The 44,310-nt window shown below is 53.1% G+C and carries 37 protein-coding genes (1 of these 37 only partly in view); 15 read left to right on the forward strand and 22 right to left on the reverse strand.

The annotated features are described in order from the left end of the window. The 11 genes from recJ to F454_RS0108765 all read right to left on the reverse strand — a co-directional run. Positions 1-1,428 carry the 5' portion of a single-stranded-DNA-specific exonuclease RecJ gene (recJ, locus tag F454_RS0108710; RefSeq protein WP_018970265.1) on the reverse strand. It extends 270 nt beyond the left edge of the window, so only the first 1,428 of its 1,698 coding nucleotides appear in the window; its start codon is at positions 1,426-1,428; the stop codon falls past the left edge of the window. A gap of 120 nt (positions 1,429-1,548) precedes the next feature. Then, positions 1,549-4,830, reverse strand: coding sequence for a PVC-type heme-binding CxxCH protein (locus tag F454_RS0108715; protein WP_018970266.1), 3,282 nt, complete (start codon positions 4,828-4,830; stop codon positions 1,549-1,551). Positions 4,831-4,857: 27 nt separating this feature from the next. After that, positions 4,858-5,844 (reverse strand): ThuA domain-containing protein, encoded by a 987-nt coding sequence (locus F454_RS0108720; RefSeq protein WP_026292804.1) that lies wholly within the window; start codon positions 5,842-5,844, stop codon positions 4,858-4,860. 355 nt (positions 5,845-6,199) lie between these two features. Then, complete coding sequence (lsrF, locus tag F454_RS0108730; RefSeq protein WP_018970269.1) at positions 6,200-7,078, reverse strand: 3-hydroxy-5-phosphonooxypentane-2,4-dione thiolase; 879 nt, start codon at positions 7,076-7,078, stop codon at positions 6,200-6,202. A gap of 87 nt (positions 7,079-7,165) precedes the next feature. After that, positions 7,166-8,932 carry a dihydroxyacetone kinase subunit DhaL gene (dhaL, locus tag F454_RS16120; RefSeq protein WP_018970270.1) on the reverse strand — a complete coding sequence of 589 codons (1,767 nt, stop codon included), beginning with the start codon at positions 8,930-8,932 and terminating at the stop codon, positions 7,166-7,168. Positions 8,933-9,017: 85 nt separating this feature from the next. After that, entirely contained in the window at positions 9,018-10,991 is a 1,974-nt protein-coding gene (locus F454_RS0108740) for a bifunctional aldolase/short-chain dehydrogenase (RefSeq protein WP_018970271.1), read from the reverse strand. A 97-nt stretch (positions 10,992-11,088) separates the two neighbouring features. Further along, positions 11,089-11,940 (reverse strand): sugar phosphate isomerase/epimerase family protein, encoded by an 852-nt coding sequence (locus F454_RS0108745; protein ID WP_018970272.1) that lies wholly within the window; start codon positions 11,938-11,940, stop codon positions 11,089-11,091. 65 nt (positions 11,941-12,005) lie between these two features. Then, positions 12,006-12,809 (reverse strand): alpha/beta fold hydrolase, encoded by an 804-nt coding sequence (locus F454_RS0108750; protein ID WP_026292806.1) that lies wholly within the window; start codon positions 12,807-12,809, stop codon positions 12,006-12,008. Positions 12,810-12,872: 63 nt separating this feature from the next. Beyond that, complete coding sequence (locus tag F454_RS0108755; RefSeq protein WP_026292807.1) at positions 12,873-13,883, reverse strand: sugar phosphate isomerase/epimerase family protein; 1,011 nt, start codon at positions 13,881-13,883, stop codon at positions 12,873-12,875. A 136-nt stretch (positions 13,884-14,019) separates the two neighbouring features. Beyond that, positions 14,020-14,784, reverse strand: a complete 765-nt coding sequence (locus tag F454_RS0108760) for an AraC family transcriptional regulator (RefSeq protein ID WP_018970275.1) — start codon at positions 14,782-14,784, stop codon at positions 14,020-14,022. A gap of 3 nt (positions 14,785-14,787) precedes the next feature. Further along, entirely contained in the window at positions 14,788-15,285 is a 498-nt protein-coding gene (locus tag F454_RS0108765; protein ID WP_018970276.1) for a Fur family transcriptional regulator, read from the reverse strand. A 121-nt stretch (positions 15,286-15,406) separates the two neighbouring features. On the opposite strand from F454_RS0108765, the gene F454_RS0108770 reads away from it, so the two are divergent. The 4 genes from F454_RS0108770 (at position 15,407) to F454_RS0108785 (ending at position 19,265) form a co-directional block, all read left to right on the forward strand. Continuing rightward, on the forward strand, positions 15,407-15,856 hold the full coding sequence (locus tag F454_RS0108770; protein ID WP_205619011.1) for a hypothetical protein: 450 nt from the start codon (positions 15,407-15,409) through the stop codon (positions 15,854-15,856). A 110-nt stretch (positions 15,857-15,966) separates the two neighbouring features. Then, on the forward strand, positions 15,967-16,464 hold the full coding sequence (locus tag F454_RS0108775; protein ID WP_018970278.1) for an STAS domain-containing protein: 498 nt from the start codon (positions 15,967-15,969) through the stop codon (positions 16,462-16,464). Between the two features lie 14 nt (positions 16,465-16,478). Further along, on the forward strand, positions 16,479-17,963 hold the full coding sequence (locus F454_RS0108780) for a PP2C family protein-serine/threonine phosphatase (RefSeq protein ID WP_205619012.1): 1,485 nt from the start codon (positions 16,479-16,481) through the stop codon (positions 17,961-17,963). A gap of 72 nt (positions 17,964-18,035) precedes the next feature. After that, positions 18,036-19,265 (forward strand): CinA family nicotinamide mononucleotide deamidase-related protein, encoded by a 1,230-nt coding sequence (locus F454_RS0108785; protein ID WP_026292808.1) that lies wholly within the window; start codon positions 18,036-18,038, stop codon positions 19,263-19,265. 8 nt (positions 19,266-19,273) lie between these two features. On the opposite strand, the gene F454_RS0108790 is transcribed toward F454_RS0108785, so the two are convergent. The 6 genes from F454_RS0108790 to F454_RS0108820 form a co-directional block, all read right to left on the reverse strand. Then, complete coding sequence (locus tag F454_RS0108790; protein WP_018970281.1) at positions 19,274-20,077, reverse strand: SDR family NAD(P)-dependent oxidoreductase; 804 nt, start codon at positions 20,075-20,077, stop codon at positions 19,274-19,276. A gap of 184 nt (positions 20,078-20,261) precedes the next feature. Continuing rightward, the gene (locus tag F454_RS0108800; RefSeq protein ID WP_018970283.1) at positions 20,262-20,990 is read right to left on the reverse strand and encodes an esterase family protein; all 729 of its coding nucleotides are present in this window, start codon (positions 20,988-20,990) and stop codon (positions 20,262-20,264) included. Continuing rightward, positions 20,990-21,949: an acetylxylan esterase gene (locus F454_RS0108805; protein ID WP_018970284.1), complete on the reverse strand. Its 960-nt coding sequence runs from the start codon at positions 21,947-21,949 to the stop codon at positions 20,990-20,992. The genes F454_RS0108800 and F454_RS0108805 overlap by 1 nt, the downstream gene beginning before the upstream one ends. A gap of 183 nt (positions 21,950-22,132) precedes the next feature. Beyond that, on the reverse strand, positions 22,133-27,499 hold the full coding sequence (locus F454_RS14715) for an immunoglobulin-like domain-containing protein (protein ID WP_018970285.1): 5,367 nt from the start codon (positions 27,497-27,499) through the stop codon (positions 22,133-22,135). 576 nt (positions 27,500-28,075) lie between these two features. Then, the gene (locus tag F454_RS0108815) at positions 28,076-29,896 is read right to left on the reverse strand and encodes a sodium:solute symporter family protein (RefSeq protein WP_018970286.1); all 1,821 of its coding nucleotides are present in this window, start codon (positions 29,894-29,896) and stop codon (positions 28,076-28,078) included. A gap of 33 nt (positions 29,897-29,929) precedes the next feature. Further along, entirely contained in the window at positions 29,930-30,196 is a 267-nt protein-coding gene (locus F454_RS0108820; RefSeq protein WP_018970287.1) for a DUF4212 domain-containing protein, read from the reverse strand. A gap of 258 nt (positions 30,197-30,454) precedes the next feature. Here F454_RS0108820 and F454_RS0108825 point away from each other — a divergent pair, with 258 nt between their 5' ends. The 3 genes from F454_RS0108825 to F454_RS15780 are packed head-to-tail and all read left to right on the forward strand — an operon-like array spanning position 30,455 to position 33,942. Next, positions 30,455-31,534: a lipid A deacylase LpxR family protein gene (locus F454_RS0108825; protein ID WP_018970288.1), complete on the forward strand. Its 1,080-nt coding sequence runs from the start codon at positions 30,455-30,457 to the stop codon at positions 31,532-31,534. 49 nt (positions 31,535-31,583) lie between these two features. After that, positions 31,584-32,576, forward strand: a complete 993-nt coding sequence (locus F454_RS0108830; protein WP_018970289.1) for a ligand-gated ion channel — start codon at positions 31,584-31,586, stop codon at positions 32,574-32,576. A 10-nt stretch (positions 32,577-32,586) separates the two neighbouring features. Continuing rightward, the gene (locus tag F454_RS15780; protein WP_018970290.1) at positions 32,587-33,942 is read left to right on the forward strand and encodes a mechanosensitive ion channel family protein; all 1,356 of its coding nucleotides are present in this window, start codon (positions 32,587-32,589) and stop codon (positions 33,940-33,942) included. Positions 33,943-33,945: 3 nt separating this feature from the next. Here the strand turns inward: F454_RS15780 and F454_RS0108840 are convergent, their stop codons facing one another. Continuing rightward, positions 33,946-34,296 (reverse strand): zinc ribbon domain-containing protein YjdM, encoded by a 351-nt coding sequence (locus F454_RS0108840; protein WP_018970291.1) that lies wholly within the window; start codon positions 34,294-34,296, stop codon positions 33,946-33,948. Positions 34,297-34,449: 153 nt separating this feature from the next. Between F454_RS0108840 and F454_RS0108845 the strand changes: the two genes are divergently transcribed. After that, a complete protein-coding gene (locus F454_RS0108845) occupies positions 34,450-35,790 on the forward strand; it encodes an ATP-binding protein (protein ID WP_169334353.1) in 1,341 nt (446 codons plus the stop codon). Here F454_RS0108845 and F454_RS16585 read toward each other — a convergent pair. Continuing rightward, positions 35,787-36,086 (reverse strand): eCIS core domain-containing protein, encoded by a 300-nt coding sequence (locus F454_RS16585; RefSeq protein ID WP_205619013.1) that lies wholly within the window; start codon positions 36,084-36,086, stop codon positions 35,787-35,789. The two genes, F454_RS0108845 and F454_RS16585, sit on opposite strands and share 4 nt — an antisense overlap. Between F454_RS16585 and F454_RS16590 the strand changes: the two genes are divergently transcribed. The 3 genes from F454_RS16590 to F454_RS0108865 all read left to right on the forward strand — a co-directional run bounded on the left by F454_RS16590 (position 36,085) and on the right by F454_RS0108865 (position 37,692). Beyond that, entirely contained in the window at positions 36,085-36,363 is a 279-nt protein-coding gene (locus tag F454_RS16590) for a hypothetical protein (RefSeq protein ID WP_205619014.1), read from the forward strand. The genes F454_RS16585 and F454_RS16590 overlap by 2 nt on opposite strands. A gap of 84 nt (positions 36,364-36,447) precedes the next feature. Further along, the gene (locus F454_RS0108860; protein WP_018970295.1) at positions 36,448-37,365 is read left to right on the forward strand and encodes a DMT family transporter; all 918 of its coding nucleotides are present in this window, start codon (positions 36,448-36,450) and stop codon (positions 37,363-37,365) included. 30 nt (positions 37,366-37,395) lie between these two features. Continuing rightward, positions 37,396-37,692: a hypothetical protein gene (locus F454_RS0108865; RefSeq protein ID WP_018970296.1), complete on the forward strand. Its 297-nt coding sequence runs from the start codon at positions 37,396-37,398 to the stop codon at positions 37,690-37,692. Positions 37,693-37,765: 73 nt separating this feature from the next. On the opposite strand, the gene nadA is transcribed toward F454_RS0108865, so the two are convergent. The 3 genes from nadA to F454_RS0108880 all read right to left on the reverse strand — a co-directional run bounded on the left by nadA (position 37,766) and on the right by F454_RS0108880 (position 40,229). Beyond that, the gene (nadA, locus tag F454_RS0108870) at positions 37,766-38,707 is read right to left on the reverse strand and encodes a quinolinate synthase NadA (RefSeq protein WP_018970297.1); all 942 of its coding nucleotides are present in this window, start codon (positions 38,705-38,707) and stop codon (positions 37,766-37,768) included. A gap of 114 nt (positions 38,708-38,821) precedes the next feature. After that, positions 38,822-39,430, reverse strand: a complete 609-nt coding sequence (locus F454_RS14725) for a bactofilin family protein (protein WP_018970298.1) — start codon at positions 39,428-39,430, stop codon at positions 38,822-38,824. A gap of 61 nt (positions 39,431-39,491) precedes the next feature. Then, positions 39,492-40,229, reverse strand: a complete 738-nt coding sequence (locus F454_RS0108880; protein ID WP_018970299.1) for a tetratricopeptide repeat protein — start codon at positions 40,227-40,229, stop codon at positions 39,492-39,494. Positions 40,230-40,380: 151 nt separating this feature from the next. Here F454_RS0108880 and thiE point away from each other — a divergent pair, with 151 nt between their 5' ends. The 4 genes from thiE to F454_RS0108900 all read left to right on the forward strand — a co-directional run bounded on the left by thiE (position 40,381) and on the right by F454_RS0108900 (position 44,144). Next, positions 40,381-41,955, forward strand: a complete 1,575-nt coding sequence (gene thiE / locus F454_RS16125) for a thiamine phosphate synthase (protein ID WP_018970300.1) — start codon at positions 40,381-40,383, stop codon at positions 41,953-41,955. A 125-nt stretch (positions 41,956-42,080) separates the two neighbouring features. Continuing rightward, entirely contained in the window at positions 42,081-42,989 is a 909-nt protein-coding gene (locus F454_RS0108890; RefSeq protein WP_018970301.1) for a serine/threonine protein kinase, read from the forward strand. A 44-nt stretch (positions 42,990-43,033) separates the two neighbouring features. Next, positions 43,034-43,867 carry a CvfB family protein gene (locus F454_RS0108895; RefSeq protein WP_026292812.1) on the forward strand — a complete coding sequence of 278 codons (834 nt, stop codon included), beginning with the start codon at positions 43,034-43,036 and terminating at the stop codon, positions 43,865-43,867. Between the two features lie 67 nt (positions 43,868-43,934). After that, complete coding sequence (locus F454_RS0108900; RefSeq protein ID WP_018970303.1) at positions 43,935-44,144, forward strand: hypothetical protein; 210 nt, start codon at positions 43,935-43,937, stop codon at positions 44,142-44,144. Positions 44,145-44,310 lie beyond the last annotated feature (166 nt).

A 44,310-nucleotide genomic window follows, 5' to 3' on the forward strand; every position in this document is an offset into this window, starting at 1 on the left:
GAGTAGGTCGTAGCTGTCCATGAACTCGAGGGAGAGTTCGTCAAAATTGATTTCACAGTCGACGTGGAGGCGTGGAACACGTTGCTCAGGTTCGCTAGATTTGAGAACGTAATTGGTGAATTCTTTGCGGAACGCGTCGAGCTGGTTTTCATGGATGCTGAGGCCAGCGGCCATGTCGTGGCCGCCGCCTGCTATCAATTGCTCGGTGCAGTTCTGGATCGCACCGACGAGCGAGATGCCTTCCACGCTGCGCCCGCTGCCTTTGCCTATGCCTTCTTGGTCTACTGAGATGATGAAGGTTGGCTTGTAAAACTGGCGCATCAGGCGTGAGGCCACGATGCCTACGACTCCGGGGTGCCAATCGCGTGAGCCAAGTACGATGACTGGGTCATTGGAGGGATCGTGATTGCGCTCGAGCATTAGCAGTGCTTGGTCACGGATCTGACGCTCGTAGCTCTGGCGTTGGCGGTTGTATTCGTCCAGCTGGTTGGCGATCTCGTGGGCGCTTGAGAGGTCGCGAGAAAGTAGGAGCGAGAGGGCGTCCTCGGGTTTGTCCATGCGCCCTGCGGCGTTGATGCGTGGGCCGATGCGGAATCCCACATCCATACTGCTGACGTTGTTGCTAAGGTCTGCTACTTGTTGTAGTGCCTTGAGACCTGGGTGTTGGGTGTTAGGCAGGCGCAGGAGACCATGTCGAACGAGTAGGCGGTTTTCTTCTACCAAGGGGACAATGTCGGCGATGGTGGCAACGGCTACCATGTCGATGTAGTTTTTGAGGTCGAAGCCTTCCACGCGGCGGCTCTTGAGCATTGCGTGCGCCAGCTTGAAGACGACTCCTGCGGCGCAAAGGTAGTGAAAAGAATCTCCCATCTTTGGGTTCACCACGGCGATGCAGTCGGGCTTGCCCTGCAAGGAGGGCTCGTGGTGGTCGACGACGATGACATCGATGCCCGCTTGTTTGAGTTGGGTGATTTCCGCAACGGATGCGGTGCCACAGTCTACGGTGATGATGAGGTCAGGTTTGCGCGGGCCATCGAGTATGGTGGCGATGGCAGCCTCGCTGAGCCCGTAGCCTTCTTTGCTTCTTCTAGGAATGAAGATGTCAGCATCGATGCCGTAGGCATTGAGGGTTTCACTCATGAGTGCTACCGAGGTCACTCCATCGACGTCGTAGTCACCGTAGACGAGCACATTTTGCTTGTGGTCTGCAGCATCGAGGATGCGCTCCACGGCAGCTGCCATATCGGGCAAAAGAAAGGGGTCGCTGAGTTCCTTGAGCTTTGGCTGGAGAAAGCTCTGGATCGCTTTTTTGCCAACGATGTTGCGCTGGCCGAGCAAGGTGAGGAGGATTTTTGGTAAGCCCGGAACTGACGAGTCTTGTTCGGGTGGATCTTGCTTGATGATCCAATGTACTTTCTCCTGCCGCATCTGTAATGGCTAAGCTACGCAGGCTTGATAGGCATCTCAAGAACTCTTTATGACAAATAAAAAGCCCAAGGCTCTAGGAGCCTTGGGCTTGGTAGAATGCTTGTCCGAGTGTGCTAGAACTTAGTTCTGATGTGGGTGCTTTTTGAGGAGCTCGGCAGCTTGGTAGAGGCCGATGTGTGCTTTCTCAGCAGCACGCACTGCTTTCACTTGTTCGGCGGTGATCTCTGGAGCGTCGTTGCCAAATGACTGGCGCACGTAGGTGAGCACAGCGGCGGTTTCTTCGTCGTTGAGCAGGCCTTCAAATGGAGTCATGGCGCCATTGTATGTTTTGCCAGCCACGTCGATTTCACCCATCACACCTTTGAGGGTGATTTTGATTAAGCGCTCAGGGTCTTCGAGGACCCACTTGGTGCCAGCGAGCGGTGGGAAGCCACCAGCAGGTAGGCCTTTGCCGTCTTTTTGGTGACATGTCTCACAGTGAGCCTCGCGGTGATACACCTCGCGGCCTTTTTTGAGGAAGGCGATTTTCTTCTTAGACTTGCCGGCTTTCTTCCAAGCAATGACTTCTGGGTCGGCAGCTTTTTGGGCTTTCACTCCAGTGAGGTCTTCAAGGGCGGCGTCTGTTGGAGACTTCACCCACTTGGCATAGTCTGCGGCATCAGAAGCTTCTGATGCTGCTCTCGCAGTTTCGATTGCTTTGAGGCCCTGGCCATCTGGCAGCCAAGATGCTGTGTTGGCAGCTTCGAGGCGCACACGTGGGTTCTGATCAGCAGCAGCGGCTTCGAGAAGCGCAACCGCATTCGGAACGGCATCGAGGTTGTGGCGGAAGCCTTTGATGGCACCAACACGCACGCGTGGTTCCTTGGCCTTGAGGAGTGTCTCGAGGAGTGCGTTGTCGAAACGATCAACACCCCAGAGTACCCAGAAGGCTTCGAGCAAGTAGCGCTCGTAGTCAGCTTCGCTAGCGTCGAGGCCCTTGATCCACTTTTGAGTGGCACTTGCTACTTCGTCGGCATCACGACCACGAAGCTCGCGGCGTGTGCGGTAGCGTGTGCGGTACTCGTGAAGCTTGAGGTTCTCGAGGAGCTCATCGATAGAAGCACCGTCCACCTTCGCCGGTGTCACGAGCGGGCGTGACGGGTAGGTGATGCGGTAGATTCGGCCGTGAACGTGGTCGCGGTGCGGGTCACGAGCATTGTGCTGCATGTGGCCAATCAGCATGTTGGTCCAGTCGATGAAGTAGAGCGAGCCATCAGGGGCAAACTCGAGATCCACCGGGCGGAAGTTCTGGATTGATGAGTTCAACAAATCCTGGCGGTACTTGGCGGTGAAGCCAGTGCCATCGTCGAGCACGTCGTGCTGTTTGATGCCTTTGAAGCCGATGTTGTTGTTAATCAGTATGTCACCCTGCACTTCGTCTGGGAAGTGGGAGCTGGAGACGAACTCAAGACCGGAGGTTGGGCGCACTTTGTTGTCCTGGATCAAGTCCTGGGTCTTCAAGTTACGGCCGTATTTTGGCTTGATCGCGTTGTGACCCATCCAGATCAGCTCAGTGCCTGAGGTGTGGAGGAAGAAGTCCTGTCCATAGTCATCAAAGGCGATGCCCCATGGGTTTGGAATGCGCACCTGGCTGGTACGTTCGAGCTTCTTCTTGTTAATGTCATAGCGGAAGAATCCACCATTCGAACCACGGACGGTACCGTATGCGGTGTCGACATTGGAGTGGAGGAAGATCCCTTCACCCATCATGATTGCACCTGAAGGATCAGCGCAGAATGCGGAGATCGCGTGGTGGGTGTCATGGTCATCAAACCCGGAGTAGATGATTTCTTTTTCGTCGTATTGGTCGTCGCCATCGGTGTCCTTGAGGAGTACGAGGGAGTCTGACTGAGAGACGTAAACGCCTTCAGGTGCAAATTCAAAACCAATTGGGATGTGGAGGTCACCTGCGAAGATTGTTTCCTTATCCGCTTTGCCGTCGCCATCAGTATCTTCGTAGATGGCGAGGGTGTCGCTTGGCTTAGGGTCACCGACTTTCCAGTGTGGGTAGGATGGCATGGAAGCGACCCAGAGGCGTCCTTTGTTGTCAAAGGAGATCTGTACTGGGTTTGCAAGGTTCTTGAATTCTTTTTCTGAGGCAAAGAGTTCGACCTTGTACCCTTCAGGCACATTAAAGCCTTTGATGGCATCTTCACCCGTTTCGTAACCAAAGACACCCGCTTTTTCTTTACCTGGGTGGTAGTTGGTCGGAACTTCGGGAAGTTGGTGTGTGTTGGCATCAGCTGCAGCAAGGTCGAAGGAGGCTCCCGTGTTGGCAGCCCAGATCGCTTGGTCGCGTACTGCGGTCATTTCACCCGCTTTCTTCAATTCATCAGGGTAGTTCTGTGGGCCGTATGGCTTGAAGCGACGACCGTAGACGTGCACGCCATTCGGGATTTTGAAGTAGTTGTGCCAGAGGTAGTTTTTCTCCTGAACGGCAGCGAGGATGGCATCACGTTTGTCTGCAGCGACCTCATCTGCCTTGCCGAAGATAGCATCAGCGAGGTAGGGGGCGATGAGTGTTTGGCCCTGAGCATTGAGGAGGGCGCCATCGCGAGTAATCGGTGCTTTTTCGTTGGCGATGAGCTGCTGCGTCAGGTCGAAGAGGTCGATGAAGAGCACGCCATTGGCGCTGGCTACTTCCTTCATTGCTGCTGTGTAGAGCGCGAAGTTCTCATTTTGCTCTTCACCAGCCGGCGTGCCTTGGGTGGCTGAGAGATCCTCAAAAGCGGCAGGTCCTACAAGCGCGATCTGCGCTGCAGAGCTGCCATTGTATTGTTGTGCCTGGGTGTGTTTGAGGAAAGCATCAAGCTCCGCCTTGAAGCCATCGAGGCCGTCTGCTCCGTCAAAGGCGGAAGAGAAGCCGAAGGTGGCGATGACGATGTCAGTCTTGAGCTTGGTGAGCCATTGGTCAGGAGTCTCAAAGTGTCCTTTCGGGTTGGTGTTTACCTGGAGGTCCTTGCGGGCGAGCTCCTTGGCACCGGGGAAGGCGAATTGATCGGCGTATTCACGGCCCGGGTGTGGGCGGAATGCTGGTGTGTTGCCTTCGTCACCCATGTTGCGGATCACGAGTTTGGCATTTGGGTAGCGAACTTGGAGTTCGGTTTCGAATGCGCCGAATTTGGCCATCCGTGAAGCGAGGCCGTCACCCATGAGGGTGATGTGCGCGCCGTCAGCGATCTTGAGTGCTGGGGCGTTTGCCTCAGGCATGGTGATAGAGTATGCTGGGGAAGCTTGCTCATTCACGTCTGCCTTAGGCTCTGCCGATGCCTGCTCAGATCGGCTACAAGATGTGGTGTACAATGACGCCACAGCTAGCGCAGCCGCTGAGCTAGTGAGAGAAAATGAAAAGAATTTGTTCATAGGTGCTAGTAGATGATGGTGGCCACATTACTTCACGAGGAAGTCAGATGGCTTTAGGCCTTCTTTGAAGCCGTTGAATGCGAATTTGGTTGGTTTCCATGATGCTGGGATAGAAACCTCAGCTTTGGCTGGCACAGGAAGCTCGAGGCCCCAGTAGACGCCATTGATCACAAGACGACGGAGGTCTTCATCGAGAAGGTCGGTAGCTGCGCCCATGGTGGTCGTGAGCACACGGTTAGGCTTATCGCCTGCGTTCTTGAATTCACGAGTCCAAGCGATTGGCTGCATTGGGTCGTTCTTGGCAGCAACTGGTGCTGAATCAGCTTCGAGAGTTTCGGTGACTTGGCCACGAAGGAGTACGGTGGATGGCGCGAGTGGAGCTGCTCCGTAGACGTCAGATGTGCCAAAAATCTCACCGACACCATTGAGTACTGGGTGTTCTGCGTTTGCTTTTTCTACGAGAGAGCGAGTGCCTTCTGTGCCGTGTTTGCCGTGGTGGCTCACCCATGACTCACCGAGGACTTGGCGACCGAAGCCACCTTCCCAGCCAGTTTCAGGCTTTGCGTTGTAGCTGTACTTTGCCCACTTGGATTCAGGCTTGAAGTTGAATGCGTGGGTGGAGGTGCGGAGTGCTACGAGTGGTGTGCCGCGGTTGAGAGCAGCTTCGAAGCGTTCCATGGATGCGTCGTCCCAGTGGCGGAAGCGGATGCTCATGACGATGGCGTCAGCTTTGTCGAGGGCTTCGGAGTTGGTGAGGTTGCCACCTTGCTTTGGCGCTACCTTGCCTTCGTCATCGAGTGAAAAGAGAATGGTGCATTCGAAACCCTGCTTAGCGAGGATGCTGCCGAGCATTGGCATGGCTTCTTCAGAGCGGTATTCCTCGTCTCCTGAGAGAAGGACAACGTGCTTGCCGTTGGCTTCACCTTGAGCTGGAAGGTGCAGGAAGGTTTCGGCAGCTTGGGAAAGTGTGGTGGTTGCAATGCTGAGGGCGGCAAGGGTAATCGAATTTTTCATAATTGTGATAATTGGTGGTGAGTACGGGGTGCTGATCAGCATTCTTACAATGCTGTGTCATTGGGAGTTTCGCAAGTTCTTCGTTTTGGAGGAGGTTGCTATTGGTAGAAAATCAACGCCCCCTCGCTTGAGAGCGAATGGATGGTTGATGTGTTGGGCGTATGCTGAACCCAGTTGCTTATCAAAATTCGCCACGGTAGGGATCTCTATGTGGACCGTGGATGAGCGAATTATTTTATGATAGATGAACAAAAGCGGCCATAGCGTGAACCAAAATTCAGCTATGGCCGCGAGCCAATGAATTGGCTGCATCTACTAGCTCTCGGCAGAGAGAATGTTCAAATAGATTGTGCGATTAAGCTTCGTTCTTCTTCGTGTTGAAGAGGTCGAGGCCTTCAGCTGGCTTGAGTCCGTCGTGAACCACTCCTGCAACTGCTGCCATCATGGCTGCTGGAGCTTCGGATTGGAATACGTTACGGCCCATGTCTACACCTGCTGCACCACACTGGATAGCGTTGTAGCAAAGCTCGAGAGCTTCGAGTTCAGGAAGCTTCTTACCACCTGCGATAACCACTGGTACTGGAGTACAAGCTACGACTTTTTCGAAGCCTTCTGTGTAGTATGTCTTAACGATGGATGCGCCGTTTTCAGCACATACGCGTGAAGCCATTGCGAAGTAGCGTGCGTCACGAGCCATCTTCTTACCAACAGCAGTCACACCCATTACTGGGATGCCGTACTTGGAGCCGATGTCTACGAGGCGTGAGAAGTTAGCGATTGTTTTGTGCTCAGTTTCGTCTTCACCGACAGAAAGCATTGCTGCCATAGCAGAAACGTTCATGCGGATTGCTTCTTCCTCAGCGATTAGAACGTTGTGGTTCATTTCTGTGAGGATAGTGGTACCTGTGTCAGTACGAAGACAGACTGGCTTGGAGCAATCTGTTGGGATTGAGGAGCGGATCATGCCACGTGTGCCCATGATACAATCGGCGTGCTCTACGATTGGAGCGATGTTGAGGTCAACGCGCTCAAGACCAGAAGTTGGTCCCATGAGGAAACCGTGGTCGAATGCGAGCATTACGGAATTGCCGGACTTCTTGTTGAAGATGCGAGACATGCGGTTCTTGAGGCCCCAGTCTGAGTTGTTGATTCCCTTAAGGTAGAAGCCTTCTGTGGAGGCTGGTGTGTCGAGACCGAAGCTTGCGCCTTCTCTGATGTCATCTGTATCTGCCATTTTCTTGGTATTGGTTGTGTTTGAGGTTGCCACTGGATTTGACCAGTGGCGTGTTATTAGATAGCGGTTCTGAGGAACCGAAATTGTTTATGCGTTGATGAATTCCTCCATGGTCTTGAGGATGATGGTCACCGAGATCGCGCCAGCATCAGGAAGTCCGAGAGTTTTTTCACCGAGAGTTTTTGCACGACCCATGGTTGCGATCATGTCTTTGGATGCTTCTTTGCCCGCTTCAGCCGCTTCAGCAACTGCTTTGATGGACTCGGAAAGTGGCTTGTCGATGTTTGCCTTAGCAGCTTCTGCAGCTGGGTGGAGCGCATCGATCATTGTCTTGTCGCCTGGCTTAGCTCCACCGCGGCTCATCACATCTTTGAGTGCCTGGCTGAGGAGGTGAGAAAGCTCGTGAGATCCGAAGAACTCCGCACCGTGCATGGTCTTGCCACCAGCGAGGTAGAGTGAACCGAAGACAACACCAGAAGCGCCACCCATGGTGGAGAGGAGTGCTGTGCCAGCTGTTTGATAGAGCTCACGGAGGTTTTCGAACTGAGTTCCTTCAACCTGCTTGGTGAGTGCTGTGAAGCCACGCTGCATACCGAGGCCGTGGTCGCCGTCACCGAGGTCACGGTCAGCCTGTGAAAGGATTGGTTCCGCTGCGATGATCTTCGCGGCGACGTTGAGAGCCATTTGCTGAGCTTGCTCAGTGCTGAGACCTTCAGTGGACTTGGAAAGGTTGAGAGCTTTCTGAGCGATTGCCTTTGCTTTCTTCGCTACGCCAGTGTTGGCATTGCCAGTTTTGGTCACTGTAGCAGTACCGCCTTTGATTGGGCCTTCCATCTTGGAGTAACAGAAGGATTCACATGGCATGGACCAGAGCTGCTTGAGCTCTTCGTCAACACGAGTGACGGAGAAGGAAACGCCAGCCATTTCCTGGCAAGTTACGTATGGTCCCATGACAACGTCAAAGATTTCGATGCCTTTTTCTTCGAGGTACTCAGCAGCTTTGCGCATGCACACGAGACATTCCATCATGGTGGTAGCTCCGAGTGAGTTGATGAAGAGAACGATTTCGTCGCCAGATTTGAGTGCTTCTACGTCTGCATCCTTTTCGTAATCTTCGAGGATGAGGTCGAGCATCTGAACGGTGAGTTCGTCAGCGGGTGGAAGTGGGATTTCGCCTACGCCAGCTTCACCGTGGATGCCCATGCCGAGACCAACCATACCAGGTTCGAGTTCGAATGTTGGCTTGCCTGTTGCAGGGATGGAGCCAGGTGCCATTGCTGCACCGATGGAGCGAGTCTGGAGGCATGCTTTTTCAGTCACAGCTGCGAGATCTTCGAGAGTCTCCGCAGTCTGTGAGGCTGCGCCTGCAAGCTTTACGATGGGGACGAGACCAGCGATGCCGCGGCGGTCTTTCTTGCGCTCAGGAGGAGCGGAAGCGATGTCGTCAGCGATGAGGACGGTTTTGACTTCAGCGCCTTCAGCTTCAGCCATTTCAGCGCCAACATTGAAGTTCATCACGTCACCGGCGTAGTTGCCGTAGAGGTAGAGAACGCCATTGCCGCGGTCGATTGCGGAAGTAGCTTCTTGGACGATGTTCGGAGCAGGAGCTGCGAAGATGTCTCCACATGCTGCGCCATCAGCCATGTTGGTGCCTACCATTGCGTGGTAGATTGGCTCGTGGCCAGCGCCACCACCAACGAGAAGGGAAACCTTGCCGTCAGGGATGTCGTTTTTAACGATGGAGCGAGTACCTACTTTGTAGCATTGGCCGTTGTAGGCTTCGACGAGACCTTCGAGGAGCTCGTCGGCTGCCTTGAGTGGGTCGTTTAGAAGTTTTGGTGCGAAGTTTGACATTCGAGTGGTGATTTGGTGTTTCTTGGTAAGTAAGCCCAGCCATCTGCGATGAGAAGAGCGGGGCTCACGTATGCCTGTGAATGGGTTAGATGATTCGGTCGTTGCCGCCGTCTACAGGGATTTGAGCTCCTGTGGTCTTGCCGAAGAGTGGTGATGCCATTGCGGATACCATCTGGCCAATGTTAGCGGATTTGATTTCTGTTTTGAGAAGGTTGCGAGTTTTGTACTCTTCCACGGTGAGTCCGTATCGCTCAGCGGAGCGTTTGAGGTTCTCAGGAGTCCAGAGTTTGGTGTCGAATACGGCGTCTGGGTGGATGATATTACAGCGTACTCCTTCAGGTGCAAGCTCTAGTGCGGCTACGCGGCAGAGTTGGTTGAGGCCGGCCTTCGCACAGGAGTACGAGGCAGCACCTGCGCCTGGTGCATTCACATTGCGAGAGCCAACGAGAACGATTGCGCCGTCGAGGCCAAGCTTGATGAATGGGATGGTCTCACGGAGGAGTTTCTGGTGTGAAGTGAGGTTCACTGCGAATGATTTCTCCCAGTTGCTTTGCTCGAGGTCTTCGAGGTAGGCTCCTGCAGTGAAGATGCCTGCGTTAGAGACGAGGATGTCGAGGCCGCCGTAGGTGCTTACGATTGTCTCAACGAGATCCTTGATTGCCGCGTCGTCAGTGAGGTTCGCTACGATGCCTAGGCCGCCGAAGGATGCCATGGCTTCTATGATCTCTGGGTTGAGGTCGGCACCGATGACTGTTGCGCCTTGAAGGGCAAGTTGCTCGGCACATGCAAATCCGATACCGGCTGCAGCGCCAGTGACGAGTGCTACTTTGCCTTGGTGTGGTGGCGTTGCGGCGTTGCCTTTATTGAGTTTCGCTTGCTCGAGTTCCCAGTATTCGATCTCGAAGAGGTCTTTGGCTGGAAGGGCCTTCCAGGCGCCGAATGCGTGTTCAGTCTTGAGAATGGTGTCTACGGAATGCTCTGCGATGTCAGCGATGACGTTCGCTTCTTTGAGTGTGGCACCGAAGGAAACCACGCCGTGGTTCTGCCATGCTGCCCAGCGTGGTGCTGTGTCGAGGATGGTTTCTTTGGTGGCGTGCTTGTCGAAGTAGCTGGTGTAATCCTTGCTGTATTTGGTAGCCGCTTTCTGCGCATCGCCGCCGTCGGCGAGGTAGAGTGGGAGGCGTTTGGTACGGATGGTGTGGTCCGGAGTGACTGGGCCTTTCTTGCAGATATTTGCTAGTTTGTCAGCAGCAGCGAATGCTGTGGCAGCTTTGGTTGTTGAAAGCTTGGCGATGCATGCAGTGCCGCGTTCGGTGGATACTGCCTTTCGCAGTGCTGCGAGACCGAGGAGGTCTGTGGAGTGCTTCGCTTTTTTGATTGGGTTGTCCTTGAGGTGCTTGGCAATGTATTTTTCAGCTTCTGTCACCTTTTTGATCATGAGATCGTAGGACTTCTTCGCGTCGTCGTCGAAGGTGAAGATGCCGTGATTCATGAGAATCATGCCGTCGTACTTGGAGAGGTCTTTGCCTGCGATTGCCTTCTGAACGGCCTTCGCGAGTACGAAACCAGGCATTACGTATGGCACGACAATCATGGAGTCACCGAAACATTCCTTGATGTGCTTCTTGCCATCTGGATTGTTGGTGAGTGCTAGGATGGCGTCGGCATGGGTGTGGTCCACATACTTGGATGGAATCACCGCGTGCACGATGGCTTCGATGGATGGGTTTGGCGCTGCTGGGTCAAGGAGACCGAGGCGCTGCTGCTCCACCATGTCGGCGTCTGAGAGTGTGTCTAGTTCGGCTAACTTGAGGAGTGTTTCCATGCGCACTGCAGGGAAGCCAGGTTTCTCGATTGTAGCCAAATCCCAACCTGAGCCCTTGACACAGAGGACTTCGACGAAGTTGCCAAAGAAGTCTTTGACGGTGGTTTTGACAGATGTGTTGCCGCCTCCGTGGAGGACTAGATCGGCTTCTTGGCCAAGCAGGCGCGAAGTGTACACGCGAAGTGCAAGGTCGTCATTTGCTGGTGCTTCAGCCTTGTCGTATAAATTTTTCATCGATTCAGTTGAGATGGTTAAAGATTCAATTATTGGGGGGTGAATAGAGGTTGGCGCCCCTCAGGCGAGGGGCGCCGAGTGTGTGTGGATGGTGTAGTTATTCGCCGAGAAGTGGGAGGAGCTGCTCCTTGCACCACTCACCATTTTGGATGGTGACTTCATCTGGGTGCTTGATTGCGTGCTCACATTCGTCTTCGCAAACGATCCAACCCTTGTAGTTGCGTTGGAGGAGGAATTCAGTGATCTGGTGGAAGTCGACCTTGCCTGAGCCCATTTGTGCCCATGGCTCGATGCCGTTACCAGAGAAGTCCTTGTAGTGGATGTGGTTGATGAGGTGCTGCCACTTGGTCATGGTTTGGATCACGTCCATACCGCCGCGGATGATGTGACCGACGTCCGGTGTCCAGCCAGTTGCCTCTGGGTCGAGTGAAGAAAGGACTACGTCGTAGTCTTCCTGTGTGCGACAGAGGGATGCTGGTGGTGAGTTCGGGTGGAAGGAACACTTGATGCCTTTAGCTGCTGCACGACGAGAAACCGCGTTCACGTTGTTCACGAGATTGAGGCGACGTTGCTGAAGGTTGTCCTTGCGGCCACTAGGAAGTGGTACTGTGCCGAGTGGTACGCCTGGGAAGTGCTCAGCAAGAGTTTCGATCGCCCAGTCAGCACATGCGCGCTCGGACTCAGTTTCCTCTGCTTGGTCCCAGCTACAGATGATTGGGAGCGCGATGAGTTCGACGCCAGCTTCTTCAAGGTCAGCCTTCATCTTTGCTGGATCGAACCAGTCACCCATCCAGTAGTTGTCGTATGGTTCAAGCACCATTGGCTCAATACCTTTGAGGCCTGCTTTTTTGATGACTTTGGCCATGTGAGCAAGCTTGTTGTCGTTGCCTTCGCCATAGCCGTCCATGAACCATGTGTACACTTGTGAACCGAATTTAATATCAGACATGATAAATTGTTATTTGTTAATAGTTGATTGTATTTCGTGCGGCTCTGGTGAGCCGCTTTTTTGATTTAGTTAGCGAGGAGCCACTCAGTGGTCTTCGCGTTGAAGGCGTCCATGTTCTCGAAGTGGAAGCCGTGTCCAGCATTGTCGTAGAAGTAGGTGTCGCAATTAGGGATTGCGTTGGCTACTTCGTTTGCCATCCAGAGTGGTGTGAAGATGTCATCGATGCCGCCAGTGACGTAGCAGGGCACCTTGATGTTTGGTAGCTCTGCCAGTGTGTCGTGGCTGGTGCATGCTGCGGCCTGAGCCTCGAGGCCGTGAAGCGGCTGAGGTGTTTGGTCGAGGTTGGCACCTTGTTGGCCTTCAGCGAGTGATGCGTAGCATTCTTTATTGTCCCAGAATGGCTTGGCGAAGATGAGTGTCTGGATGTAGTGCATGAATTCACCTGGGGTGAAGCGTGCCTTACAATTAGCCATGTGTTGGAAGATGCCCTTGGCGTAGTTGTCAGTGCGAGCCCATGTGCACATGAGGACTGCTGACTTAACTTTCTCTGGGTGACGGAGCATGAGTTGCTGGGCAATGATAGAGCCCATGGAGCAACCTACCACACGAGCGGACTCGATACCCAGTTCATCCATGAGTGCTGCGTAGTCGTCAGCCATCATGGCAGAGGAGTACGGGCCTTCAGGCTTGTCTGAGAGGCCGACACCGCGGTTGTCTGGCATGATGCAGCGGAAGTGTTTGGACCATTCCTCAGCGTGTGCTTCCCACACGCCGCCTGGAGCGGTGATACCCATGATGCAGATGAGTGGCTCGCCGGAGCCAGCTTCTTGGTAGTGCATCTGGATGCCATTTGCTGTTACTGTTGGCATAAAATTATGATCAAATGAGGTTGATTTTGGAGGTGGGTGAATGGCTCGGGTGAGCCAGTTCAATTAACCCACTGCGTTGCGCACTTTGATGGATGCTTCGAGGATGGCGTCCCAAGTCTTTGGTGACTCGAGAACGTCATTGTCGAACATGCAACCGTCCCAACAAATGTGCTCGATGCCGCGGTCTGCGTAATCCTGGAGCCACATTTCAGCACACTTGGTGATGTCAAGTTTGCCATTTGGATCGTCAGCTTGACAGTGGCGGCCAGTCTTATCGTGGTCGCCTGTGCCGTGCACGGAACCGTCGTTCTGAGCTACGTGGAAATCGAGTGTCCATGGACGGAGTGCGTCAGTCATGGTCTTGTATGCTGCCCAGAACTCGTCGTCGGAGTAGCCCTCTTTGAGGAGTGCTGCTTCTGGAGCGTTGTAGCCGAGAAGGTAAAGGTATGTGTGTGCGAGGTCAGCTTGGAAGCCTACGGTTTCAGGCATTCCTGTCGCTTCGAGAGTGTTTACCATGTGCTTCCAGGAGTGCATGCCACCCCAGCAGATTTCACCTTCAGCTGCGAGGCGTTCGCCGTATTGTTCAGCTACTTTACCAGCGCGCTGGAATGTTTCTGCAAGGAGCTTGGTGTTGCCAGCCTCGTCTTTCGCGAAGTCTTCTGGGCCGCCAGCGGAGTCGATACGGATGAGGCCGTACTCACGTGCGCCGTGGTCTTTGAGGGTTTGACCGATTTTAGCGGAAACTTCTACAGCTTTGACGAAGTTGTCGCGATCGTCTTGTGAGCCGAATGCACAGCCACCTACGGTTCCTGGCCAGATCGGTGCGACAAGCGAGCCGATTTTGAAGCCGCTCTCCGCGATTTGGTCGGCCATGCGGCGGATTTCGTCATCGCTTGCAAATGGATCGGTGTGTGGATGGAAAAGGAAAAGATCGACACCGTCGAATTTCTCGCCGTTTACTTCGGCGTTGCTTGAGAGCTCAAGCATGCGTTCGAGTGAGATTGGTGGGTGGTCAGTACCTTCTTCCTTGCCAACGAGGCCCGGCCACATTGCGTTATGTAATTTTAGAGACATAGCTTAGTTTGTATGGTTTTTTTGTTTGTGGTGATCGTTATCTATAAAAAAGAGGCGGTTGTCTTGTATGCCTCAGTTTGTTTTTTGTATGAAATCGGCAAATGGGTTTATTGCGCTTGGAGTCATTTAAGTAATTCTAACTATTGTGCGAAATCTTGGCGCGGTGGCGTTTGCGGTACTTGAGTGGTGTCTCGTTGGTGACCCTAGAAAACTCTCTACTAAAGTGACTTTGGTCGACGTAGCCGCAACTTGCGGCAATGTCGGCAAGGCTTTCATTGCTGTGGCTGAGTTTGTAGCAGGCGTCATGCACGCGCAAGTGGCGGATGTATTGCCTAGGTGTCATATGAAATTGTTTTTTGAACTTTCGCTCGAAGGCACTAACAGAAAGATGCGCTTGCTTTGCAAGCTCTGAAACTGGCAAATTCTCAGCAAATCTTGAGTGCATTGTCTTCAGTGGGGCGCCGAGTTCGGAGTGGATGTCGATGGCGGAGGTTCCGGTGGAGAAGGGGCGCGTGGTTCCGGCGATCGCAATGACTTCGCCGGTGGCATTGAATAGGGGGATTTTGGTGGTGGTGGACCAATCGACGAAACCCTTCCCTCGGGGGACTAGTTCGACTTTGTTGTAGAGTGGGGTGCCGGAGCGGATGACCTCGATGTCATCTTTCTCGTATTTGGTGTACTGGCTAGGCGGGAAGAAGTCTCGGTCCATTTTCCCGAGTAATTCTTTAGGGGAGTCGACGCCGAGTTTTTTTGCGAGCCGATAATTTGCTGAAACGAAGCGCAGATCGGTGTCCTTGACGAAGTAGAGGAAGCCCGGCAGGTGGTCGAAGAGTCCTTCGCCGTGATCAATGAGTTGGTGTTGTTCAAAGAAGGATTCGTCTTTGATCGTGCCCGTATTCATGATCTAACGTTTTTTGGGAAGGCGCTTCCCATTGAGGCGCGCTTCGATGAGGCTCGGGCAGGATCCCGAAGTTCTTAACTTTTCACAGTTGGCCTCGATGCGGATCGATTGTTGTTTTGGGCGAAAGCCCATGCGCCGTGTGATGCAGTCGTTGAGTAGCTCGATGTGTGAGTCTTCGAATTCAAGCACCTTGCCACAGTCGATGCAAATGAGGTGATTGTGGCTAGGGCTATCGTGGAAATTGGGGTCGTAGGTTTTGGTGTCTTCACCGAGATCGATCTCGTGGAGGAGCTTGGCCTCAAGTAATAGGTTGAGCGTGCGGTAAATGGTAGCGCGCGAGGCCTTGATGTTTGCTGATCGGACGCGATCCCAGAGTTCATCGGCAGTGAAGTGTTCGTCTTGGGCAAAGATGCAGGCCACGATGGCATCGCGCTGCGGAGTCTTGCGCAGGCCTTTCGACTTAACGAATTCGTTGAGTTTATTTTGAATCTCTTCTACCATTCGATCCAGAGCTTAGGAATTTTTTGTCACTTGTCCATCAGATGATGACTTTCGGGGTTGGTTTTTTTTGCTGATAGGTTAGATCCTATGCATGAGGAATTTGATAGCAGCTGTTTTGTTAGTGAAATCTTTCATTTTTTTAGCAGCCTGCTCGAGTGCTCCTGATGCTGTGGATGTTCGTGAATATCACTTGCGGGATTTGGAGCGTGTGAATCGTGATAACCCGATCATTCGAGCTGAGCAGCAAAAGCGGCTGCGAGGTGCGGTGTCATACAAAGAGCGCAGAGATCGCTTGGGGCAGTATTATTCTGTGAGTTGGAGTTTGCCACATGGTCACGGTAACAAAGATGTGAGAGTTGTGTTTCTGTATCAACAGGCTGACACTGGTCACGTGGTGTTGACGAAAGAGCAGCGGTTTACAAAGTCATCAGGGACTAAAACCTGTGAATTCATTTTTAATGGTGAAGAATATCGTGGAAAAGGGCGCGTGCTTTGCTGGAAAGTGGAGGCCTATGCGGATGGCGACTTGATCGGTAGCGAGCAATCTTATTTGTGGCGCGATAATCGTTAAATTTCCGCGTCAATGGATTGACGGCGGAGATTAATAGAGTATCATTAAGCTAATGCTAAAAGTTAGCAGTTCCAATAGTGAACACGACACACACAATATCCGCTGGTTCTATGCACTCACTTGCGTGGGTTAGCTGTGATGGCAAAGGAAGCTTCCTCAATAGCCTTAAACTCAAACAATGGGTGGAAGGGCAGATTGATAAAGGACTAAAGCATGTTGTGGTCGACTTGGACAAATGCACGGGAATGGATTCCACTTTTATGGGGACACTCGCTGGAATCGCGATGAAGCTCTGTAAAATCGATGGTGCGAAACTTGAGGTCGCCTTCGCCAACGGCAAAAACACTCAATCGCTCGAAGATCTCGGGCTCGATTGCCTCATGACCGTGAATCCAGGTCATCCATCGTGGCAAGATCAGGTTGCTGAAATTCGAGGAGCTCTCACACCATGCGGTGATCAGGGTGAAGGTACCAACCGCAAGCATGTCTACGAGGCGCACAAGACACTCTGTGATGCAGATGATTCGAATAACGAAAAGTTTGCCACGGTGCTCGATTGCCTCGAGCAAGAGCTTGCAGCTCAAGTCGAGCCTCGGCCACGTTCATAAATAACTTTTAGGTGGTGGAGACGTTGTTAGATTTTTGGCATTACATGTTGGATTCCGACAATGCTGTGGTCATCAGTCTCTTATTTAGTACGGTATTGCTGTATGCCTTATTGATCAATTGGCGTCGCACGCGTGCGAAGCTTGAGCGCTCAGAGGGGAAGATGGAGCTGATTGAGGTGGAGGAGCACCGGATGTTCGAGTTTTTGCACACCTTGGGGGTGGCGCTGGAGGAAGACCACTCTGCCTCGCGCCTGCACCGAGAGATTGTAGACGGCATCAACGCTGTTGTGATGTCGCAAGGTGCGGCATTGTATCTTATTGATAACAGCGGGCGATACTTGGTGCCGCGCGCCATTTCAGATGAATGCCCACTGTTGATTGGCCTGCCAGTTGAGGTGTTGAAGAAGTTTCAGGATGATGTGCGTGCTCTGAAGAGTCACGTTCGACTGAGTCGCGTGCCAGCTGGTGAGGGGATGTTGGGTTCTGTGCTTAGTTCAGGTGTTACTCAATCAGTTGTGGACGTGAAGAATCACGAGGCCTTCAAAGATGCCTTTGTTCAGTATACTGAAGAGGTTAAGGCCTTGGTGGCTCCCCTCAAATATGGAGGCAAAGACCTGGGGGTCTTGGCCGTGGCGCGCAAGGCTGATAGCCCAGATTACAGTGGGAATGAGTTTGATCTATTTAGCTCTGCAAGCGAGCAGGCTGCCTTTGCCTTGGGGAATGCGATGGTGCACCAAGAGGCGAATGAGAAGCGCAAGATCGAGGGTGAGCTGCGCAACGCGCGCGAAGTTCAGCAGGTGTTGTTGCCGAGTTCTCAGCCAAATGTGAAAGGCTACGACATCAGTGGGGTGAACCATCCGGCGCGCTTGATCAGTGGGGATTATTACGATTACATTGATTTGGGTGAGGGGAGCTGGGCGGTGGTGATTGCGGATGTTTCTGGCAAGGGTGTTGCTGCAGGTCTGCTGATGGCGATGTGCCGCAGCGTGCTCAGACTTGAGCTTGAGCGTACTGGCGACCCACTGGGTGCGGTACACCAACTCAACCGACAGCTGTATGCCGACATCAAAGAGGATTCCTTTATTAGCCTCGCGCTGTATGTGATATCCGAGCTGGACAATAGCGTGCAGGTGGTTCGAGCCGGTCACGATAAGGCGCCGTTACTACGGGCTGCTTCGGGTGAAGTCGAGTGGGTGAAGCCGCCTGGCTTGGCTATTGGTCTAGATGATGGCGAGGTTTTTGAGCGGGTGACGAAATTGCATCAGCTCGAGCTCGAGCCAGACGATATGCTTTTGCTATACACTGATGGGGTGACGGAAGCGCGAAACGAGCAGGACGACGAGCTTGGGGCTGATCCGATGGTCAATGTTCTTAGTCGGTATGCGCGCGATGGTTCTCAAACTGTGGTTTCGGAGCTTGAAAGCACCATCGACAAGTATGTGGGGAATGCGCTGCAGTCTGATGATATTACGATCATCGCGCTGCAGCGGAAGCTTTGATCGTGCTGTTTACTGTCATGGCGGCGAGCAATAACGCTCGAAATTCAAGTGGGACTGTGCATGGTGTTGGGTATGAGGATTGAGGTTCTGAATACGGGTTCTGAGTTGTTGTTAGGTATCACTCAAAACACTCATGCTGCGTGGATTGGTGGCGAGCTTCGCAAGCTCGGATTGCGGATCGCGCAGCAGACTACAGTGCCCGACGGAGATCCGGTACGTGATGCTATGAGAGATTCGGTGCAGCGTGCAGACGTCTTAATTGTGACCGGTGGGCTTGGCCCTACGAGCGATGACGTCACCCGCGAGGCGACTGCAGAGGCATTGGGGATCGAACTTATCGAGGACGAGCATGCGGTGCGTGTGATCAAAGAATATTTTTCCTCGCGTCAACGTGAGATGCCGGATTCCAATCTCAAGCAAGCATTGGTACCGTGTGGTGCTGAGGTGCTGCCGAATCCTAATGGTACAGCCCCTGGGGTATACGTGCCTCAGCGTTTGGGGGATCATTGCTGTGCGGTATTTCTCTTGCCGGGGCCACCGCGTGAGCTTCACCCGATGTACCACGCCGAGGTGCCGCACCGCCTGCGCGCGATAGCAGAGCTGGATGCGGACCATCTCATGCTTGAGCAAAAGGTGATAGGCGTGGGGGAGAGTGACTTGCACGAGGTGATTGATGCCACTTTACACCAGATCCCCGGCTTGGAGGTGGGTTATTGTGCTCGACCCTACGAAGTGGATGTGCGTCTGATTGGAGCCCAGGCTGCTGTAGAGCAGGGAGCGCAGTTGGTGCGCGAGGCATTTCCATCCCAGCTGGTCAGCGAAGATGGGGCGGGGGTACCTGAAGTGGTATTGCGCCAGTGTGTTGTGCGTGGCTGGAAGTTGGCCACTGCTGAGAGTTGTACGGGTGGCTTGATTGCGAGCATGCTCACCGATGTGGCGGGAGCATCTGAGGTGCTGACTCATGGATACGTGAGTTATGCAAACGAGGCGAAAGAGCAGCTTTTACATGTGCCGCACGATTTGCTCGTTGCTCACGGGGCCGTCAGTGAGGAAGTGGCCATAGCGATGGCTATCGGGGCGAAGAGAGATTCTGGCGCTGATATCGCGCTAGCAGTTACTGGTGTGGCTGGGCCAGGTGGGGGCAGTGAGGAGAAGCCGGTGGGCACTGCTTGGATGGCGGTCGTTGGCAAGAATGGAGAAACGTTCAGTCAAATGGTGATGCACCCAAAAGCGCGCACTGCGTTCAAGGAATTGGTGGCGTTGCGCGTTCTCGACTTCCTCAGGCTGCGATTGCTTAGCTAGATGTGCTGTTAAGAACCAGCCGGCAATAGGGTGTCCATGGCTGCGGCGAGTTGTGCCATTTTCGCTTCATTAGACCCAGCGTGATGAGGTGCGGCAAAGCGTGCGCTGTCATTGTCGTAGTATTTGCCGCTGGCATCTGCGAAGTCATCCGAGAGGCTTGCTTTGACAATGATTTCGGCGCCGATGCGGAGGTCTTTGCCTTCCATGCCAAAGGCAGCTTTTACCATCTTGCTGCCCAATAAAGAGGCGGGGTTCACCGCCACGAAGACGGGGCCTTCTGGGTGTTGAAGGGCTAGGTGACGGGTCCACATGGTGATGGCTAACTTGCTCTGAGAGTAGGCTTCCATCTCGGGTAGATGGTGGTTTCCGCGTAGGGCTTCTAGGTCGACTTCTGACTGCGCGGCGGAAGAAAGATTCACCACGCGCCCGTCATTCGGCATGATTGGGAGCACCTTCTTAGTGAGCAGGTAGGGAGCCAGCGTGTTGACCACAAAGCGCAGGTCTAGATTGTCAGCGGTGATGGGGTTGTCGGTTTTGAGGACTCCAGCATTGTTGATCAGTATGTCGATGCGCTCTTGCTCCGCGAGGAGGCGATCACCCATGGCGGCTACTTGCTCTAGGTCTGATAGGTCAGCCAAGTACGGCGCGGCATCAAGTTGGCTGTTGATCAGGCGCAGCTTTTCTAGCAGGGCGTGCATGCGCTCTTCGCTACGACCATGTAGGAGGAGTTTGTGTGGCGTTTCTGCCAGTATCCTCGCCGTGGTTGCACCAATGCCATCTGTGGCACCCGTGAGTAAAATCACCTTTTGCATTACACGATCATAGCATGTCTGAGGATTTGGTGAAGACGTAATTCTCAGATCCTCAATTAGGTGTCAGCGAAGTTCGAGGTGGATCGAGTGGCTGCCGGGAAGTTGTCCATTAGGTGAATGGCTTTGTGCTCAGTGAGGAGTAGATGGATTTTTTGTGATTTAGCAGCCAACGATGGCCGCAGGATCACACATACATCGGGGCCATTCTGCGCCAGTAGTAGCCGCGGTGGGCGCGGTCCTGCCATTCGTGCATGCGGTGGGGCACGGCTTTTTCGTTGAGCACCCGGCAGAGGTAATGGTTGTTGCCCAAGAATGGGTCTTGCTTGCCGCAGACGATGACGATGTCCATGGCGCGCATCGCCTCGAGCCGGTCATGGCAGTCGAGGTTCTTGAGGTAGTGCACTGGGGTGTTGTAGTAGACCGTCTCATCGTAGTGGCCTTCTAGCAGGTCGTTGAAGTCATCGGCTGCTTCGGTGAGGTTGTAGCGACCCGAAAAGACGCAAAGCTTTTGGAACAGGTGGGGGTGCTTGAAGGCGATGTTGGCGGCGAAAAAGGCGCCGAGGCTGCAGCCGTGTGAGATCGTGCAGCGGTGCGGGTTTTTCATCTGCATGAAGGGCAGAACCTCATTGAGGATGTATTCTTCGTACTCGACGTAGCGTTGCACCCGTCCGGTGGGATGCGCCCAGAAGCAATAGAAGCTCTCGCTATCGATGCCATCGATGCAGAACAATTGCAGCTGGCCCGCCTCGATTTTATGGCGCAGCGATTCGGTGATTCGCAGCTTTTCGTATTCGTAGAAGCGGCCGCCGCGCGTGGGGAAGACCAGCACCTTGGCCCCCGAGTGGCCGAACACCAACAATTCCATATCGCGGCGCAGCCTTGGGCTCCACCACTTGTGATATTCGCGATTCATTAGAGATCTTTGAAAAAGGATTCGAGCCCATGGAGTAGTTTCTGCTCTTCCTCCTCTTGCGCCGGGTAGTCCATGTGACCGGCGCTGAGGGTGAACAATTCCTTGGGGCCGGCGAGCGCGTTGTAGATGGCAAATTGCCCCGGTGGGGTCACCACTGGATCTGCTAGCGCGCATGCCACATGCACTGGGATCTTGATGTGCTTCGCCGCCTGCGCCGCATCGAACCACTGCAGGGTGTTCTCCACCAGCTGCGGTTCCTTTTTGTGCAGTGCCTGCACGCTGGCTCCGCTGCCCATGGTTTTGAGCTGAAGCCGCAGCATCTGGTGGCCGAAGGTGGGGACCTTGAAGTGCGCAATCTGCACCCGGTTTTCCCAAGCCAGCGCCATGGCGCCGACACCGCCACCAAAGCTGCTGCCGAGGTAGCCGATGTGGCCCTCGAGCTCGGGCTTCAGGCGCAGCAACGCGCTGACCGCCAGCCAGAGGTCCTCGACACAGCCGCGCAGGATGTAGCGCTCAGGCTTGTGGATGTCGTGCAGCACATGCCATCGCGGCTCGTCTGAAATTGGCGGATGCGCGGAGCGCCCGATCCCTCGTGCACAGGGGAACAGGATCGCTGCATCTTTGAAAGGAAGGTGGAAGTCTGGCTCGGTGCGGCCGCCGTAGCCGTGGCCCACAATCAAGCCGCGCTTGACCCGCCCGGACTTGGGCAGAAGCAACCAACCACCAATCTGTACGTCGTCTGTGGAGCGGTAGCTCATGTTGAACACCTGCCAGTCGCCCTGGTCGTATCCCGCATCTTCGATGCTCGGATGGGGGCTGAGCTGCAGCGCCTCCTCGCGCCAAGCCAGCCACATCTCAGCATAGCCCGCAGGCTCGGCAGGCACCTTGACGCCGAGTAGTTCATCGAGGTCAAAGCGATGGCTCGGGCGGATTCTCTTGCTTGCTTGTTCCATCTCCATCAATCGTGCGCTAGTTTCAACACCATCACTCTAGCACAATCAATGCCTGTCCGGTCACAGAATCGACAGGGAGTATTCAGGGTAGGTGGTGACAGGCCGGATCCATATTCAAAAAAATCACCCAGCACCCGGGGGCTCGTGTTGGAGTGGCTCGGGTGTGGGTGATGTTTGTCTGTCTTCGGTTTAGAGGCTTTCTAGGAAGCGAACGAGATCTTCAATTTCTTGGGGGCTCAGCTCGAGCGGGCGGATGTCGGTGTCGATGTCACGCGCTGTATTTCGGCCGGCTTGGTTGTAGGATTCGACGACTTCTTGGAGCGTGGCGACACTGCCATCGTGCATGTATGGAGCGGTTTGCCCGACGTGACGCAGGGAGGGAACTTTGAAGAGCTTGAAGTCGCGGCTACGACCTGTCTGTCTGGCGCGTCCAGTGTCGGCATTTTGCACGATACCATTGGCGCGGAAGCTTTCGTCGGTGAAGTTCGGGCCATCATGACAGCCGCTGCATCGCGCCTTGTTCATGAAGAGGTCGAGCCCGCGCAATTGTGAGGCATCGAGCGCGTCTTCATCTCCCGCCCAGTAGCGGTCTACGGCTGCTTCAGGCGAGAATTGTGTGGCCTGGAAGGATCCGAGAGCAGCAGTCAGGTTGGCCGAGTTTGGTGCTTCATTGTAGACCTCCTGGAAGCGCTGTGCGTAGTGGCTGTCTGAGGCGAGGAAGGCGATCGCTTCCTCCATGCTCAGGTTCATCTCGTGGCTTGCTTCGATGGGGATTTGAGCCTGCTGGTCGAGTCGTGCGGCATTCCCTCCCCAGCCTTGATGGGTGGAGAATAGGCGGTTGAACAAGTGCGGGGTGTTGCGATCCCCAAGTCCATTTGGCTCATTGCTTTGTGCGAGAGCGCGGCCATCGGTAAATGTCTGCTCTGGCACGTGACAGGTGGCACAGGAGGTGGAGCTTGCGCGCGACAAGCGGGTTTCGAAGAATAATTCCCCACCGAGTGCTGCAGCGGCGCTGCTGAAGCGATCGACATCGATGGCCTTGCTGCTGAGTTGCTCAAAGTGCGGTGGAATCAGCGCCTGTAGCTCGTCTGAGGCTGGCTCGGCGAGGTTGACATAGGCATTGTGGGCAATCTCGTAGTGTTGGCGTTCAACATTGGAGAGCTTGACTTCATCGATGATGAATAGTCCGTCGCTATCGCGTGGTCCAATGCTGACTTCGCCTGAGAAGTTTAAATCTCCTAGCTCGGCGGCATTGCTTTGGGCGATGACTTGAGCGTCTTGGTAGAGCGTGATCATTCCTCCTGCTTGGTAAGTCACGGCGAGGTGGACCCATTGGTTGTTCGGCACGCTATTGTTGCCGCTGACGCTGAAGCTTTCTCCGGCGGTATTGCGAAGCGTGGCTTGTGCTTGGCCGTTGTTGCCTAGGCCGACTTCAAGTAATCCATCGATGCTGAACATGCGGGTGCCTGAGTCTAGCACGCGGACGAAGAAGTCGACGGTGAACCCTTGGTCTAGGGTGTCCCAGCCTCGGTTCTTTTCGACCCGTACGTAGGAGCCAGGAGGGAAGTAGATTGCTTGTCCGTGGCGGCCTACGATGCTGTCTTGGTTATTGTACTCTAGTGGGAATCTCGCGCCTACCATGGTACCATTGTTGTCATTGCCAGAGGTGTCTGGGGTGCGCGTTACTTGGTAGTTGCCATCGCGGTTGAGCATCTCATTCATGCCGAAGTAGAGCACGTGGTTGCCATCGAGGAAGTCATTGAAGCCAACTTCCGAGTAGTCTTGGGAATTGGATCCAAAGATCGGGTATGCTGGGCCACGCACTGAGTAGGGGATGGCAAGGTCTTTGACGTCCTTGAAGGGCGACCACATGGTGGTGAATGCTCCGGGTGAGGAGACAAAGAGGCGGGTGCTGCGGTGACGGAACGGGTTGATTGGTCCATCGATGTGGCGCAGCAAGCCGCCAGTCCAGCGCCCTGTCACAGTGGTGCCGGTGCGGCGACCATTCACACCGTCACGTGAGGCTTGGTAGAATAGCTCAGAGCCATCGCGGCTGATCCATGGGTAGGCTCCCTTCACTAGGTCTCCTGTGTTGTATGTATTCCCTTCCGCATCGCGCAGTGGTTGCTGGGCGAGTGGGTAGCGGATCTGGAATGGTTGCCCAGCGATGTCGCGGTCGCGGTCGACGTGATACATGTCGGCCACTGAGCGCACGGTACTCCAGTTCTGAGTGGCACCAGGTGTGGGGTTCCAGCTGTAGACTAGGTTGTCGATGCGACCATCATTTGATGGGTGCCCTTGGAAGATGATGAGGCGGCCATCGATGGAGATGCTGGGCTCGATGCCTAGGAAGTCGGAACCATTGGTGTAGGTGTACTTCTGGAACGAAGTGGTGAAGCGGGCACTACGTACGCTAGCATCTGCGGTGTTGGGGTTCTGTACCACGATGGTGGCGCGTCGGTGCCCCATGTGCTTGTTGGTGCCAAATTGTTCCGTAGTGTGGATGACCAAGGCCTTGTAGGTGAGAAATTCACCATTGGCGACAACGTTGCCTGAGGCGTCTGAGGGATGTGGGTTTGCACCATTGAAGGCAGGATCGGGTACGATGCCTAGCCAGTTCACGTGATGTGCTGAACCGTTGCTGACTTCAATGTGCACGCGCGATGATGCAGCGCTATTACTGAAGGCGTTGCTGAAGTTTGGCGCGCCATCGCTATCACGGGTGATACGCTCAGGGCGCAACACACTAACTACCCAGCCGGAGCTGATGGTGCGGATGAAGACGCGTCCATCCCAAGTTTCTGCATGGCCATTGCCATTGAAGCGTGAGTTGATCGGGCGCGATGGCACGATGGGGCGTGTGTCATTGAGCGAATAGAGCGCTGCATCAGGGCTGGAGAAGCGTCCTGAGCTTTGAGTCGTGTCGAGTTCATTGTCGGGCTCAGGCTCCTGAGGGTTGAGTACAATGACCTGACGGCGCACGGTGAGGGCCGCATTGCCGGCGGCGTCGGTGACGTCGTAGCTCAGGGTGTAAGTGTTGGGTGTTTGGGTGTCAACGCTGCCGCCCACGCTGATGGCTCCGCTGAGGTCGCCATCGACGTTGTCGTTCGCGCTAGCACCTGGGTCCACAAAGCTCTCGCCTTGGTTGATTGTGACCACTGCATTGCCTGCAAGGGTGATCACGGGAGCGACGATGTCGAACTCACCGGGGTCGCCATTCACCCACCATGCCAAGGACTCACCGTGGAAGAGTGCGAGCATGCCAGAGTCCATGAGCTCGAGTTTCGGGCTGCTCCCCATCACTTGGTTTGCCCAAATGACCTGACCTGTGCTGTCACGCAGTACGAGGTTGCCATCGTTTTGCATGGTGAGACGGTCGGCGTCTTGGCCACCAGTGCCAGCAGACCAGAGAACGAGGTTCTGGATGGCATCGCGTAGTTGCAGGTCGCCAGTGTTATCCAGTCCAAAGGTGAATTGGCTATTGTCGGAGATGAGTAGGTCTCCGGTGTAGAGGCGTTCATTGCCGAGAAGTTGTCTGGTAGATGAGCCAGAATCGTTCAGGCTATCTTCGACCAAGATGGTGCGTGTGATGGTGGTGGCTGCATTGCCGGCGGCATCGCTGACGTTGTAGTTGATGCTGTAGCTGCCACTATTTAGGGTGTTGACGCTACCGGTGATGCTGATGGCGCCAGTGAGGTCGCCGTCCACATTGTCGGTGGCTGTGGCTCCTTGTTCTGAGTAGTTGCCTCCGCGTGTGAGGGTCACAGTTGATGCGCCATTGAGTGTGATGGTAGGGGCTGTGGTGTCGGCCACTACGATCTCACCGTTTTGCCACCACACGGCTTGTTCGTCGTGGTAGAGCACTAAAACACCTTGATTATTGAGTTCGAGGCGTGCGGTGATGCCGCTGGCATCTGTGCCGCTGGCCCAGAGAGCTTGACCTGCGGTGTCGCGAATGACGAGGTTTCCATCGCCCTGCAGGCGCACGCGGTAGGCATCGCCGTTGCCGCCTAAGTTCCAAACTTCCGCATCGAGTTCGCGATCTGTGATACTCAGGGTGCCGTTGTCGAGCAGCTGGAGGATGAAGCGGCCGTTCTCTGAGATCAATGGTTGGCCGACGAGCAATTGATCGTTGCTCAATAATTGGGGGGTGAGGGTGCCAGAGTTGTTGCTTGGTGCCACGACTTCCACGCTGCGAGTGAGCGGTGTGGCGGTGTTCCCTGCGGCATCGGCAACTGTGTAGGTGATCGTGTAGCTGCCGTAGCTGAATGAATCTACGAGGCCACTAGATTCAATGTATTCGGAGAGATCGCCGTCGGTGTCATCTTCCGCGGTGGCCCCTGCGTCTTGATAGCTTTCGCCGCGTACGATGCTGATTTGATTTTCGCCAATCAGGCTCAGGATGGGAGCGGTCTCATCGGGTTCAGGTGTTAGGGCATTGGTTGACCAGACAATTTCGTCGTCTTGGAGGATGGTGAGAGCTCCATCATTTTGTACCACCAAGCGCGGGATGCCAGAACCCATGGTCTCCGATGACCACAGTGCCTGTCCTACAGCATTTCGGAGCACGAGGTTGCCGTCATTCTGAAGTTTGAGACGCGTGGCTCCGACGCCATCAGTGCCTGAGGCCCAGACCACGGTGGCATTGACTTGGTCGCGGAGTACGAGATTTCCGTCGCCTTGGAAGGTGAAGCGAAATGTACCATTGGCAGAGTACAGGCGCTGGTTTAGCTCGAGGCTTTCATTGGCTCCCAAGCGATCACGGTAGCGGCCCATCATCCAGACTGGGGTGTCTCCATCAAAGAGTACGAGGGTGCCGTCATCAAGCAAGTAGACGCGTGGAGCGGCTTCGGTGGTCGTTTGGCTATTCCAGAGCGGTTGGCCGAAGTCATCGTAGAGAGCGAGTTCACCATGCTGGTGTAGGATGAATTGCGAAGCGGTGCTGCCCTCGGTGTTGGTGGACCAGAGGACTTCGTTGCTGTTGCGGTCGTTGAGTACCACATTTCCGTCAGCATTGAGGCTGAGTGCGAATTGATTGCTCATGGCGATCAAGGACTCTCCTTGAATCAAAGAATTTCCTCCAGCTAGGGCGTCAGTCCATGGACCAGTGGGGAATCCTGGGCCAGCCACTTGCCAGACTTGGCGTCCGTCGTGACTTAGGACGAGATCCCCATTCTTTTCTAGGCTGAGCCTCGGAGCGCCCGTGCCTACTGTGCTGCTATCCCAGATGGCTGAGCCCGAGTTGTCGCGAAGTACAAGGTTGCCATCGCCTTGCATGTAGAGGGTGTTGCCACCGCTTTGTTGCGTCTGGCTGGACCAATAAGCGGCTCCTGATACTTGATCGCGCAGCACGAGGTTGCCGTCGCCCTGAAGCTTGAAGCGATATCGAAGATTCAGCGATTGCAGGTACTCATTTTGTGTGAGTCTCTCATTGCTGAGGAGTTGGGCTTGCTCTTCAGTGCTTGGTAGAGACTGAGCTTGCGAGTAGTCAGTGCACAGAAGGCCAGGAGCGCAGAGCCAAAGCGCTCTACTCAATGTGTTGTGTAGGGTTTTCATGGGATTTTAAATATCTGATTAAATTCATAAAATAGATGAATTTAATGCATGATAGGTATGTAGGGTGTTAGACCAAAACATAAGCTGTGTTATAGGTGAAGCGTAAAGTTGATCTTTTTTGTGAATGTGTTCGGAGTGCGCCTTAATCGTCATGAGCTGTTCTGTCCGTGGTATTTAGATTCGAGGCGTGACAGATGTTTGGAATCTTGGTTTAACCAAGGGATTGCTGTACGCGAGGTGGGAGAGATGTCTCAGCTCATAGCGGGCAGTCATACGAACCTAGACAAACCATGATGATCAAATTGATAGTAATCGCAGCAGCAGCAGCTTGTATGAGCTCATGCTGCATGACCTGCATGTAGCAGTGCCAAGGCGCCCAATGCGTGCCAAATGAAAACCCCAGAGCTCATGATGAGCCTGGGGTTTTTTGTATGAAGGAGTGCGGCACTGGGCCATCTGTTGGCCCTCGCTGCCAGCGATAGATTCAAACGCTGTAAATGGGCAACCCTGAGCTCAGTGAAGCGCAGGGTTGCGCAGGGTTGCGGAGGTTTGGGGGTGACTAAAGCTAGGAATATTTTAGTGACTGGCGTCACCTGCTCCCGATGGGATATGGATGCTTTCTACCATGTCTTGTACTGACTGCGGTGGTGCAGGAGTGACGGCGCTGACGATGAACGTCACGATAAAGTTGAGGAGCATGCCGAGGCAACCAATGCCTTCGGGGGTGATGCCAAAGAGGTACTGGTCTGGGGTGCCACCCCAGAACTGGAAGTACAGGATGTAGCCCAGTGTGAAGCTGATGCCTGAGATCATACCAGCGATGGCTCCAGGCTTGTTGACACGCTTGGAGAAGATGCCCATGAGCAAGGTCGGGAAGAAGGATGAGGCGGCAAGGCCGAAGGCGAAGGCCACGGTCTTTGCAATGAATGCGGACGGTGGGTTGATGCCGAAGAAGGCCGCAACAGCAAGTGAGGCGAAAGAGGCGATACGCGCGTACATCACTTCTTCTTTGTCGCTCAGGTCAGGCTTGATGATATTTTTCATCAAGTCGTGTGAGATCGAAGTGGAAAGCACCAAGAGCAAGCCCGCTGCGGTGGAAAGCGCCGCTGCGATACACCCTGCCATGAGAAGGGCGATTACCCACATGGGGAGACCCGCCATGGATGGGTTCGCCATGACCATGATGTCGGTGCCGAACCAGAGTTCGTTGGGGTTGCTGTCGTCAGCTTTGTTTGCGAGGAGTCGCTCGCCGTGGATGCCAACTTTTTGTTGGTCGGGTGCTGTGATTTCAGGGTAGTTTGGCTTTTTGCCTTGGAAGACGCTATTGCTGCCTGCCTCTGACTTTCCGGGGCCGAAGTACTGGATTTTCCCGTCGCCATTCTTATCGACCCATGCCATTTGGCCGGTTGATTCGAATTCTTGCAACCATGATGGGGCTTCGGTGTATGGAGTGTTGTGAAGTTTTTCGATGAGGTTCACGCGTGAGAATGCTCCAATGGTAGGGGCTGTGAGGTAGATCACAGCGATGAAGAGCAGCGTCCAACAAGCGGACTTTCGCACGGACTTCACGTCTTTCACCGTGAAGAAGCGCACGATCACGTGAGGGAGTCCCGCTGTGCCACACATGAGGGCGGCGGTGATGCAGAACATGTTGAGGGTGGAAAGCTTGCCGGAGGTGTATTCTTTGAATCCAAGTTCGGTATTGATGTTGTTCAATTTTTCCAAGAAGGGGACGGCTTCAGCCCCGCCAGCGGTGTAATTTCCTATCAGGCCGACTTGTGGGATGACATTCCCAGTAAGGGCCATGGCGATGAAGACTGCTGGGATGGTGTAGGCGAAGGACATCACACAGTATTGTGCCACCTGGGTGTAAGTGATGCCTTTCATGCCGCCTAGTCCGGCATAGAAGAAAACGATGGCGGCACCCACGATAACGCCGGCCGAGATGCTAATGCCGAAGAGTTGTGAAAACACCACGCCCACACCACGCATCTGCCCCATAATGTAGGTCATGCAAATGAAGATAGCACAGACAACTGCGACTGCGCGTGCAAGTTTGGAGTAGTAGCGGTCGCCGATGAAGTCAGGTACCGTTGCTTTGCCAAACTTACGTAAGTAGGGCACCATGAGTACGGTGAGTAGTACGAAACCTCCAGTCCAGCCCATGAGGAAGCGGGCTCCATCATAGCCGCTGATGGCTACTGTGCCAGCCATGGAAATGAAGGTGGCTGCAGACATCCAGTCGGCCGCAGTGGCTAGTCCGTTAGCCAGTGGTGATACTCCGCCTCCAGCAGTGTAGTATTCTTTTGTTGATGAGGCTCGTGAGCGAATCGCAATCACAATGTAGAGTGCGAAAGTGATGCCAATAAAGACGAAGTTCAGTTGGTCTTGAGTCATATGAATGTGGTGTTAGGTAGTAGAGGAGGGGATTTAGTCTTCCTCGGAGTAGCCAAATTTACGGTCGAGTGAGTTCATGCGCCATGCGTAAACGACTAGGATGAGTACAAAGCAAATGATCGATCCTTGCTGAGCCATCCAAAACCCGAAGGGTGCTGTACCTACATTGGGAGCATTGGCATCCAGCCATTCGCGGAATAAAACACCACAGCCAAGACTCACAAAAAACCATACGGCGAGAAGTGAGAGAACGAGATTGAGGCAAGCGCGCCTATAACGATGAGGATTATTCGGTTCCATAGGTGTTTGTAGAGTTAAAGCAATAAAGCATCTATCGTTAGAGCTTATTCATGGCAAGGATGAAAGGAGATATTTTTACAGGGTTTGACAGCTTCTAACTATAGTTAGAATGTGGGTTGAGGCTGCGTGTGGGTACTGTGAATATGTGGTGGTGAACCGTTATCTCCTTGAATCACTCTAACTGATGTGATAGTTGTCATAGTTACATCGTTTTTATAAGTAGCTTTGATAGAGTTGAATAAAGGTTGTAGGTGTTTGATGTTTCTCCGGTGGCTCGCATTGGGGGTATTGATGGTGCTGCCTCTTTGTGAGCCGGTAGCGGCTGGTGGGACGGGTTTTGCTGAAGTGCCTGGCGATCAAGGTAGCCTAACATTGTATGTCGATAATGACCGCTCACTGAATATTGATAGTGATTACACAAGCGGCATTCGCTTGAGTTGGGTTTCTCCTGAGCTAAAGCATGGTGCTTGGAGTATGTTTGACCAGGCTTTGGGGTATTTGGCTGGGGCGCAGGGACGAGAGACCTGGCTGGGGAGGCTCAAGGGCTATGGTCGTGGTAATGCATTGCTGAGGCAGCGCAGTTTCTCGTTCACCCACTTGATGTACACGCCTTTTGATGAGCAGGCTACTCGTCCACCTCCAGGCCAGCACCCGTATGCAGGGTGGTTAGGCTTGGGATTTGGAGCCTCAGTATCAGGAGAGCGTAGCGTGAGTTCTGCAGACTTGATGCTCGGGGTGATTGGGCCAGCGGCCGGGGGACAGGAGGTGCAAGATACTTTTCATTCGATTCGCAACACCACGCGCTTTTCAGGTTGGGATAGTCAGGTTCCTAACGAAGTAACGCTCAATTTATACCTCAATACGAAGCGTAAGATTTCGTGGGCTAGTCGCGGCAGGCGCGAGGGGTGGGGGACTGATACTATTTGGCATAGTGGGCTTGCCATCGGGAATTTCAAAACACAGGCGACATTGGGCTCGATGATGCGACTAGGCTGGAATTTGCCCGATGAGGTTCGCGACATGCGGCTTTCGGAGTCGGCACAGCGTCAAGCGGGTTTTTTATCCACTGCTGTTCAAGCTGATGGCTTGAGTGCCTATGCTTTTTTGGGGGTGGAGTTGCGAGGGGTGCTTCATGATGCGGTGCTGGATGGCCCTTTGTTTAGTGACTTCGATACAGGTGTTAGCAAGGAGCCTGTCATTGGGGATCTCTATGTTGGATTCGCCTTGAGCTATCATGGCATAGACTTCGGGATCTCGCATACCTTTCAGAGTGATCGTTACAAAAGTCAGCTGAAGAATGATGATTACAGCTCTTTTTATGTGAGTGTCAGATATTAGATTCAGCTTTTTCTATCAATCTCGGCGAGCTTTGTGCTAAATAATGTCTATGAGTAATGCCAAATGCATCCCCTTCGTGGCGGTCATTTTTGTGATGTTGTTTCAGACGCTGGTCTTGAGTGGATCTGCGTCTGCAAGAGAGCAGCCTACTGAAGTCAAAATCGCCTATGTTGTGTTGGACATTGATGCCGTGAGCAGCGCGGATCAGAGCTTTACGCTGAATGTTTTTTTTCGAGCGCAATGGCACGACCCTGAAGAGGCCCATGATGGAGAGAAGGCAATCACCAAGGAGCTGTTGGATGTCTGGCATCCGAGGATTCAAATAGCCAACCGCAAGAAGGCCTTCAATACGATGGATGAAGTGGTGACGATCCAACCAGACGGCACCGTGACATACATCCAAAGGATTTGGGGGGGCTTTTCGCAAATCATGAATTTGGCGGACTTTCCCTTCGATTCACAGAAGTTTCAAATCCACATTGTGTCGGTGGGGCACCAGCCATCGGAAGTTCAGTTTGTGTTAGATGAAGACGTGAACTCGGGGATTTCTGAGAAGTTCTCCTTGCCTGACTGGGACGTTACGGATCACAAAGCATGGGCTGAGAACGGGAAGATGTATCGTGAGATGGAAGAAGTACCGATGTTCACCATCTCACTGGAGGCGAAGCGCTACAGTTGGTATTATATGGTGAAAGTGATCTTGCCTTTGGTGTTGATTGTGGCGATGTCGTGGATTGTATTCTGGATTGATCCTGAGCAATCGAGCACGCAGATTGGTGTCGCTACCACGTCGATGCTGACCTTGATTGCCTATCGATTCACCATCGATCGATTGGTCCCGGCTGTGTCCTACTTGACACGCATGGATGAATTTATCCTGAGCTCGACTATCTTGGTGTTCATCACGCTGTGTGAGGCGGTGACGACCTCGGTTCTCACCAAGCATGGAAAGGCGCAGCTGGCTACGACCATGGACAAATGGTTCCGCATCATCATTCCTTTGAGCTTTGCGTTACTCACTTACCATGCCTTTTTTAGCTAAACAAACGACCATGCGATATCTGAAACCCATCTCGATCATCTGTGCCATTCTGTTCTCCAGCATGCTTGGCTATGCTGAGCAGAAACAAGTTGTTGGGCAGGACCAGTCCCAAGCTCAAGCTCATAAGGCAGCTGTAGCCGAAGTGGTTTTGGAGCCAAATACAACAGTGAATCTTCGGCAGTTGGTGACTCAGCTGCGTCCACTCAGAAAGGCAGAGTTAGAAAAGCTCTTGAGCGAGTGGGTCAGCCAGTTAGAGAAGCAAGTCACGATCACAGCAGATTATTCATTTCGCATTGATTCTGGCGCGTTGTCGGAGGAGGACCGCAAAAAGTTTATTCAGCTAGAGCAGGAATCGCACACTCAGGAGTTCGAGATTGCGAAGCGTGCTAAATTGGTGATGGGCTCACTGGAGGCAAAGGGTGGAGACATCAAAGAAGCGCAAGCATACATCAATGCGACGACTGACATTAGTAGCGATCTCGATCCGTCCGGGCGAATGGAATACCTCTACACTCTTGCTCTGAATTGGATGAAAGACCCCGATGGGGGGATTGTCTTTTTGGGCCGTGTGCTTGGCGCCATTCTCTTGATCGTCGTCTTCTGGGGAGCGGGTATTGTGGTGCGTCTATTGGTGAAGCGTGCGATTTCTAAGCGTCGTAGTGTTTCTCGTATTCTCAAAGACTTCCTGATCCGTTCGGTGAGTTGGGTGGTGTTACTTTTTGGGATGATGTTTGCGCTATCTTCATTGGGGGTATCGATTGGGCCGATGCTAACGGCAATGGGGGCTGGTGGCTTTATTATCGGCTTTGCCTTGCAAGAGACTTTAGGGAATTTTGCGAGCGGTATGATGATCATGATATACCAGCCATTTGATGAGGGCGATTTCGTCGAAATTTCTGGAATCAGTGGGAAAGTAGAGAAGATGAGTCTCGTCTCTACGACCTTGCTCACTTTTGATAATAAGGAACTCATCATACCCAATAAAAAAGCTTGGGGGCAGACGATCATCAACTACTCAAGCCGTGAGGTCCGCCGCGTCGACATGATCTTTAGTATCAGCTATTCAGACGATGCGAAGAAGGCTTGTGAGGTGCTTAAGGAGATGGCTGCTGAGCATCCTTTGGTGTTAGAAAATCCACTGACTGTGGTGGGCGTGCATGCGCTTGCGGATTCATCAGTCAACCTATTCCTGCGCCCATGGGCGAAGACAGAAGACTACTGGGAAGTGCATTACGACCTGATGCACAAAGCGAAGATCCTGTTGGAAGGTGCTGGAATGACCATTCCATTCCCACAACAAGACATGCACATCATCTACGAGAATCAGCCCGCGTTGCAGCCACCTGAGCCGAATGAAAAGGATTAAGCCCTATGGGTTTACCTTTTTGACGAACTTAGCCTTCAGCCCCAGTGTTAGGCCATCCATCTTACAGGTGATCTCATGATCGCCGTCTTCCTGGAGCCGGATGGGTTTCGATTTTGTGCCGCTTTTAAGCACTTTCGAAGTTCCCGTGATTTTCTTGTCTTTGATCATCTGTACGATGTCGCCGTCTTCAAGTACGTTGCCATAGGCATCTTTGACGACACGTGGGCCGAGCTCTTCTTCTGGTTCTTCGAGTGTTGTCTTTTCCCACTCATGGCCGCAGGTTAGGCATTCATAATGCGTGGCGCTTTCGGTGACATCGTCCATGGTGCATAGCGGGCAAGTGATCTCAGACATGCACTGAGCAAGCAGGAACGACCCGATGATTGCAAGGCATTTGTTCCAGTGGAGTATTCTCTCCGAGGATCAATGTTTGTTAGATTGTTTGACATGGTTCTAACAGTGATTTAATCAGCTGATAGGCAATGTGGTGATACGATGAATGAATTGATGATAGAAAAAACGGAAGACATTTTAGCACATTGCTTGGACTGGTTGCAGTTGTGTATCGACAAGCGGGTGAAGTATTACTTCGAGTTAGTTGAGGATGATTGTGAGTTGCCAGAGATGGATCTGCCATCAGGCGGATCAGGAGGGCTAGTGGGCTGGATGCGAGAGCGTGACTTGAATCAGGAGGAACAATTTATTTTGCTCTTAAGCATAGCTTCATTGGTTCGCCCTGAAATGTTAGATGTGCTGTTCTCCGAGAACAAAAATACCGGTCGGCGTTACACCGAGTTTGGTGGTGTGCATGATAATGCGCAACAGGGAGGGTTTGTGCCCAGCGTGCAGACAGCATTATTTCTACTTGCTGGAGGAGACATAGGGAAGCGATTGAAAGTGATGCGTGTGTTCCGTCCCGACCACTTCTTTTTTAAAGAACGCATTCTTGAAGCACCTGAGAAGCCAGATTCTGGTGTGTTATTGAAAACAGCTCTTCGTCTGACTCCAACAGCACTGTACCAGCTGTTGTGGCAGGACGAATACAGTCCGGATTTACGCAGTGATTTCCCAGCAAAGCGCGTGCGCACGAGTCTGCAATGGGATGATCTTGTGCTCAGTCCTGGGGTGAAATCTCAAGTGATGGAGATTCGTACTTGGATGGAGCACGAGGAAAAAATCAACAATGCGTGGGGGCTTAAGAAGATTCTTAAGCCAGGGTATAGGGCCTTGTTTCACGGGCCTCCGGGTACGGGTAAGACTCTTACAGCGGGGCTCCTTGGCTCTGCTTTAGGGCGCGATGTTTATCGCATTGATCTGTCGATGGTGGTCAGCAAATTCATTGGTGAGACGGAGAAAAATTTAGCCGCCGTTTTTGATCTGGCTGAAAATGAGAATTGGGTGCTCTTTTTTGATGAAGCTGATGCGCTCTTTGGGAAGAGGACTCAGACTCAGTCTTCTAACGATCGCTTTGCCAACCAAGAGGTTTCGTACCTTTTGCAGCGGGTTGAGGATTTTCCAGGCTTGGTGATCTTGGCGTCTAACTTCAAGGGGAATGTGGATCCTGCTTTTGTGCGTCGTTTCCAGTCTTTGATTTACTTTCCACTGCCAAAGCATGAGCAACGTCTGCAGCTTTGGAGGGATTCCTTGGGTCATGGGCTCAGGTTAGCTGAGGATGTTGATCTCGAGGAGGTGTCGAACCGCCATGAGCTGGCTGGTGGCGAGATTGTGAATGTGGTGCGTACGGTGGCAATCACTGTGGCTTCAAGGCACGATGACTTGGTCCGAGCTGCAGATATTGAGGCGGCCATTCGCAAGGAGTTTCAGAAGGATGGTCGTGTTGTTAGTTAGAGCGACGCTGCTTTGGAGCCCATGATGTCGGCCTCCCGTTCGAGTCCTGCGTTATCGTTAATCGCGACCCCATTGTTGTTCAAGGTCGGTTTCACACGGCTTTGTTTTTGTTGTACCGTGTGCCAAGCCTCGTGTGCTAGGTGGCGTTCCTGACCTGGAGCGATGTGGATATTGGTGCCTTGGGCGTATGCGTGAGCATTGAGCTGAGCTGGTTTGCTAGAGTTGTAGTGTACTCGGACGTCAGACATGTTGAGGCCAGAGAGGCTTTCAATCCCGCTCTTCAACTTGTCAGGCATGCCAGTTTTGTTTGAGGCGCTTTGCTTTTGTGCTGGGGCATCGCTACTTGCTCTTGCCATGAGTTGCGTTGCCTGCGGAATTGGGCGCATGTCGCGCACTCCAAAATTCTCCAAGGAAGCGGCATGGTTTTGCCTGCTGGCCAATTGGCTCGCGTGGCGATCGCTCTGGGGTTCTCGACTGAAAGGCAAGTGGGGCATCAAGACGAAGAATGGCAGTTTCCTAGCAGAATACAACTCCATTCTAACAGGGGAGCCTAACTCGTTTGTGATGATCTAGGCCGTGATCGAATTGTTGATGGTGTTTGGTTGCTCTGGGGATTGCACTTGCTATCGTTATGGAATTTCTTGAGTTTGAAGGGAGATGTCTTCGTCGCGCTATCTTGTGTTTTTACCGGTGATGTTGTGTGCGTTGTTGTGGGGGAGTGCTTTTCCGTGCATTAAGTTGGTGTATCAGCATTGGGGGGAGCTGGGTGTGGAAGTCCAGCTGACGGATCGTTGGTTTTTTGCGGGTATTCGATTTGCCGTGGGAGGCGGTGCTCTCTTGTTGCTGGCCAAGAACCCATGGCGTGAATGGAAGCAAACGCCAAAGAAGCATCTGATGGGCTTGTCTCTGGGGCAGACTTTTTTTCAGTACATCTTTTTCTATTTAGGTCTCTCGTTGTCAGGTGGGGCATTGAGTGCGTTGATGGCATCGACTGGGAGTTTTTGGTGGATGATTTTAGCTCCTTTGATTTTGGGGGTGGCGTGGCCGAATGTGCGGCAATGGATGGTATTGTTGGTGGGTGCTCTCGGAGTGGCTGTGGCGGTGTATGCTCCGGGGGCGAGTGGCGGTGACTCTTGGGTGGGGGCTTTATGTATCATCGTTTCGACGATGTTTGGTTCGATCGGCATGGTGCTGTTCAGTAAGGTGAAGCCGACGATGGGCGCGCGGGCGGCCACCGGTTATTCCCTGTTTCTTGGTGGCCTCGCACTGATGGTGCTTGCAGTAGACTCGTGGCCTCGGGTGTCTCTACTCTTTGACGCGTATGTGCTGATGCTAACAAGTTGGCTGGCGGTGGTGTCTGCAGTGGGTTTTGCGGTTTGGAACCACCTTACGACGATCTACCCAGTACCATTATTGGCGAGCTGTCGTTTTATTATTCCGATTTGTGGGATGGTACAGTCCTTGGTCTTTTTAGAGGGAGAAGTGATGACGTGGGGCTTGTGGCTCGGTGGAGCTTTGGTGGTGGGCTCTACTCTGCTTGCTACTTGGATGTCATCAGAGAGAAAAAGGGGTTGATTTATAGAGGGGCGGTGGGATGATTTCCGCATGCCAAGTAAGGAACGTCACGAATGGAGAGAGGACACCGAGGAGGGTGTGCGCGTGTATAAAGCGGTGCTTTTTGCTCGTGAGTGGAAATTTGCTTCGGCGATGAAGGGTTCTCGCCGAGAGAAACCGGAGTGGGAAGACATCGAAGAGGTGAGTGATGAGCTCTGGGAGAAACTGCGTGAGGTGCTCTTTCGAAAGTACCAGCGCAAGCGTTGCCCATGGAAGTTTATTGCCGATATCGATAAGCGACTCGGTCATGAGGTCGATACCCTACGCAAGAGCCGTAGCGAAGACTAAGTTTTCATGAAAAAAGCACCGCGAATATGATTCACGGTGCTTTTTTGTCTAAGGGACTATGAGCCAGATCACGTTACTTGCGTGATTGTTCGAGCATCCGGTTGATTGGTGCCTCGGCGCGCTGGCGGACATCTTCAGGCATTTCTACCGTGGGACTGAGGTCGCGCAGGCAGTCGCGGAGTTTTTCCAGGGTGTTCATTTTCATGAAGTGGCAGTCGTTGCAGGCGCACTTGTCAGTAGGCCCTGGGATGAGGTTCTTGTCTGGTGCCTCTTTCTGGAGACGATGTAGCATGCCGGATTCAGTCACCACAATGATGTCCTTCACTGGTGCGTTTTGGCAGTAGCCGATCATCTTCTCTGTAGAGCAGACTTCGTCAGCGAGGAGGCGCACCGCGGTGGTGCACTCTGGGTGGGCTACCACGAGTGCCTCGGGGTATTCTTCTTTGATCTTGTTGATTGAGCTCTGGGTGAACTCAACGTGCACGTAGCATGAACCCTGCCATAGATCCATCTTGCGGCCAGTTTGTTCCATGACCCAAGCACCGAGGTTTGCGTCAGGAACGAAGAGGATTGGGCGGTCTTGTGGGGCCTTGTTGACGATGTCGATAGCATTGCCTGAAGTGACGATCACATCGCAGAGCGCTTTGACGCCGCCGGAGCAGTTGATGTAGGCGATGACGTAATAGTTCTTTTCCTTGTTCGCATCGAGAAAGGCGGCGAGGTCCTCTGCTGGGCAGGATTCCTCAAGCGAGCAGCCTGCTTCACGGTCAGGAAGGACGACGGTTTTGTTCGGGTTGAGAATTTTCGCAGTCTCAGCCATGAAGTGCACCCCGCAGAAGGCGATCACATCGCAGTCGGTTTCTTTGGCTTTGTATGCTAACCCCAGAGAGTCGCCCACGTAGTCGGCGATGTCTTGGATCTCACCTACTTGGTAGTTGTGGGCGAGAATGACGGCGTTGCGTTCTTTCTTCAGTTGAAGGATTTCTTCCTTAATGTCGATAGCGGTGGTGGTCATGTTTCAATGTGTGAAAGGTAAAAAACGGACAGCCTCATGGTGAGAGGTGTCCGTTGGTGAGTGTGACAAATGAGTTAGAGCATCGTGGATGCGGCGCCTTTGAGTTTCCCGCGCTTAAGCTTTGGCGTTGGCAGGTGCTGCAGCTTTCTGGGTAGCGGCTGGCTTGGTTGTGCTATTCGCTGCCGGTTTGGCTGCCGGTGATGTCTGGTTGCTCGGAGCGCCCACGGTGGACTTGCCCACGAAGATGGCACCAGCTTCGATGGAGAGGGTGCCAGCTTTGATGTCGCCTACTAGTTCAGCATTTGCTTTGAGTTCGACGCGGTCCGAAACATCAATGTTGCCGTGTACCTTGCCGTAGATGACAACAGAGCGAGTGCGGATTTCAGCGCGGATGCGCGCATTGTCACCGACGGTGAGTGAGCCATCTGAGTCGATTTCACCTTCGATCTTGCCGTCCACCACGAGATCATTGGCGAAGCGAACGCGGCCTTTGATTTCGACGTCTGAGCTGAGCATGTTGCGGCCGCTGCCGGCTGCGAGTTGTGAGGTGTTGGACACCTTGCTGGATGCTGAGCTTGATGGTGCTGGGCTGCTCTGAGTCGAGCTGCTGCTTGATTCTGGAGTGGAGGCTGGAGTGACGCCAACGGGGGCGCTTTGATGGCTCGGAGTTTGGCCTTCGGCGCCTTCGTTCTGAGTGTTGATGTATTTCTTGAAAACAGACACGGTAAAATAGGTGTGATTGGTTGAAAAAGTGGATTAGAAAAGATTCTTCCGCATTATAGTCTTACTCACTCGCTTGTGAATTTTTTTCGGATTTTTCTTCAGTAGTTGCATTCACAGGTTCTTTGAGTGCTGGGGCTGCAGCTTCTACGAACCTGAGTCGTTGGTTAGCAATCTGTTGGTAGCCTGCATATTTTTGTGCCGCTTGCGAGATAATGGCGTCCTCAGTGTTGCTGGTGGGGCCATCGATGGAGAGGTTGGCTACTTGGTTGTAGAATTGTTTGGCCGCTACGAGGTCGCCACGTTCTTTAGCAATGTCGCCGAGGGCGAGGTTGGCCACAGGAGCGATGAAGCCGGCAGCGTCAGCATCGACAAGTTCGGAGAGTACTTGTTCAGCGCGATCAAGGTCTCCATCAGCAGCTAGTGCGAGGCCCAGTTGAGCGGCAATGTTGGCCTTCAGGGTTGGATTGCTTGCGCTGTCGTAGAGCGCCAAGAGCTGAGCCACGCTAGCCTTGTTGTCTCCTTGGTTCAGAATTGTGAGCTCGGCTGCGATACTTGAGCTGGAGCCTGGGTACTTGGAGATGATTTGATTGAGCGCCGTGTCTTCTTCAGCCATGGCTAGGGCCTCACCAGCTTGGGCTGCCTGCATCGCGGCGTAGCTTGTGAAGCCTACATATCCGAGCACACCAAGGAAAATGGCAGTGGCTACGGCGATGAGGATCTTCTGATTTTCTTCGAGAAAAACTTCAAATTTGGATGGGCCGTGGTCGAGCTCGGCAATTGGTGTCGGTGTGTCTTCCATGTCGTTAGCCAGTGTGGTATGAATCTCCGACTGATCTGGCAAGTAAGAAAGCGTGGTGCTCCACTAATTCTAGGGAGATTCCACACAAATTTGTATTGAAATGACTTGGTGATGGCTTAGACAAGCGGCGAAGCACTGAGGCTGAATGAATATGATGCGTGATAAAATTCTCCAAGCGAAGCTCTACGGTATTGTCGATAGCGGCTATGTGGCTGTCGAATCGATGGAGTCGAAATGTAGGGAATTGATTGCAGGAGGTGCTGGCATTATCCAGCTGCGCGCCAAGACCTGGGAGCCCGACCAAATCGAACAAATGGCTCAAAAAATTCAGCAGATTTGTGCTGCAGCGGCCATCCCGTTCGTGGTGAATGATTTCCCTGAGATTGCGCAGCGCGTCGGAGCTGATGCAGTGCATGTTGGCCAAGATGACGGGCCGATCGAATCAGTGAAAGCGATCGTGGGAGACAGCATGTTGATAGGGCGCTCCACCCACAGCCCAGAGCAGGCAAGGCAGGCACTCGATGATGGCTTCGATTACATTGGCTTCGGGCCACTTTTCCCGACTCCCACAAAGAAAGGCCGACCGGGTATTGGCTTGGAGAATGTGCGGGGTGTTGAGTCTGAGCTTGCTTCGCAGATTCCTGTTTTTTGTATTGGTGGAATCAAGCGTGACAATCTCCAACAAGTGATAGATGCTGGCGCACGTAGGGTGGTTGTGGTATCTGATGTGCTCACTGCCGAGTCCACAGAACAGGCAGCGCAGGACATCGTTACTAGAATCCCCTATACGACCCACACACTCATGAACACCAAATCCATTATCGTTGGTGGCACCATTGCCATCGACCATGTCAAAACGCCTGTTGCTGAAGAATCTAATCTCCTCGGTGGCTCAGGTGCCTATGTTTCTCTCGCCGCGAGTTTCTTTCACGATTCAGTCAATGCTGTAGCCGTTGTTGGACACGATTATCCAAAAGAGCATCTCGCTATGTTGGAGAGTCATGGAGTTAACCTTGATGGTGTGGAGCACTCCGAGAGCGCGTCCTTCACCTGGTCTGGTGAATACATGGAAAACATGAATGACCGTGAGACCCACGAAGTGGCTCTCAATGTGTTAGAAGGCTGGGAGGTTAAAGTCCCTGAGTCGATCGCCGCCAGTGATATTGTGGTACTGGCGAACATGTCTCCTGAAAACCAGTTGCAGATGCTTGATGGATGTGTGAGTGAGACGCGTTACGTGATTGCCGATACCATGGATCTATGGATCGCCATCGCCAACGAACAGCTCCACGAAGTGCTTAGTAAGATTGATCTTCTGGTACTCAATGATTCTGAGGCACGTGAATTTGCTCAAACATCTAATCTGGTCGTAGCAGGGGAGAGATTGTTAGCCAAAGGGCCAAAGCATGTGATTATCAAGCTTGGTGAGTTTGGCGCGATGCTTTTCGAAGAAGGGGGGCGCATGTTCCGATGCCCCGCTTGGCCACTGAGTGAAGTGGCCGATCCGACGGGAGCTGGCGATTCATTCCTTGGTGGTATGGCCGGTCACTTAGCCGGCCTCGATACTGAGGACTTCAGTTTTGAGGACCTCCGAAAGGCGATGATTTGTGGTACTGTAGCCGCTAGTTTCACTTGCGAGGCATTTTCTACTAAGAAATTACAGTCAGCGACGCGTGAGGATATCGAAAAACGCATGAGTCAGCTGAAAGAGATTTCAAGCTGGTAAGGTCTGCAAATGCCCGCCAATTGGTGGATTAGTTGGTCATATATAATGAGATAGAGTGGTGTAGATGACAGATCCTATCAAATTTACATTGTCAGGCATGACCCCGCTGTAATAGCGTTAACCTTATGTCAAAACAGGTGCAAAATTATCGCATCCGAGAGAAGTTAGGTGAGGGAAGAGCAGGAGCTGTGTATGCTGCTGACAGCCTCACGACTGGTGATCCAGTGGCTTTTCGGCGTTTTGCTGTCGTTGAGAATCCCGAGGAAGAGACCTCATGGGAGAAAGATTTTCACGATGTAATCAGCGATCTGAAGCGCATTGAGCATCCGAATATTCTCAAGGTCTTGGATGCTGGTGTCGATGAAGATGGCCCCTACATGGTCACTGAGCACCTGGAGGGCTTGAGCCTCAGCCAAGTCATGCGCCAGGAGGGCCATGTTTCACTGAGTGCGGCCTACCTCATGGTTCAACAATGTCTCTCTGCTCTATCCGTGGCGGAAGAATATGGATATTTCCACCATGCTCTGAGTCCTTCATCCGTGATGGCGGCACCTCATGAGGATGGGAGCTACACATACACCTTGGTTGATCTTGGCCACAGCAAGCTTATCCCCTTATTGTCGAGCCAAGGTGTTGGAGCGCTATCGAAGGTGATGGATCCTGCACTGCTTGCGCCTGAGATCTACGTGGGTCAGCCGGAGGGCGTCCGCAGCACACTCTACATGTTTGGCCAATTAGTTTATTGGGTTCTGGCTGGCGGCCATCCGCTTGCAGGTCTTGATCTTGCGATGGCACATGCCAAGCATAATGCTGGTGAGATCCCAGACCTTCGTTCCTACAGACCAGACATCCCGGATGCATTTCGTTTGTGGTTGATGCGTTTGATCGAGCCAAATCCGATGGCCCGTCCGGATTCGGTGCAGTCGGCCTTAGCCTCTTTGCCTGCTTTTGAAGTGGCAACCTCGGCTCCTTCCATGCCGCAGCCCATCCGCATGGATGCAGCTGCAATGCAGCCGAATTACGAAGGAGAATAGTTTTTTTGAGTGCTATTGCCAGTGTTCTGAAGTACTGGTGAAACATGATTGAATTGGGCAGGATGAACACCCTTGAGGTGGTGCGTGAAGAAGAACGCGGCTATTACCTCGAAGCGGGGACCGATGGCGAGATCCTCCTGCCTAGAGGCGAAGCCCCTGAAGGGCTGGTCATGGGTGATCCGCTCCCAGTCTTCATCTATCGAGACTCGGCAGATCGTTTGATCGCTACCACACGCAAGCCCAAGGCGATGGTGGGGGACTTTGCTCTGCTTGAAGTGACTCAGGTGACCTCTCACGGAGCCTTTCTCAATTGGGGCTTGGTCAAAGATCTCATGCTGCCATTTGGTGAACAAAAGAAAAAAGTGAGCCACGGTGTGCGCCTCGTGGTGCGAGTCTATGTTGATGAGGAGACCCGCCGCATTGCTGCCACTGCACGCTTGGGCCGTTATTTGGGAAAAACAGGTAGGAGCTATTTCGCCAATGAAGAGGTTGCATTGATGGTGGTGGATCGAACAGAGCTAGGGTACCGAGTGGTGGTTGAAAATGAAGATTGGGGGCTGGTGTACCATAATCAAATTTTTCAAACGCTCGACATTGGACAATGTTTGAAAGGCTACGTTTCACAAACACGAGATGACGGGAAGTTAGACATTATCCTGCAGAAGCCTGGCCCTGAGAAAGCGATGAATCTCGGCGAGAAAATTCTCAATATCCTCGAGCAGAATAACGGGTTTTCTGACCTCGGCGATAAGGCAGACCCCAGCGCTATTCTCGCTGCTTACAACGTGAGCAAGAAGACATACAAACGCGCCTTAAGCCAGCTATACAAAGAGCGAAAAATCACCTTCGAAGACGGTGGCGTGCGCTTGTTGAAGTAGGGCGCAACTCACGACCTAACAATGACGACGTGGAAGGAAACCATGTTCAATGGTCGAGCCCGTAAATATGTCGAACAATAACTCAGACAGACTAATTTTTGAATTCTGCTTCACTTCCAGCAAGCCAATTCCTCTCAAGCAAGCCCCATCTGGTGCTGTGAAGCTCGAGCTATTGGGACAGTACTGGGGCGTTCTTCCTTATCCCAATCCTGGCCATAGCTACGAAAAAAAATTAGGTAAGCTGCGGCCTGTCTCAGACGTCTCGATCCGAGTCTAAGCGCACTTTATGAAATAACTCAGGTGGACTGAAAACATTGTGAGCTGGCTTTTTTGCCGTCATAGCAAGTTACTTCAAAACGATTCATAGAGAGGGAGTGGAGTCGTTAGGTGTGGGTTTGTATAGAACAGTGAACGAGACGCAGGGAGCTAGATAATCAAGAAGT

It is taken from the genome of Rubritalea marina DSM 17716, assembly GCF_000378105.1.
Classification (GTDB): Bacteria; Verrucomicrobiota; Verrucomicrobiia; order Verrucomicrobiales; family Akkermansiaceae; genus Rubritalea; species Rubritalea marina.

Bases quoted from the DNA above. Each gene is read 5' to 3' on its own strand.
- F454_RS0108820 (WP_018970287.1), bottom strand. From the start codon at position 30,196: ATGGAACCGAATAATCCTCATCGTTATAGGCGCGCTTGCCTCAATCTC.
- dhaL (WP_018970270.1), bottom strand. From the start codon at position 8,932: ATGTCAAACTTCGCACCAAAACTTCTAAACGACCCACTCAAGGCAGCC.
- F454_RS0108880 (WP_018970299.1), bottom strand. From the start codon at position 40,229: ATGGAAGACACACCGACACCAATTGCCGAGCTCGACCACGGCCCATCC.
- F454_RS0108825 (WP_018970288.1), top strand. From the start codon at position 30,455: ATGTTTCTCCGGTGGCTCGCATTGGGGGTATTGATGGTGCTGCCTCTT.
- thiE (WP_018970300.1), top strand. From the start codon at position 40,381: ATGATGCGTGATAAAATTCTCCAAGCGAAGCTCTACGGTATTGTCGAT.
- F454_RS15780 (WP_018970290.1), top strand. From the start codon at position 32,587: ATGCGATATCTGAAACCCATCTCGATCATCTGTGCCATTCTGTTCTCC.
- F454_RS0108895 (WP_026292812.1), top strand. From the start codon at position 43,034: ATGATTGAATTGGGCAGGATGAACACCCTTGAGGTGGTGCGTGAAGAA.
- F454_RS0108840 (WP_018970291.1), bottom strand. From the start codon at position 34,296: ATGTCTGAGATCACTTGCCCGCTATGCACCATGGACGATGTCACCGAA.
- F454_RS0108890 (WP_018970301.1), top strand. From the start codon at position 42,081: ATGTCAAAACAGGTGCAAAATTATCGCATCCGAGAGAAGTTAGGTGAG.
- F454_RS0108775 (WP_018970278.1), top strand. From the start codon at position 15,967: ATGCACTCACTTGCGTGGGTTAGCTGTGATGGCAAAGGAAGCTTCCTC.
- F454_RS0108900 (WP_018970303.1), top strand. From the start codon at position 43,935: ATGTCGAACAATAACTCAGACAGACTAATTTTTGAATTCTGCTTCACT.
- F454_RS14715 (WP_018970285.1), bottom strand. From the start codon at position 27,499: ATGAAAACCCTACACAACACATTGAGTAGAGCGCTTTGGCTCTGCGCT.
- nadA (WP_018970297.1), bottom strand. From the start codon at position 38,707: ATGACCACCACCGCTATCGACATTAAGGAAGAAATCCTTCAACTGAAG.
- F454_RS0108865 (WP_018970296.1), top strand. From the start codon at position 37,396: ATGCCAAGTAAGGAACGTCACGAATGGAGAGAGGACACCGAGGAGGGT.
- F454_RS0108715 (WP_018970266.1), bottom strand. From the start codon at position 4,830: ATGAACAAATTCTTTTCATTTTCTCTCACTAGCTCAGCGGCTGCGCTA.
- F454_RS0108860 (WP_018970295.1), top strand. From the start codon at position 36,448: ATGTCTTCGTCGCGCTATCTTGTGTTTTTACCGGTGATGTTGTGTGCG.
- F454_RS0108750 (WP_026292806.1), bottom strand. From the start codon at position 12,809: ATGCCAACAGTAACAGCAAATGGCATCCAGATGCACTACCAAGAAGCT.
- lsrF (WP_018970269.1), bottom strand. From the start codon at position 7,078: ATGGCAGATACAGATGACATCAGAGAAGGCGCAAGCTTCGGTCTCGAC.
- F454_RS0108755 (WP_026292807.1), bottom strand. From the start codon at position 13,883: ATGTCTCTAAAATTACATAACGCAATGTGGCCGGGCCTCGTTGGCAAG.
- F454_RS0108845 (WP_169334353.1), top strand. From the start codon at position 34,450: ATGATAGAAAAAACGGAAGACATTTTAGCACATTGCTTGGACTGGTTG.
- F454_RS0108800 (WP_018970283.1), bottom strand. From the start codon at position 20,990: ATGAATCGCGAATATCACAAGTGGTGGAGCCCAAGGCTGCGCCGCGAT.
- F454_RS0108815 (WP_018970286.1), bottom strand. From the start codon at position 29,896: ATGACTCAAGACCAACTGAACTTCGTCTTTATTGGCATCACTTTCGCA.
- F454_RS0108740 (WP_018970271.1), bottom strand. From the start codon at position 10,991: ATGAAAAATTTATACGACAAGGCTGAAGCACCAGCAAATGACGACCTT.
- F454_RS16590 (WP_205619014.1), top strand. From the start codon at position 36,085: ATGCCAGTTTTGTTTGAGGCGCTTTGCTTTTGTGCTGGGGCATCGCTA.
- F454_RS0108830 (WP_018970289.1), top strand. From the start codon at position 31,584: ATGAGTAATGCCAAATGCATCCCCTTCGTGGCGGTCATTTTTGTGATG.
- F454_RS0108720 (WP_026292804.1), bottom strand. From the start codon at position 5,844: ATGAAAAATTCGATTACCCTTGCCGCCCTCAGCATTGCAACCACCACA.
- F454_RS0108760 (WP_018970275.1), bottom strand. From the start codon at position 14,784: ATGAATACGGGCACGATCAAAGACGAATCCTTCTTTGAACAACACCAA.
- F454_RS0108790 (WP_018970281.1), bottom strand. From the start codon at position 20,077: ATGCAAAAGGTGATTTTACTCACGGGTGCCACAGATGGCATTGGTGCA.
- F454_RS0108785 (WP_026292808.1), top strand. From the start codon at position 18,036: ATGAGGATTGAGGTTCTGAATACGGGTTCTGAGTTGTTGTTAGGTATC.
- F454_RS0108765 (WP_018970276.1), bottom strand. From the start codon at position 15,285: ATGGTAGAAGAGATTCAAAATAAACTCAACGAATTCGTTAAGTCGAAA.
- F454_RS0108805 (WP_018970284.1), bottom strand. From the start codon at position 21,949: ATGGAGATGGAACAAGCAAGCAAGAGAATCCGCCCGAGCCATCGCTTT.
- F454_RS16585 (WP_205619013.1), bottom strand. From the start codon at position 36,086: ATGCCTGACAAGTTGAAGAGCGGGATTGAAAGCCTCTCTGGCCTCAAC.
- F454_RS0108745 (WP_018970272.1), bottom strand. From the start codon at position 11,940: ATGTCTGATATTAAATTCGGTTCACAAGTGTACACATGGTTCATGGAC.